The organism is Gemmatimonadota bacterium (genome assembly GCA_026706845.1).
Classification (GTDB): domain Bacteria; phylum Latescibacterota; class UBA2968; order UBA2968; family UBA2968; genus VXRD01.
Window position 1 is genome coordinate 1 of sequence record JAPOXY010000005.1, and the last position, 42,460, is coordinate 42,460.

General features: G+C 49.6%; 33 protein-coding genes. 26 read left to right on the top strand and 7 right to left on the bottom strand.

The window, feature by feature from the left end:
• Window positions 1–1,126: hypothetical protein (locus OXG87_00225; protein ID MCY3867943.1), on the bottom strand; the 1,126-nt coding region annotated here is incomplete at its 3' end.
• A gap of 148 nt (window positions 1,127–1,274) precedes the next feature.
• Here OXG87_00225 and OXG87_00230 point away from each other — a divergent pair.
• Window positions 1,275–1,946, top strand: coding sequence for a hypothetical protein (locus tag OXG87_00230; GenBank protein ID MCY3867944.1), 672 nt, complete (start codon window positions 1,275–1,277; stop codon window positions 1,944–1,946).
• 62 nt (window positions 1,947–2,008) lie between these two features.
• Here the strand turns inward: OXG87_00230 and OXG87_00235 are convergent, their stop codons facing one another.
• Together OXG87_00235 and OXG87_00240 are read right to left on the bottom strand one after the other, a co-directional pair.
• Entirely contained in the window at window positions 2,009–2,575 is a 567-nt protein-coding gene (locus OXG87_00235) for a hypothetical protein (protein MCY3867945.1), read from the bottom strand.
• Window positions 2,576–2,579: 4 nt separating this feature from the next.
• Entirely contained in the window at window positions 2,580–3,995 is a 1,416-nt protein-coding gene (locus tag OXG87_00240; GenBank protein ID MCY3867946.1) for an AAA family ATPase, read from the bottom strand.
• Window positions 3,996–4,478: 483 nt separating this feature from the next.
• Between OXG87_00240 and OXG87_00245 the strand changes: the two genes are divergently transcribed.
• The 8 genes from OXG87_00245 (at window position 4,479) to gyrA (ending at window position 20,565) form a co-directional block, all read left to right on the top strand.
• Window positions 4,479–6,947 carry an ABC transporter permease gene (locus OXG87_00245; protein ID MCY3867947.1) on the top strand — a complete coding sequence of 823 codons (2,469 nt, stop codon included), beginning with the start codon at window positions 4,479–4,481 and terminating at the stop codon, window positions 6,945–6,947.
• Window positions 6,948–6,958: 11 nt separating this feature from the next.
• A complete protein-coding gene (locus OXG87_00250; protein MCY3867948.1) occupies window positions 6,959–9,943 on the top strand; it encodes a PD-(D/E)XK nuclease family protein in 2,985 nt (994 codons plus the stop codon).
• Window positions 9,940–13,149 (top strand): UvrD-helicase domain-containing protein, encoded by a 3,210-nt coding sequence (locus OXG87_00255; GenBank protein ID MCY3867949.1) that lies wholly within the window; start codon window positions 9,940–9,942, stop codon window positions 13,147–13,149. Before OXG87_00250 ends, OXG87_00255 begins: the two co-directional genes overlap by 4 nt.
• Window positions 13,150–13,355: 206 nt before the next feature.
• The gene (gene dnaN, locus OXG87_00260; GenBank protein MCY3867950.1) at window positions 13,356–14,531 is read left to right on the top strand and encodes a DNA polymerase III subunit beta; all 1,176 of its coding nucleotides are present in this window, start codon (window positions 13,356–13,358) and stop codon (window positions 14,529–14,531) included.
• Window positions 14,528–15,616 (top strand): DNA replication/repair protein RecF, encoded by a 1,089-nt coding sequence (gene recF / locus OXG87_00265; protein ID MCY3867951.1) that lies wholly within the window; start codon window positions 14,528–14,530, stop codon window positions 15,614–15,616. Before dnaN ends, recF begins: the two co-directional genes overlap by 4 nt.
• Before the next feature lie 5 nt (window positions 15,617–15,621).
• Window positions 15,622–15,969, top strand: coding sequence for a DUF721 domain-containing protein (locus tag OXG87_00270; protein ID MCY3867952.1), 348 nt, complete (start codon window positions 15,622–15,624; stop codon window positions 15,967–15,969).
• Between the two features lie 30 nt (window positions 15,970–15,999).
• Window positions 16,000–17,931 (top strand): DNA topoisomerase (ATP-hydrolyzing) subunit B, encoded by a 1,932-nt coding sequence (gyrB, locus tag OXG87_00275; GenBank protein ID MCY3867953.1) that lies wholly within the window; start codon window positions 16,000–16,002, stop codon window positions 17,929–17,931.
• 21 nt (window positions 17,932–17,952) lie between these two features.
• Window positions 17,953–20,565, top strand: a complete 2,613-nt coding sequence (gene gyrA / locus OXG87_00280; protein ID MCY3867954.1) for a DNA gyrase subunit A — start codon at window positions 17,953–17,955, stop codon at window positions 20,563–20,565.
• Between the two features lie 74 nt (window positions 20,566–20,639).
• Here the strand turns inward: gyrA and OXG87_00285 are convergent, their stop codons facing one another.
• Window positions 20,640–21,935: a homoserine dehydrogenase gene (locus OXG87_00285; protein ID MCY3867955.1), complete on the bottom strand. Its 1,296-nt coding sequence runs from the start codon at window positions 21,933–21,935 to the stop codon at window positions 20,640–20,642.
• 106 nt (window positions 21,936–22,041) lie between these two features.
• Between OXG87_00285 and OXG87_00290 the strand changes: the two genes are divergently transcribed.
• From OXG87_00290 to OXG87_00345, 12 genes are all read left to right on the top strand, one after another.
• Window positions 22,042–23,124, top strand: a complete 1,083-nt coding sequence (locus tag OXG87_00290) for an alcohol dehydrogenase catalytic domain-containing protein (GenBank protein ID MCY3867956.1) — start codon at window positions 22,042–22,044, stop codon at window positions 23,122–23,124.
• Window positions 23,125–23,143: 19 nt separating this feature from the next.
• A complete protein-coding gene (locus OXG87_00295) occupies window positions 23,144–23,923 on the top strand; it encodes an SDR family oxidoreductase (GenBank protein MCY3867957.1) in 780 nt (259 codons plus the stop codon).
• 25 nt (window positions 23,924–23,948) lie between these two features.
• Window positions 23,949–24,407, top strand: coding sequence for a cupin domain-containing protein (locus tag OXG87_00300; protein MCY3867958.1), 459 nt, complete (start codon window positions 23,949–23,951; stop codon window positions 24,405–24,407).
• A gap of 40 nt (window positions 24,408–24,447) precedes the next feature.
• Window positions 24,448–25,353 (top strand): hypothetical protein, encoded by a 906-nt coding sequence (locus OXG87_00305; protein MCY3867959.1) that lies wholly within the window; start codon window positions 24,448–24,450, stop codon window positions 25,351–25,353.
• Window positions 25,354–25,358: 5 nt separating this feature from the next.
• Window positions 25,359–26,291: a radical SAM protein gene (locus OXG87_00310; protein ID MCY3867960.1), complete on the top strand. Its 933-nt coding sequence runs from the start codon at window positions 25,359–25,361 to the stop codon at window positions 26,289–26,291.
• Window positions 26,292–26,404: 113 nt separating this feature from the next.
• Window positions 26,405–27,154 (top strand): endonuclease NucS, encoded by a 750-nt coding sequence (locus OXG87_00315; GenBank protein ID MCY3867961.1) that lies wholly within the window; start codon window positions 26,405–26,407, stop codon window positions 27,152–27,154.
• Window positions 27,155–27,240: 86 nt separating this feature from the next.
• The gene (locus OXG87_00320; GenBank protein MCY3867962.1) at window positions 27,241–28,653 is read left to right on the top strand and encodes a sulfatase; all 1,413 of its coding nucleotides are present in this window, start codon (window positions 27,241–27,243) and stop codon (window positions 28,651–28,653) included.
• A 16-nt stretch (window positions 28,654–28,669) separates the two neighbouring features.
• Window positions 28,670–28,960 carry a hypothetical protein gene (locus tag OXG87_00325; protein ID MCY3867963.1) on the top strand — a complete coding sequence of 97 codons (291 nt, stop codon included), beginning with the start codon at window positions 28,670–28,672 and terminating at the stop codon, window positions 28,958–28,960.
• Window positions 28,961–28,975: 15 nt separating this feature from the next.
• Window positions 28,976–30,247 carry a sulfatase-like hydrolase/transferase gene (locus OXG87_00330; protein ID MCY3867964.1) on the top strand — a complete coding sequence of 424 codons (1,272 nt, stop codon included), beginning with the start codon at window positions 28,976–28,978 and terminating at the stop codon, window positions 30,245–30,247.
• Between the two features lie 16 nt (window positions 30,248–30,263).
• Window positions 30,264–31,235: a D-2-hydroxyacid dehydrogenase gene (locus OXG87_00335; protein ID MCY3867965.1), complete on the top strand. Its 972-nt coding sequence runs from the start codon at window positions 30,264–30,266 to the stop codon at window positions 31,233–31,235.
• Between the two features lie 17 nt (window positions 31,236–31,252).
• Window positions 31,253–32,260 (top strand): Gfo/Idh/MocA family oxidoreductase, encoded by a 1,008-nt coding sequence (locus OXG87_00340; GenBank protein ID MCY3867966.1) that lies wholly within the window; start codon window positions 31,253–31,255, stop codon window positions 32,258–32,260.
• The gene (locus OXG87_00345) at window positions 32,257–33,345 is read left to right on the top strand and encodes a sialidase family protein (protein ID MCY3867967.1); all 1,089 of its coding nucleotides are present in this window, start codon (window positions 32,257–32,259) and stop codon (window positions 33,343–33,345) included. The genes OXG87_00340 and OXG87_00345 overlap by 4 nt, the downstream gene beginning before the upstream one ends.
• A gap of 2 nt (window positions 33,346–33,347) precedes the next feature.
• Here OXG87_00345 and OXG87_00350 read toward each other — a convergent pair whose 3' ends face one another.
• The 3 genes from OXG87_00350 to dnaA all read right to left on the bottom strand — a co-directional run bounded on the left by OXG87_00350 (window position 33,348) and on the right by dnaA (window position 37,369).
• Window positions 33,348–34,706: a sulfatase gene (locus OXG87_00350; GenBank protein ID MCY3867968.1), complete on the bottom strand. Its 1,359-nt coding sequence runs from the start codon at window positions 34,704–34,706 to the stop codon at window positions 33,348–33,350.
• A 31-nt stretch (window positions 34,707–34,737) separates the two neighbouring features.
• Window positions 34,738–35,355: a DNA-3-methyladenine glycosylase 2 family protein gene (locus OXG87_00355; protein ID MCY3867969.1), complete on the bottom strand. Its 618-nt coding sequence runs from the start codon at window positions 35,353–35,355 to the stop codon at window positions 34,738–34,740.
• Window positions 35,356–35,986: 631 nt separating this feature from the next.
• Window positions 35,987–37,369 carry a chromosomal replication initiator protein DnaA gene (gene dnaA / locus OXG87_00360; protein ID MCY3867970.1) on the bottom strand — a complete coding sequence of 461 codons (1,383 nt, stop codon included), beginning with the start codon at window positions 37,367–37,369 and terminating at the stop codon, window positions 35,987–35,989.
• Window positions 37,370–37,893: 524 nt separating this feature from the next.
• Between dnaA and rpmH the strand changes: the two genes are divergently transcribed.
• From rpmH to rsmG, 5 genes are all read left to right on the top strand, one after another.
• The gene (gene rpmH / locus OXG87_00365) at window positions 37,894–38,028 is read left to right on the top strand and encodes a 50S ribosomal protein L34 (protein ID MCY3867971.1); all 135 of its coding nucleotides are present in this window, start codon (window positions 37,894–37,896) and stop codon (window positions 38,026–38,028) included.
• Window positions 38,029–38,042: 14 nt separating this feature from the next.
• Complete coding sequence (locus tag OXG87_00370) at window positions 38,043–38,372, top strand: ribonuclease P protein component (protein ID MCY3867972.1); 330 nt, start codon at window positions 38,043–38,045, stop codon at window positions 38,370–38,372.
• Between the two features lie 53 nt (window positions 38,373–38,425).
• Window positions 38,426–40,129: a membrane protein insertase YidC gene (gene yidC / locus OXG87_00375; GenBank protein MCY3867973.1), complete on the top strand. Its 1,704-nt coding sequence runs from the start codon at window positions 38,426–38,428 to the stop codon at window positions 40,127–40,129.
• A gap of 13 nt (window positions 40,130–40,142) precedes the next feature.
• Window positions 40,143–41,489: a tRNA uridine-5-carboxymethylaminomethyl(34) synthesis GTPase MnmE gene (gene mnmE, locus OXG87_00380; GenBank protein MCY3867974.1), complete on the top strand. Its 1,347-nt coding sequence runs from the start codon at window positions 40,143–40,145 to the stop codon at window positions 41,487–41,489.
• 190 nt (window positions 41,490–41,679) lie between these two features.
• On the top strand, window positions 41,680–42,309 hold the full coding sequence (gene rsmG / locus OXG87_00385; GenBank protein MCY3867975.1) for a 16S rRNA (guanine(527)-N(7))-methyltransferase RsmG: 630 nt from the start codon (window positions 41,680–41,682) through the stop codon (window positions 42,307–42,309).
• Window positions 42,310–42,460: the final 151 nt, after the last annotated feature.

Consider the following 42,460-nt stretch of genomic DNA (forward strand, 5'->3'; position numbering starts at 1 on the left):
TGGGGTCCGGAAGTCCCGGCAGTGGGGTAGAGACTCCCTCAAGAGGCTCCCACAGCATCCCACCATTGTACAGAAGCGCAGGCGCGTCTGATCCATTCCAGTACACAACCTCCATACCGGTATTGTTAGGCGAAGGATTGAGGCGGAAGTCATTGAGACAATTCCCCTTGGTATCCACAACCATCACATCCGTGTTATGCCCCAGATATCGAATCACCATCTGGGGAGACGGATCGCGCGCGTTAAATCGCGCCACCCTCACCTCCTGACCGTGAGGAACCTTCTCCTCGCCGAGACGCAGAACCACATTCCCACAACCATCCATCACATGCCCAAACCCGGAACAAATGGCGCGCACCTGCCCATTATCCCACTCCGCGATAGACACCGAATCCATATTCCATCCAAGTTGCTTCTCCCAGAGCACCGTCCCATCGTTGTCTAACAGAAAATACCCGCCATTGACCTCATCCCTACCATCGCCATCAATATCTCCGACCGAAGGAATGTACGCCGGACATCGACTGTACTCTGTCCACCTGGATTCATAGGTCCAGAGCACCTGAAGATCCTCATCAAAAGCAATAACCTTGCCCCCGAGCTTAATCACAAAGTCTCGAGGCGTATCGGTTCCGCGGAAATTGGCAATCATAATGCGCTGGTGAACCCAATTCGCCCCCCGTCCCCGACACGACCGCAACTCACCGGGACTATCTTGCTGCTTGAGATCGCCAGTCTTCCCATCCCGAATCTGAACAACCACATTTGCCATCGAATCGGGATCGGCCTCAACCGCAGGATCGAGAAAAAAACAAATAACCTCATCTCTGCCATCGCCATCAATATCGCAAATAGCGACAGGACCGGGTCGGCTGGGCTGGACGCCACCCTCTCCCATCTGCCACAGAACCTCACCATCCGCGGTAAAAGCACCGAGAAAACACGGCTTCATGCCCCCGCCGTCATGCGCATCGTCAACCGACCGGTACACCAGAAAATCCGCCCGTCCCTTTCCCTCGAGATCGCCCATCCGGATATCCCCGCCATAGGTCCCCTCCTCTGCTGTAACGCAGAACTCAGGCGGGATCTCCACGCGCTTGTATAAAATCGGGCTACCGTATTCCATCGATCTGCTCCCCTCGTCGAAAAAATACCTTGAAAGAATATATCTCTCTAACTAAGATTAAAAAGACAAAACGTCCGATGTGTCAGGGTAAGATGGAAGGTGTGGAAAGTAGATAGGATTTGATGTTTGTACACATTGAGGGTCTCACATGAGCAAAAAAACACTTTCTTTTTCTAATTCAAATTTTGAATCTGGTATGTATGGATTAAGGGATAATACGACGGGAAAATATTTGGGACATGTGGAAAAAGAACCAGAAAAACTTGGTTTTTATCCTGTGATTGACGGATTGTTGCCTGAGAGGTGGCTGGTAGATATAGAGGGTCGTTGGGGTGAAAAAGAAGCATTGGATATTTTGTCCGAACATACAGGGATACACAGAAAAAATTTAGAATTGGTACAGCACAGCGAAAATTTTTCTGTATTATCATTTTATCCTGTTGCGAGGACAAACAAGATGCCCAGACAACGCTTTTGTGCCACAGTTGAAAAAATTTACAAAGAACCGAATTATTGGTTTAAGGGACCGGAACAATTGGAAATGGTGCGTTTATCCGATGTGTTTTTAATTTGTGATAAGTGCGGAGAAGTATCAGATACACGAGTGCTATTTCATTATGGCACATTTGGAGAATCTATTACATGTACTTATACATCTGTGAGTAAAGGAAAATGGGCTGAGTACATTACTGAAGGGGATATTATACATTTTTATGCTCGGTATGGCCGACGAGGAGGTGAGCCAGAAGAATGGACGTTAAAAAATATCACAAAGGTCGAAGTACGTCGTCGTAAAGTTATTCGTATGGATACAATGTGATGTTTCGAGATTTCGTATAATTAATTCGTGCGGAGATTGGGGAAAGTTTGGGTGTCGTGCTATCAGGATGCCTCATCAATTAAATTGCTAAAAGAGAGATTCGAACTCCCTAAAATTTGTAGAAAAACATCAGGACGGCTATGTAATTCTCCCTGGGACTGAATGTCGAGAGTAGAATGCGTCGGTTGTTTTGGAACGTTAATATGTGCTATACCTACAAATCGGTACTCATAACCTTCGAGAAATCCCTTTGCTGTCCAGAATTCCCTTCCTATAGATTTGCAATAATCCATAACACATCGCGCGCCTCGTAATTGTGCAACAACTTCACTTTTTTGGATGTTGCCTTTTTTTGTTTCAATACAGATAATCCACTTTTTCGTATCTTCATTGGATACAATCACGAAATCCGCTCGCCTGCGTTCGTCCTTTGAACCTGCAAAGAAAGCCCGTCTAAGTTCAAAAACGTCCGTTTTGATAACAATTGAGTCATAAGGCAGTTCTTTTATAACAACCGTTGTTTTAGCTTGCGTGTCGGTTAGTTCGACAGAGAGCCTACCTTGCTCCTGTTGCAATGGAACCTGCGCCTGAGAGATGAGCATTTCCTGTAATATTTCTATATCATTCACAATCTTACTCCCCACCCCACACAATATCCCTCTGAATCCTGTTCATTTTCTCAATAGTCTCGTCAAAACTGGGGGCTTCAATGCCAAGTTCTGGATCAACATCGGCCTCCACAAGCGTATGACCTCTTCTGCGCCTCTTTTGCCCTTCTTCTAATGGCACCAATGCTTCTTGCGCCATATACACTTTAACCTGATCTGAACGGATCAACTCATCATTCCGATACCCGTTTTCTTTCGCAATTCTTTTTAAGTGCGGCTTATCGTGATTAAGCATGATAAGCGTATTTAGCTCTTTGACGATGTAATCGCTATGGGTCGTTACAAAGACTTTAATCCCCAAATTCACCAGACGGGCAAAAAGTCTGGCAATGCGACGTTGATTTTTTGGATGAAGGTTTAACTCCGGCTCATCTACCATAAACAGATCTCCCCTATGGGCGACATAGCGCAGATAAAAACCCATATCCAGCAATGAACGCGCAGCACTTGAGCTTTGGTCCATCGTCAATCTGATCCCCGTCCCTCTGGGGATATAATATAGCTGGTCATTTTGTGTTATACTGTAATCGCCACCGACAATATCCGCAAATTCTTCCAATACATCGGGATGTTCTTTAGTGATAAAACTTTTTCTTTTTGAAATGTATTCAAGCTGGCCTATAAACTCTACATTGGCTTCTATTGGCGAAGGATAATTTTGGTACCCTTTGGATAGCAAATCCCGAGAATCAGCCACTTTGTTCGCCTGCGCCATATCTTCAAGCAGACGGTTGCGAGCAAAATTTAGTTCTCTCCGAAAAATAGCCACACCCGTGCGCTCGGTTGAAGTGATAAAGGGAAAAGGTAGGGATTGAGAAAAAATAATATCGCTAATCCTATGATGAATAAACCTGTTTGCAATACTGTAAAGCATTTCCCTTCTCCGGCTTTTCTTTTTTGCCTGCAAAGTGAATATTACCTCTTGACTCTCTTTTCTTTTTAAACAGCTAAAGTGCCAATCCTCGTCGAGGTTCCAATTATCACCATCAGTGGACATCATTTCGCGTTTATATTCTATACCAAGTATATCAGGAATTTCTATCTCAATGTGAAATTCACTGTTACCAAACCGGCCTTCTGTTGCCGCAAAAACTTCATCCAGTTTATCCCTATACTTCTCACAGGCCTCCGCAAGAATTTGATTTGCTGTTTTCACATATTGTGATAAGTCGATATTGAGAACACCATCTGCAAGCAATCTTTGTATCTGAGCATCACTAATCGAAAAATCAATAAGTTCACGCCAGGACCGCAAGAAACCGTACAGTGCATAAGCCATATATGTTTTGCCGGTGTTATTTTCACCGCATATAATGGTTAAATCTCCCAGCGAAAATTCCGCATGCTTTAAGATGCCAAGATTTTTTAATCGTATTCTCATACCGATACCTCCACCACACATAGTGATCGGTTTTTACTGGTGTTGTGCTCCGCGTATAGCTCCCACCCATCTGCCTCTGAGCAAGGCTGATCGCCTGTAAAGTTTAACAACAGACGCGGGAATCAATCGTGAAAAGAATAAGGTAAACCACAATCTGTAGCAACTTAAAACCCTGCACAGCGATCAGTAAGGGTTCTAAATGGTATATGAAGGCGAGTGATTCATGCAGGTCTGCGATAGCAGTTCAACGAAAAACCCTTGAACGAATGAAAGACTCTGAGTATGATAAAAAAGAATTGGATGACTGCGTTGTGCTGGTCGGGATGGTCAAAACCTTCTGGGTCGCGGCTTGACACCATGCCGCGATGACAACCACTAACGTCCAACCATCCCCCAGCCTCTCTTTTTTATCTGCGAAAAACGCTCAAGTTACTCGCGTTTTTTTCTGCGTCATCTGCGGATCACGCTTCACACCTATATCCCATGAAACAAACCCTCTGCCTCGCAAAAAACTACCTCACCATCGCCGTCCGCAACCTGTTGAGACACCCGGGTTATTCATTGATCAACCTGTCGGGATTGGCACTTGGAATGGCGTGTGCGGTATTGCTCGCGATCTACATCTCCTATGAACTGAGCTACGACCGGTTTCGCCCAGAAGTAGCGCGCACCTACCGCGTCATGAAACAAACCCGCCATGCAAACGGGCGGATAGCGTGGAACACGGGGCAACAGGGACCACTGGCAACCGTACTGACCGAAGAATTTCCAGAAATAGAAGACGCCACACGCTTTTGGGCGGGTCTCAGATGGATAACCGCCGGGGAAAAATCGCTTCAACAGATGTTCTGGTTAAGCGACCCCAACGTATTCGCGTTCTTCGGCATAGAAGTCCTGATAGGCGATCCCCAAACCGTATTACAAGACCCATTTTCAGTAGTTATAACAGAATCCATCGCACGAAAATTCTTCGGAACCATCAATCCAATCGGCAAAATAATCACAGTAGATCACAACCTATTTGGCGGCACATATCAAATCACTGGCGTCATTCGGCAAGCACCCCACAACTCGCGGTTTCAATATGACTTCATCACCGCCACCATGCCACAGGGCGTTCGCCAGCGCAGATCGTGGGATCACTGGTTGCCGCCAGCGTACTCGCGCCCGGCAAACACGTACCTGCGCCTGAAACCCGGAGCAAATCCCGAAGACATCGCCCGCAAATTGCCGGAACTCGTCGAACGCTATGCGGAAATCGCAGAAGACGAAAGCGAAACCGTGCGCTATTATCTCCATCCCGTCTCGCGCATGCACCTGTATTCCAAAATCGATATGCCCGGATTTACCGGCGACGCGGGAAGACCCTACAAGGACATACAGCAGATCTATCTGCTGGGACTCGTGGGATTCTTTATCCTCACAATAGCCTGTATCAACTTCATGAACCTCTCCACAGCCCGATCCGCCAGCCGTGCAAAAGAAGTGGGACTCCGAAAAGTCGTGGGCGCGTATCGCTCGCATCTCATAAAGCAATTCCTTGGAGAATCCCTCCTCTTATCCGCCCTATCGGCCTGTATAGCCCTCGGACTGGTATATCTCGCACTACCCCCGTTCAGCGCATTTGTGCAAGAAAACCTCACCCTGAACAGCGGATTAACCCTCTGGATCCTGGGAATCACCCTGTTCGTCGGGCTATTATCCGGAAGCTATCCCGCACTCTACCTCTCCGCATTCGAACCCGCGACCGTATTGAAAGGCGGAGCAATCAAAGCCGGATCAGCCCCGGCCCGCGTGCGAAAAGGACTTGTCGTGTTGCAATTTGCCATTTCGATTATATTAATCATAGGAACCATCATTGTAGCCGATCAAATGCGATTGATACGGGAAAAAGACCTGGGATTTAACAAAGATGAAGTCGTCGTCGCCTCAATCTTTCGACAAGACCGATATCAAAGCGATGGCGGACAGTTGCAAAAGCGATATCTGCAAATAAAAGACGCATTCTCACAACACCCGAACATCACAACCGTATCGGCAACATCGCATTTGCCGGGAAACAGCTGGCCTAATCGCGAGTGGTTCTTCCCGGAAGGCGACCCGGACCGGGGCGTTGAAGTGCGGGTATTTGGCGCAGACGAGGCATTTATAGACTGCTACGACATTCCCCTGCTATCCGGGCGAAATTACGACCGCACGTACGCAGAACGCGCGTGGGAAAGACGCGGCAAACCCGGCGAATTATTCGTCCTGAACGAAACGGCAGTAAAAGTATTTGGCTGGACAGACCCCATAGGAAAAATACTGAACTCACACGTTCGAAAAGGACATGTGATCGGCGTGGTCAAAGACTTTCACTATCGGCCCCTCTACGAAACCATCGAACCACTGGTCATCACAGCCGCGTGGTATCGCCTCAGCCACCTCTCCATGCGGATTCGACCGCAAGGACTCTCAGAAACAATGGCATTTCTACAACGCACCTGGACGCAATTTCTTCCCACCCGCTCGCCCGAAATCGCCTTTGCGTCCGACCAGTTGGAACGCTGGTATCGGGACGACCAGCGCACGAGACAAATATTCAGCGCGGCATTTGTCATCGCGATCTTTGTCGCGTGTCTGGGCCTATTGGGATTGGCAGCTTTCACCGCAGAACAGCGCACAAAAGAAATAGGCATACGCAAAACAATGGGCGCATCCGTCTGGAATCTGATAATCCTGCTGTGCAGAGACTTTATCATCCTCGTTGGAATAGCAAATTTGATCGCCTATCCGATTATTTATCTGGCGATGGACCGGTGGTTGCAGCATTTTGCCTATCGGATTGAACTCAGCGCAACCCCATTCGTCCTCGGAAGCCTCCTCACATTGGGAATCGCGCTATTAACCGTAAGCACGCAGGCGTGGAAAGCCGCCCGAACAAATCCCACCGAGACATTGCGATATGAGTGAGGAATAGTCCCATGCAATACCACCTCGCACAAATAAAAGCATTCTGTGACGCGCATCCAATCGACGCAAAAGTCCTGATCGTCCCCACCATGACCGCAGGGCACGACCTGACACTCGCACTTGCGGCAACGGGATATTCGTGGCTGAACTTGCAAATCGAAACCCCGCGCAGCCTCGCGGAAAAAGATGCGGGTGCCCATCTCATCGCAGAAGGACATGCGCGCATGGCGCAAGACGCGGACTTATTCTGGCTGGACGAAATCATCCCCCGGGTCGTGCGCGAAATCGATGATGAGTACTTCGCGCAACAAGCCACTGCGCTCGCGCGACCTTTTCTGCGCACATTGCGCGTCCTGCGTGCAGCGGGTTTGGAACTGGAAACCGACTCGCTTTCTGAGAAAGGCACGCGGCATCAGGTATTACGGCATCTTTACCAGACGTATTGTGCGACATTTGAAAGAGACCACCTCTACGACAACGCCGTATTGTATCGACATGCATTGAACCATCAAAAAACCCATCTGCCCCAAAAAAATACACACTATGCCATCCTCGATGAAACTCCATTACCTAAACTGGCATTCGACTATCTCAGCGAAAAAACAAAGGGTTATATCTACCGCATCGGGCGAAATAATACGGGTGTATCGTCCCCGCCACACAGTGCGACAAAACGCTTTCCCAAAGCACCCTATCCCGCCAACACAGGCAAAATCGGAGTGGGCGGAAACATATCTAAATCGAGATTAAACCCCAGAGACAAATCTCAAATTCAACTGTGCGAAACCCTCGGCACCGAAACAGAAATCAGCACCGTATTGCGCGACATAAGATCGGGAACCATACCCCTGGACACCGTCGAAATCGCATACACCTCAGAAATGCCCTATGTGAGCCTGTTGTGCGATGCGGTTCAGCGATATGGGCTGCCCGCCACATTTGCCGAAGGCATACCTGTTTCGACAACCCGAACCGGTCGCGCACTGGTGAACTTTTACCGGTGGGTAGGCGTGGGATACCCCTCTGACGAACTCGTAATGATGTGCCGCGCGGGCCTGATCGCCACCGAAGGCGCACCTGTAATTGCAACCGTCCTCCAACACGCGCATATTGGCGAAGGTGAAGGTCCTCGGCGTTATTTTACTGCTCTGAACCAGATAAAAGCCGACCTGCGCCATAGAGACAGTGAAAACTCGGAAACCGACCATCGCGGATTAACCCTTGAGGAAATCGAAGCCGTTGAAGAAGAACTCAAACGCTTATTCGATCTCATCCCCAGCGGACCCCGTGTATCGCTCGGTGCATTGGTCAATGCTGGCTTGCAATTTCTCGCGCACTTTGCAAACGCCGAAGATGAGGTCCTCACCGCGATCCGGGATCGCCTGCACCACGTGGCCCAATCCGTGCGCCGCAAAGCACCTGTACGCCGACTGGCAAACCGTCTATCTGAATTGATCGCCAACCTCTCTTTTAAAGCCGAAGCAGCCAAATCCGGACATCTGTCAATAGCCCCGCTTTCGCGCGCGGGATACACCAATCGCGCACATATTTACATCACAGGCCTGGACGAAGCCACCTTCCCCGGTGGCGCAACAGAAGACCCAATACTATTAGATGGCGAGCGCTCGGGCGTATCCGATGAACTGGAATTGCGCCGCAAGCGACCCGCCGAGCAAGTGTGGCATCTCATCCGCGTATTGGGCATGGCATATAGCAAAGTGACATTATTGTCCTGCCATCGAAGCCTATCCGACAGCCGGGAACGCTATCCCGCCGCCCTCTTTCAGCAAGCCGCCGAACAGATGAACATCAACCCTATACCTGTTGCACCCACTTTGCCCCAAACATCTACACAGGCGCTGGACGACGCAGAGGCACTGATAGCGCACCACGCCTCAGCCGACTACGAATCCGTTGTGCATCAGACCTTCCCCCATCTGGTCGCAGGACAAAAGGCGCGCCGCAATCGCGAATGGGACGGATTGACGACCTATGATGGCTGGCTCGGCAAGCCCACACCCGAATTGGCGATTACCGCACAGCACCGCATCTTTTCACCCTCAAAACTGGAAATGCTCGCCCGATGTCCGTACCGGTATTTTTTGAACTACGTACTCGAAATACAACCCATAGAAAAAACCGAAACCGACCCCACGCGATGGCTCGACCCCCTGTCTTTTGGCGCGTTATTACACAGCTTATTCCACAAATTCATGCAAACCCTGAAAGCGCGGGGCGAACGCCCCGACCGCGAACGACACGAAACGCTAATTCGTAAAATCTTAGAACGAGAAATAGAAGCAAAAAAAGAAACCCATCCCGTTGAACACGAAGCAGCGTATCGCGCCGACGTCAAACGCCTATCGCAAGCCGCGCAAGTATTTCTATCCGTCGAGTCCGATGAAAAAAACGCCGACCCCATCGGATTTGAAGTGAGCTTTGGATTTGGAGAATCGGGCGGGCTGAATTGCGAACCCCCTGTGACACTCGAACTCACAGAAGACGTCGCGATTCGCATCCGCGGGCGTATTGACCGCGTAGATCGAGTCGAAGACAACTTTGTAATTTGGGATTACAAAACTGGATCCATGGCACAATACGACGAACGGGACCTGCTCAAACGCGGCACGCATTTGCAATGGGCACTGTACGCTTATGCTCTGAATTCGATCTTGAGACAACAACGCGAACCTGGACGCGTACAATTATCCGGTTACGTCTTTCCCGGCGACAGAGAACACGGCCGCAGGCTTTCAGAAACGCCGCCAGCACCCGAAACACTCGCCAATGTGTTGCGCCCCCTGCTCGAACTGGTAGAGAAGGGCGGCTTTTTTCACATACAGAAATCCCAGGAATGCGACTACTGCATCTACAACCGCGTCTGCAGCAAAGAACGCCTGGACGCCAACGCCCTCGCCGACGCGCGTGAAACAATGGACGACGACCCCGACTTCGCACTCTTGCTGGACAGCCTCAATCGCTGGATGGGAATATGACCCTTCAAGATCAACAAGCACGCGATAAAATTGCCGAAGCACTGGATCGCAATATGATGGTGCTCGCAGGAGCGGGTGCGGGAAAAACCCATGCGCTGGTGCAGCGGATGGTGAACGCGGTGCAAACAGGTGTCGTACCCGTAGATCAACTATCTGCAATCACCTTCACGCGCAAAGCAGCGGGTGAAATGCGCGGGCGATTTTTCAGTGAATTAAAATCGCGTGCCAAAAACGCAGGCGGTGAGGACCTGGACCGCATTCAAAACGCACTCGAAAAAGTAGATCAATGCTTTATTGGCACCATACACTCATTCTGCGGCCAATTATTGCGAGAACGACCCGTTGAAGCGAGCCTGCCACCCGACTTTTCAGAAGTCGAAGAACGCGAAGAAGCCGTCATGCGCCGCGAAGCGTGGGATCAATTTGTCCAGCAGCGTTTTCTATCCGAAGACCCGCAACTCGTCAAATTTGAAGAACTGGGCCTGCGCCCGGAAGACCTGTATGGATTTTTTCAAAGACGCTACCAGTTCAGCGATGTACCGCTCGTAAGCGAACCAGTACAAAAACCCGATTTATCGACCGCAGTTTCACAACTTGAAGCCTTTCTGCAACGCACGGAAGCCCATATCCCCGATCCACTTTCCGGCAGACGCGATGCCCTCCAGACAGCATTGTCCCGCGCGCGATTATTCCTGTCGAACCGGGGGATTCACACCGACGCGGATCGCATCGAACTCCTGAAAATACTCAGCGGAAACCTCGGTGTCACCCTCAAAAGCTGGACGCCCAACCAGGATTTTGCAAAATACTTGCGAGACACCTTATTACCCGAATTTCAAACCGAAATACTCGACCCCACCCTCACCAGATGGCGGCAATACATCTACCGATTCGCTGCCCCCTTTGTCGATGATGCAGTTGCAGAATACGCCAGAACCCGCCGCGAATCCGGCCGCCTCACATTCCAGGACCTGCTCGAACTCGCCGCACGATTACTGCGCGACCACCCCGAAGTGCGCCGTCACTTTCAAGATCGATATCGCTGTCTATTCGTAGATGAATTTCAGGATACCGATCCCATCCAGGCCGAAATATTGCTGTATTTAACCGGCGAAAACCTGCAAGAAACCGATTGGCGCAAAATCACACCCCGCCCGGGCAGCTTATTTTTAGTAGGCGACGGCAAACAATCAATCTATCGCTTTCGCCGCGCGGATGTCGAAACCTTTGACCTCGTCCGCAACCGCATTGACAATACCAATGGCGATATCGTCAACCTGAACACGAACTTTCGCTCACTGGGTCACCTCTGCGATTGGATCAACGCGGCATTTGAACCCCTGTTCACCGCGCATGAAAAACCCTATCAAGCCGAATTTGCTCCGCTATTCAAATACAGACCCAATGGTGAAAATATGGCGGTCCACCGAATCTCAATCGACAAAGTCTATCGCAACAGCCGAAGCCAGATCGCAGAGGAAGACGCCGCGCGGATTGCAAACTTCATCGCAGCTGCCATAGAAGGCAAAACGGAAATTAATGGAGAAGCGGTCAGCGCATCGCCGGGCGACTTTCTCATCTTAACGCGTACCTCTGGCTATTTGTCCCATTACGCCCAGGCACTGGAGGAACACGGTATCCCCTTTGAAATCACGGGTGGTGATCGCCTGGGTGAAGCAGACGTATTGCACACACTCGCGGATTTTTTGGAAACCGTTTATATGCCCGACAATCCGCTACCACTACTCGCCTATTTGCGGGGGGATCTCGTCGGCCTGGGAGATGATGCCCTCTATGCATTCAAAAAAGCAGGCGGTGATTTCAACTGGACACGCGATCTGGCCAAAGGAATGGATCCAGAATTACACCGACTATTCGAGCAAGCGTATGACCATTTAAAAAAAGCGTCGAAATGGTTGCAATCCCTATCGCCAGATACTGCCATAGCGCGCTGTGTACAAAGACTCGGCCTCCTGCCTTTTGTGCGCACTCTGCCCAGAGGAGAAACTCATGCCGGCAATCTCATCCGCATCTTATCTCTCGTCCGCGAATGGAGCGCGCAGGGATTGCACTGGGGGCAGGTGGTGACCGAACTGCGCGCCCTCATTGACGACAGAGACTACAAAATTGAACAAATGTCCATCCCCTCCGCACAGGAAGACGTCGTGCGATTGATGAACCTCCATCAAGCTAAGGGATTACAGGGCAAAATCGTCTTCCTCGCCGACCCCTATGACACGAGTTACACGCGCTATGGTCCCGAGTTTCACGTATCCCGCACCAGCGACGAACCCTTTTTGGCATTACCCATTACAAAACCCCGCGGGCCATATCAGCGCGAAGTCGTCGCCGAACCTGTGGGTTGGGAAGACGCCGAAGCCGAAGAAACGCGATTTTTGCAAGGTGAAGAACTGCGATTGCTCTACGTAGCGGCAACGCGCGCAGAAAATTTGCTCGTAGTATCCACCTACGAGGAAAAACCCGACCATGGACCGTGGTCGCCGCTCTATCCCCATCTAAAAAACGTGCCCGAACTGGCGCACGGCGACCATTCACCGCAACCCACCCCAGAAACCCCATCAACCAAAACACCATCTGTAGAAATAGAACGAGTACAAAGAGATCAATTCTGGAAAACCGTGCAAAAACAATCCTTTGAAGTAATACAGGTAACAGATGACCGGGCGGACATCACATATACGGACGAAGAGCGATCAGCAGCAGGCAAAGGCGCTGCGTATGGCACCGTAATCCACCGGATATTCGACGACGCCATCAACATGCGATTGCCCGATGATCCCACACCTTATGTCATACATTTGCTACAGGAGGCAGGTGCAGACGCCGAGTTTTTACCGAACGCACTGGATGCATTGCAGCAATTTCGCAACTCGGAAATATGGACGGAAATACAGGCCTCGGAAACCGTCTATACCGAAGTCCCCTTTGCGGTATCGCAAGCGAAGAACAACGCCAGCGAAATTATTCGCGGCGTCATCGACCTGGTCTATCGCCTGCCCGGAGGATGGAAAATCGTCGATTACAAAACCAATGCAGTGAAAACCGATGAAGATGTACAGGCACTGTGTGAACAAACAGCCGACCAGGTGAACACCTATGCCAGACACTGGGCGAAATTCACCGGCGAAACGATTTTTGCAAAGGGCTTGTGGCTGACGGCAAGACGTGAATTTTTAACCATTTAAGTTGTTCTTTTTTTTCCTGACAACTCTTTGGGACACAGAGGGTTTTCGGACAAAAAGCAAGGTTGACAAAATCGTTAAAATTCAGTAAATTATGATGTCTGTAATTGAACAAAAAATCATCCACTTTTGACCTCAAAAAAACGCGCTATACAACACCCCAAAAAATCATTCACAAAGGGCTTCATGCGCTTGGGAGAGACGCATTCATGAAAGTATCAATAGAAAAAGATGAACTCCTCAAAGGTATCCAGGCTGTGATCGATATCGTGCCCTCCAAAACCGCATTGCCAGTATTGTCCAATATCCTGATTGATGCAAACAATGGTAGCGATGTGTGTTTGAGTGCCACAGATCTCGATATATCAATAACATGCAAACTTTCAGCCACCATTGAAGACGCCGGGGCAACAACGGTGCCAGCGCGCAAATTCTCAGAAATTGTGCGCGAGTTGCCCGAAGAATCCCTATCCCTCACCGCAGAAGAAGGTCGTGTAACGCTTCAGCGCCAAAGTGGTGCCGAAGGAACGTATGCCTTGATGTCGGTACCAGCTGACGACTTTCCCGATCTGCCAACGGAGATTGACGGTCCCGAGATCGGGTTTCTGTCCGATGAAGATGAGGAGGCTCAGGAGGCTTCGGCCGATAGCAATGTCCTCGGCGAAATGATTTCTAAAACGATCTTTGCCGTGTCTCGCGATGAAACGCGTCCGGTGCTCACAGGCGTGCTCTGGCAGGTTGGCAATGGACGCATGACCATGGTGGCAACCGATGGTCACCGCCTGGTCAAATATTCGCGGATTCAAGATGGACTACCCGATCAAAACAGAGAAGCCATTGTTCCACCTCATGCTCTGAATCACGTCGTTAAACTCATGGGCGGGGGATCAGATCTTCAAAAAGTGCAACTCGGGCAAAGCCATGTGCTCTTTTCACTGGGCGACGAAGACGCCATCCAGATCTTTTCTCGACTAATTGAAGGTCCCTATGTCGATTACGAACAGGTGATTCCCCAAAACAACGGCAAGCGCCTTCGCGTTTCGAATAGCCAATTGCTGCCCGCGGTGCGGCGCGTATCCATTCTGGCAAGTGCTCAGACCCATCAGTTGCGGCTCGAACTCAAAAAGGACGAACTCGCATTATCAGCTACCAGCCAGGAAATAGGAGGCGAAGCACGCGAATCTATGGGCGTTGAATACGATGAAGATGAAATGACTATTGGATATAATTCCGGCTATTTACAAGACGTGCTCCGGCGCATTAATTGTGACGAAGTGCTCTTTGAACTCGACAGCGCTGTTGCCGCGGGAATCATCAGACCTGGCGAACAACTCGAAGGCGAAGACTATCTTTGCCTCCTTATGCCCTTGCGGCTCAATGAATGATGTATGTTTCCTCACTTAAACTCACCAATTTTCGAAACTTTGAGCATGCTGAATTTACATTTGATCAGGCAAAAACGGCAATCTGGGCAGATAATGCCCGCGGTAAATCAAATGTCTTAGAAGCGTTGTATTTTTTGGCACTGGCCAAATCGGGTCGCGGTGCCAGAGATCGGGATGTGCTCAGGTGGGGTGCTAACTATTTTGTGATCGAAGCCCAGATTGAGCGCGAAGATCGTTCCTTCCCCATTCGCATTGCCTACGATCCCCACATTGGCAAGAAACAAGCCTCTGTTGCAGAGACCTCTCTTCCCCGCCTTTCGGACCTCATTGGCGCATTCAACGCTGTTTTATTTTCTCCCGAAGATGTAGATCTCGTATTGCGAGAACCGGCGCAGCGCCGTCGCATATTAGATATTCTCGTTTCGCAATCAAGCGCGTCCTATTTGGCTGATCTGGAAGGGTATCAGCGCGTGTTGGCACAGCGCAATCGGCTGTTAAAAGACCGCCGTTCAGCATTGTTATCACATCCCGAACAAGTTGAACCGTGGAATGAGCAATTATCCAATTTAGGTGCTCGCATAATATCTCGCCGTCTCGAAGCGCTGAATGATATACAACATCTACTATCTGAATACTATCGGACCATCGCGCCCACAGCAGAAAAAATGAAAGCGAATTACCGCAGCCCCATATCCCTGGAAACGCGCGATCAGGGCAGGGAAATACTCTTCGACGCGCTGACGACCCGGTTGCCACAGGAAGTCGAACTGCGATATACACTTACGGGACCACATCGCGACAATCTGATTTTTACACTTGACGACAAAGCTGTACATCAATTCGCGTCCCAGGGCCAACTGAAAACCGTTCTGCTCTCCTGGAAACTGGCCGAAGCCACATTTTTAGAGCAACAGACCGGGTGGCGCCCTGTCTTGTTGATGGACGATGTGTTTTCAGAACTCGATCCCAAACGGGCAAACGCCGTATTGAACCTCATTCCCGATTTTGGGCAGGTGGTCGTAACCTCAGCGCGCGATCCGGATTTGGATTTTGAAGAACACGGATTTCGGCTGTTGAAATTGTAAATAAAATGGATGCCGAGACAGACAGACGCAAAAGCGGTGTTTACAGGTATCGGGCTGGTCCAACATCTGACCCGATTTCCGCAGGTGATGCCATTCGCCAGTTGGTAGATAGCCTGGGACTTGCGGAAAAATTGAAAGAACAGCGCGTATTGTCATTGTGGAAAAAAATTGTGGGTGAAGATATTGCTGCTGTAACACAAGTTGAAGGCTTTCGGTGGGAGCAAGGGCAATTAACTGTTTCAGTACAAAACCCCACATGGCGGCACTGGTTGCGCTTTCAATGCGAAACTATACGTCGAAATTTGAACCGCGAGGTTGGCGGTGATGTTGTAAAAACAATCTGGTTAAAATAGGTAAAATGTTTCTCTACACAGGAGTCATATATGGCAGATGCAGTTGAAAATGGATATACCGCTGATGATATTCAAGTTCTCAAAGGTCTTGAAGCAGTGCAAAAACGCCCGGCAATGTACATTGGCGATACAGGCGTTAATGGGCTGCACCATTTGATCTGGGAAGTCGTTGACAACAGCATTGACGAGGCCATGGAGGGGTATTGCGACCGCATTGAAGTTTCGCTCAATGAAGACGGGTCGGTTACAGTAACGGACAATGGCCGTGGTATTCCAGTGGATCAACATCCAGAAGAAAATCGCTCTGCCCTGGAAGTCGTCATGACCGTGCTGCATGCGGGAGGCAAATTTGACAAAAAAAATTACGCGGTTTCAGGAGGCCTCCACGGCGTAGGGGTCTCTGTGATGAATGGCCTATCAAAATGGTGTGAAGTTGAAGTGTGTTCCAAACTCATTGACCCTGAAGGGCGGGTGTATTCACAGCGTTATGAACGCGGCGTACCCGTTACAGAAGTAGAGGATATTGGTGCGGGATCAAACACTGGGACCAAGACCACATTTAAGCCAGACGATGAAATTTTTGAAACCGTTGAATACAGCCAGGAAATTGTGGCGCATCGCCTGCGCGAACTGGCATTTCTGAACTGCGGACTCACCATCGCGTTAAAAGATCACCGCGACGACTTCGAAGAACTTTTTCACTATGACGGCGGCCTGCAAGCCTTTGTGGAATATATGGATGAGGGGCGTTCAGCACTCCATGATCCCGTGCATTTTGAAGGTGAACGCGATGGCGTGGTTACCGAAGTGGCATTTCAGTACAACGATTCTTATCAGCAAAATATTTTGAGCTACGTCAACAACATCCACACACTCGAAGGTGGGACACACGAAACCGGATTCAGAACAGCACTTACGCGGACATTAAACACTTATGGCAGCAAAAACAATGTGTTCAAAAATGAAAAATTCGCGCTATCGGGTGAAGATACCCGCGAAGGACTTACCGCTGTGGTCAGTGTGAAAGTACCCGAACCGCAGTTTGAAGGACAGACCAAAAGAAAACTGGGCAACAGCGAAGTGCGCGGCATTGTTGAATCGCTGGTAGGAGAAAAACTGGGCGAGTACTTTGAAGAAAACCCCAATATGGTGAAAAAGGTTTTGCAAAAAGCCATTGACGCGGCTCGGGCGCGAGAAGCTGCGCGCAAAGCACGCGAACTCGTGCGCCGCAAAGGCGTACTCGAAGGGGGTGGCTTGCCGGGTAAGCTATTGGATTGTTCTTCAAAAAACAAAGAAGAAACAGAAATTTTTCTGGTAGAAGGCGACTCGGCTGGCGGTTCGGCAGCGCAGGGGCGCAATCGCGCATTTCAGGCGATATTACCGATGTGGGGCAAATTGCTAAATGTGGAGAAAACGCGACTGGATCGGGTATTGGGCAACGACAAGTTGCAACCCGTTATTTTGGGACTCGGTGCAGGTGTTGGGGAAGACTTTGACGTGGAAAAACTGCGCTACGGCAAAATTATCATCATGGCAGATGCCGATGTGGATGGCTCGCATATCCGCTCTTTGTTGCTCACGTTTTTCTTCCGCTATATGCGTCCGATGATTTTGGATGGGTGCGTGTACATCGCACAACCGCCCTTATATCTGGTCAAAAAAGGGCGCACAGAACGCTATGCCTATGACGATGCCGAGCGAGACCGAATATTGGAAGAATTGGGCGAGGAAGGCAGAGGTGTGACCGTTCAGCGCTACAAAGGTCTGGGGGAAATGAATCCCGAACAATTGTGGGAAACCACCATGAATCCCGAGACGCGCACGGTGTTAATCGTTACAGAAGAAGACACAATGGAAGCCGAGCACGCATTTTCAATGTTTATGGGTGATGACGTGGCGCCCAGGCGAAAATACGTCGAAGAACACGCACTGGAAGCGGAATTAGATGTGTCGGGACCTTAAAAAGGAGACAATGAGACAATGATGATAGAACGATCGCGGGTGATCCCGGTTGAAATTGGCGATGAGTTAAAGAAATCCATGCTCGATTATTCGATGAGCACGCTGGTCAATCGCGCGTTGCCAGATGTGCGCGATGGAATGAAGCCATCGCAAAGACGCATTTTGGTGGCGATGAATGACCTCGGTCTGGGCGCAAACCGGCAGCATCGAAAATGCGCTCATATAGCCGGTCACGCTTCGGGCAATTATCATCCGCACGGTGAAGACATTGTCTATCCAACGCTGGTGCATCTGGCGCAGGATTTTAAGTTGCGTTATCCACTCGTAGATGGACAGGGTAATTTTGGCTCCATCGACGGGTATCCACCCGCTGCAATGCGCTACACAGAAGCGCGTATGGCCGGACCGGGGCAAGAAATGTTGAACGATCTCGAGAAAGAGACCGTTGATTATCGCCCCAACTACGACGAGCGCCTGGAAGAGCCCCAGGTATTGCCTTCGGCGTTTCCAAACATGATTTGCAACGGCGCTGTGGGAATTGCCACCACAATGGCCACGGCAATTCCGCCGCACAATTTGCAGGAGGTCGCCGATGGCCTTGTCGCATTGATCGACAATCCCGAATTGGATATCGCTGAATTGATGGAATATGTCAAAGCACCCGACTTTCCAACCGGTGGCATCATTTATGGGATAGGTGGCGTTTTAGACGCCTATCAGACGGGGCGCGGACATCTGCGAATCCGGGCAAAAGCCGATATAGAAGAAGATAAAACCGGTCGAGAAACCATTATCATCACAGAAATCCCCTATATGGTGAACAAGACAACGCTATTGGAAAAAATGGCGGATCTGGTGCGCGAAAAACGCATTGAAGGGATTTCAAATATTCAGGATGAATCCGACCGCGATGGACTGCGCATCGTGGTGGAACTCAAACGCGATGTGGTCGGGGATGTGATCTTGAACCAACTCTACAAACACACCCAATTGGAATCGACATTTGCGGCCAATATGGTTGCGCTGGTCAACGGCCGGCCGCAACAAGTGACCTTGAAGCACATGTTACAGTGCTATATCGACCACCGCCACGATGTCGTAAAGCGACGCACGGAATACGAACTGCGAGTAGCGGAAGAGCGCGCACATATCCTGGAAGGATTAATACTCGCCCAGGACAATATCGACGAAGTAATCCGCATTATCCGCAGTTCAAAAGATACCAATGAAGCGCGGCGTGCGTTGACACAACTCAAATTGTCTAGAGGACAACTCCAATCGACCGAAGAACAACACCAATTGTCTGAACGCCAGGTACAGGCCATTCTGTCCATGACACTGCAGCGATTGACCAACATGGAGCAACAAAAGATAGAAGACGAATATTCCGAACTGACGCAAGAGATTGAACGCTTGCGCTCTATTCTGGACAACCGCGAATCGCGCATGCAAATAGTCAAAGACGAATTGGGTGTGATGCGCGAAAAATACGGCGACGAGCGGCGGTCGGAAATCGTGTTCGCGGCCTCTGAGTTCAGCATTGAAGATTTGATCCGCGAAGAAGACATGGTCATTACCATTTCTCACAACGGATACATCAAACGCATTCCAGTATCCACCTATCGCGCACAAAACCGGGGCGGGCGCGGGATCACGGGAATGCGAACAAAGGATGAAGATTTTGTAGAAAGCTTATTCGTGGCATCCACCCACAGTTATATCCTCGTATTGACAGACCGCGGGCACTGCGTGTGGTTAAAAGTGCATGAAATTCCGCGGGGTACGCGTCAAGCGCGCGGCAGGCCCATTGTCAATGTGGTAGATATCCCCTATGGGCATAAGGTCGCTGAAGTCGTGCCAGTACGCGAATTTGATGAGGATCGCTACCTGCTGTCCATAACCCGAAAGGGCCTGACTAAAAAGACCGCGCTATCGGCTTATAGTCGCCCGCGCAAGGGTGGCATTATTGCGATGAATGTGCGGGAAGACGATCAGCTAATCAAAGCCGCGATTACGGGAGGTGACGACCAGGTAGTCATTGCCACAAAGCAAGGGCAAGCTGTGTACTTTGAAGAAAACAAAGTGCGGGCTATGGGCCGCAACTCCCAGGGCGTGCGCGGCGTGTCTTTGCAAGGCGATGATGTCGTGGTGGGCATGGTCGTCGTTAAACCTGAAGCTGTAGAGCAATCTCATTTATTGTCGATATGTGCCAATGGATATGGCAAGCGCTCGCCAATTTCGGAGTATCGCCTGACAAACCGGGGTGGTAAAGGCGTGATCAACATCAAAACTACAGACCGCAATGGGCCTGTGGTATCGGTGATGGGCGTGACGGAAGATAGCCGCGACGATATGGTGATTGTAACACAGAATGGCATCTTGATCCGACAGAAAGTAGCGGACGTGAGCGTGATTGGACGCAATACGCAGGGCGTGCGTTTGATCAACCCGGATGAGGGCGATCAGGTGATCGATGTCGCGCAGGTCAGCCAGGATGAGGAAGAAGAAGTCGAAACCGCGATGGATGCAACATCTGAAGAAGTAAGTGAAACTGGAGATGAAAACACGGCTGAGGAAAACGGAACGATGAAGGCATTATGGCGCGAGGTACAAAAACGGGCGGGATGGAAGTGAACAACACAATCTTTTGAGTTGAAATACGCAGCGGCAGAGATTTTTCTCTGCCGCTTTTTTGTTTTCTCATCCTCTCACGGATGCAGAATCCGAATAATCTGCGGTTTTTCTGTCACAGCGGACAAATTCCCGATGCGCGTGATGGCGCGTTGCATCGCAGCTTCGGGAGCATCGTGCGTAATCATAATCAGAGGAACCGTGCCACCTTCTGTTTCCGAGCGCCCGTGCTGGATGACCGTTTCTATGCTGATATCTTCACCGGCAAAGAGTGCGGCAACCTGTGCCAGCACCCCGGGTTTGTCGTAAACGGTAAGCCTACAATAGCTACCCGTCTGAATCTCGCCGACGGGAACGAGGTCTGCCTCGGGTAGCGGAGCAAGTGGTGCTCCCGCGGGACCAAGACCGGCTTTGCGCCGCTCGGCAATGGCGACCAGATCGGCGACCACTGCGCTGGCTGTGGGCAATTCACCAGCGCCTTTGCCGTAAAAAACCTGGGCGTCAACCGCACTACCGACAATTTCCACAGCATTAAATTCATTGCGAATATCCGCCAGGAGTGCATCGTGAGGCACAAAGGCGGGATGCACGCGCACTTCAATGCGACTGCCCACCACGCGGGCTATGCCGAGCAATTTGATGGTATAGCCGAGTTCGCGGGCAAAATCGATATCCAATGCGGTAATATGAGAGATTCCCTCTTTGAGAATATCGCCGGACGAGACGCGCTGGCGAAAGGCGAGGCGACAGAGAAGTGCGAGCTTTTGGGCCGCATCTGTACCGTCGATATCCATGGTGGGATCGGCTTCGGCGAATCCTTTGTCCTGTGCTTCTTTGAGCATGGGATCAAAGTCCTCTCCGGCTTCTGTCATCCGGGTGAGGATGTAATTGGTCGTGCCGTTTAGGATACCGTAAAGCGATTGAATATTATTCGCCACCAGCCCCTGACTGAGTGTCTGGATAATGGGAATACCACCGCACACACTGGCTTCAAAGCCGAGTCCTGCATTATTTTTCACCGCAGCCTCAAACAGGTCGTCGCCGCGTTCGGCAAGAAGAGCTTTGTTCGCCGTAACAACATCTTTCCCATTTTGAAGCGCCGCGAGAACGAGATCATAAGCCGCATCAACACCGCCCATCACCTCAACCACAATCTGAATTGTCGGATCCGCGACCACATCCATAGGATTGGTCGTAAAACAATCGGGAATCAAATCAATTGCGCGAGACTTGGACAAATCGCGCACAGCAACCTTGCGAACATCGAGATCGAGACCTCGAACGTCTTTGAATTCGCGTTCCCGGTCTCGAAGGATGCGGGCCACACCGCCGCCCACAACACCCATGCCAATCAAGCCAATACCAATTGCCACTTTTACCTCATAAGGTTAAAGATGAAAATATTTTCGTTTTTCTTTATACTATCAAACTGCTAAAGTGTATCCTAAGGGCTTTCTCTTGTCAAGAAAAGGATTTGATATGGGTGATCTGCCAAAAACAATGCCCGCAGTCATGTGCCGCGCGCCCGAAGATTATCGCCTGGAAGAATACGCAGTGCCCCAGATAGAGGCGGGTGAGGTTCTAATTCGCGTGCAATCGGTCGGTATATGTGCAAGCGATTTAAAGTGCTATCTGGGAGCACCCATGTTCTGGGGCGATACCCACCGCGAGGGCTATTGCCAGGCACCGATTATTCCCGGGCACGAATTTGTGGGAGAAGTCGTTGCACTCGGCGACGGTGCGGGTGACAAATACGGGTTGGCGATTGGCGACCTCGCCGTATCGGAGCAAATTGTGCCGTGCGGCACATGTCGTTATTGCTTGCGCGGGCAATACTGGATGTGCATGGTACACGATATTTACGGCTTTCGCCAGGCGACCTTTGGCGCAATGGCAGAATATTGCAGGCTGCCCGCTAAAGCCCTGAATTATCGCGTACCAAAATCCATACCCGCCGCGCATGCGGCGTACGTAGAACCCCTCGCCTGTGCGATTCACGCGGTCGAACGCGGCAATATTCAGTTAAATGACACCGTCGTCATTGCCGGCGCGGGACCGCTGGGCCTGGGTATGGTCGCTGCCGCGCGTATGAAGAATCCCGCTTTGCTAATTGCGTTAGATCTGGATGATAGACGGTTGGAAATAGCCAGAGCGTGTGGGGCAGACCTGGGATTGAATCCAAATTCGGTAGATGTGATCGACGAAGTTCACAAGTTGACCGGGGGTTATGGTTGCGATGTGTATATCGAGGCGACCGGGCATCCCGCAGCAGTGGAACAGGGACTGCTTATGATTTGCAAACTCGGCACATTTGTCGAATTCAGCGTAATGCGCGAACCCGTGACAACGGATTGGACGATTATTGGCGACACCAAAGAACTCAATATTCACGGCGCGCATCTGAGTCCCCATTGCTATCCCATTGCCATTCGAATGCTGGAACAGGGCCTTCTCCCAATGGACCAGATCGTAACCCATCAATTGCCACTTGAGGATTTTCACCAGGGCATTGACCTCGTCGCAGATGGAACGCAATCCGTAAAGGTGACATTGAGACCATAGATGACCACTGGAGAACAACATGTCAGAAATATATGTAATGGATTTATTTCGATTGGATGGAAAGGTCGCGTTAATCACCGGGGGATCCAAAGGATTGGGCGCATCAATGGCGATGGGATTGGCGCAGGCCGGTGCAAAAACCGTCATTTGCTCGCGGACGCAGGCAGATTGTGACCGCGTGGCCACAGAGATCGCAGAAGAAACAAAACAAGAGAGTCTCGGTATCGCTGGAGATGTAACCCGTGAAAAAGACGTGGATCGGGTATTTGATACCGTCATCGAGAAATACGGCAAGTTAGACGTGTTAATCAACAGCGCGGGGATTAATATTCGGCATCCCGTAGAGGATTTTCCCCTCGACGAGTTTAAGCAAGTAATCGATATCAATCTGACTGGCGTATGGTTGTGTTGCCGTGCGGCTGCCCGGGTTATGAAGCCCCAGGGATCGGGTTCAGTGGTGAACATCGCGTCGGCATTAAGCGGCGTCGGATTAAGAGAGCGCTCGGCCTATTGTTCGTCAAAGGCGGGATTAATCGGCATGACAAAAACGATGGCTCTGGAGTGGGCCGAGTCCAATGTGCGGTGTAACGCATTGTGTCCCGGACCGTTTTTGACAGAGATCAATGTACCGCTTCTAAAGACACCCGAGAAAGTGAAGTCGTTGTTGGCATTGACGGCATTAAATCGCTGGGCCGAGTTGCATGAAATTCGTGGCGCAGCATTGTTTTTGGCGAGCGATGCATCCAGCTTTATGACGGGAGCATCGCTATATGTAGATGGCGGATGGAACGCCCAATAAACCATCAAAGTGAAGGAAAATCAAAGTGATAGAAAAAATCAACGAATCGGAAATAGAGGAAATAGCGCGCCAATCGCGCACGGGCAAATACGGTTTGTCTCGAAAGGATATTTCTGGAGCATTGGAGACCGAAGGACAACCATTTGAGGTTGAATGGGTGCGATTGCCGCCGGGAAAAATAAATTTTCCGTGTCACGCGCATCAGGTACAGTGGGAATTTTATATCGTACTCTGCGGCCAAGGCACCGTGCGCCGAAATGATCACACATTTAAAGTGGGAGCAGGCGACGCATTTGTTCAGCCCCCAGGAACTGCGCATCAGATTCGCAATACAAGTGCGACAGAAGACTTGATTTATTATGTCATTGCCGACAATCCCGTAAGTGACCCGGTCTATTATCCCGACTCAGATAAATGGGCAATTCGCCCACCGGGCAAATTGGGCCGCCTGACCGAGACGGAATATTACGATGGGGAAGAGTAGGGGCGACCCTTGTGGTCGCCCGCCTGGAGATCATAAAAATATGAATTGGAAAATCCAAATCGCTAAAATCATATTGGACGAAGTAATTACAACTGTATCGGAACAAGAGTTTAATCGACTTGCCAGTGGCTTAAATATTAATGAAAAACCAGAAGATAAGGTTCGCTACGCGCTCGAATCACTTGGGAAACTTGGAATCGGCGAGATGTCCGATTACCACGATGAATGGGTCGCGCTTTTTTATCACTGGTATCAGCCCGCTCACATAAACCTTGCGTATAGTATGATTAAATCAACTGGCATATTGAATGAAAAACTGCACATTGTAGATTTCGGGTGCGGCTCGCTGGCAATGCAATTCGGTGTTGCGTTAGCAGTAGCGGACAAGATAAATAAGAAATCAATAACTGAAATCAGGATAGATTCAATAGATACAAGTCCGGCCATGATCAAAGTCGGGCAGAAGATGTGGGAGTTGTTCAAACTAAGGGCGTGCAGATACCCCGATCTCTACAATGCGTGCGAAATCATAAAGCCGAAGTACTACAGCGACATTAAAAAAGTTGAATTGGCAAAGAATAGCGACTGTTGGATTAGCGCAATACACTCAGTTTACGAAGCAAACAAAGCCGATGTAAAGCAGTCGCTCAAGTCCCTTGTAGATAGACTCCGCCCCGATACGTGTTTCCTGTCCACAAACTCTTCAAAGGAATCTCTTTTGTCAGAAGTGTGGCCTTTTGCTTCCACTAACAGTAAAAACGTTGACCCCCAGCCCCAGTTCAATGGCGCGCTAACACAAATTACGCGGTGGAGAAGAAAACTGAACAACACACATTCACAATCCCATGGTTATCTATACTCTCCCGTCACATGGGAATGGCGTGACGCCGCAATCTGGCGTTTTTATTCTTGGAAGTACCTACCGACGCATTTACAAGGATGGTGATCTTTATGACTACATCTAATCAATACCTGTTATTTGATGATGCCGATGTGGATCAGTTCCCAGCGGAGAGTCAACCGGAAGATCGGCCTGATCGCATTGGACAAGCCGAGGTCGAATATAAGCCTACCAGCACGATATTGACGCCCGCTACCGGGTTCATGGACGCCTACGACTATACCTTGAATCCGTATAGCGGATGCTCTTATGGCTGCACCTACTGCTATGCAGCGTTTTTCAGCCGCGACCGCACAAAGCAAGACTCATGGGGCTATTGGGTTAGTGTCAAAGAGAATGCGGTCAAAAAAATGGAAGGGATCAAACGCCCCCTTGATGACAAGCTTATCTACATGAGCAGTGTCACCGATCCCTACCAACCCATTGAGCGTGAACTGAAGATAACCCGCAAGTTACTGAAAATTATGGCAGAGGGGTACAAACCCAAATTGGTCGTACAAACGCGTAGCCCCGATGTCGTGCGCGACTGCGACTTGTTCCATCGAATAAAAAAAAGAGGCGGACAGGTGCAGGTGAATATGACTGTCACCACTGACGACGAAGACATAAGGCGCACTTTCGAGCCGTACTGTCCTTCCAATGCTATGCGATTACGTGCAATCGAACAGGTTCAGGCTGAGGGCATCGAAGCTTGCATCACCATGACCCCCTTGCTGTTGGTAAAAGACGCCGAGGTATTCTGCAAGAATTTGCTAAACACACATGTCAAAAAATTCATTGCACAACCATTCCACTTCCAGCGGGGCAGGTTTGTTGCAGGCACAAGCGAAAAAGCGTTCGCACTGATGGTAGAAAAACTCGGATGTACACCATCATCATTCCGCGACGAATATATGCAGCACTACGATGAGACGGCAGAGGTTCTTCGCAAGAATTTGCCGAACCTGGGTGAAGGTAAAGACGGATTCGCACCCCCCTTCTAAATATACTTTTGGACGGGTACAGAGGCACACCCCTGCACAATTTAGACAAAAAAAGAACCCTTACCCTGGCGAGGGCCAAAATCCCGTCAGAGATAAAACCAGGGAGAAGCAAAATGCAAATATACGAAGATCCTGTCCATATATTGCTGAGAGAAATGGCTGAGGATCTTATAGAACATCCTGATCAACAATTCACAAGACAGCAGGCAATTGATTGGTTTAAGGAAAAATATCCTAATGTCAGCTCAACAACTGTCGGCGCACAGTTAGCACGCCTATCAACGAATGTGCCACATCGGACTCACTACAGCCCTAAGCCCGTCAAAGATGACTTTTTCTTTAAGATTGATAGCCAGCATTACCGCCTCTATAACTCTGATCAAGACCCTAAGCCAATTCATGCCTCGGAAGAATCCCTCAATGATGAGCCTAGTACTGAAGAATACACCAATCCCCAAGGATCATCTGAATTTGCATACGAATCAGATCTGCAAAAATATCTCGCCAAAAATCTTTCTATCATTAAACCTGGGCTCACACTCTATGAACCAGAGGGGACTAGTGGCATTGAATTTCCAGCTGGTGACGGACGTTCTATTGATATTTTAGCTATTGACTCTAATGGTGATTTCGTGGTCATAGAATTGAAGGTGTCTCGAGGCTATGATCGTGTGATTGGGCAGATATTACGCTATATGGCCTGGGTTCGCCAAAACGAGGCCACATCTAACCAGAATGTCTATGGCATAATCATCGCCCGCGAAATTAGCAACGATTTGTTGTTGGCATCGTCTGAGGCCAGAGACATCCAATTGTTTGAATACGAATTATCATTTAATCTGAAACAAGTCGAAACGACTTAGGCCACTAAAAAAACCTGGACTTAATCCGTTATTGATTCGTGTCTTTGTGTGACGCCTTCTTACATCTCACCTAAAAAAGGAGCAATATGAACAGACCAAATTTTATGTTGATAACAGCAGATGACATGAACTGGGATGCAGTGGGGGCATTTGGTTGCCCAACAGCGGGCACGACCCCAAATATTGACCGGTTGGCCGCGGGGGGATTGCGGTTTAACCACGGACATGTGACAATAGCAGTATGCCAACCGAGCCGCTCGGCATTGATGACCGGGCGCTATCCGCATCTCAGCGGGGGCGAGGGTTTTTATCACTTGCGACACGAAGGCGTCCCCATACTACCCGATATCTTGCGCGGTGAAGGCTATGACGTGGGCATTTTGGGCAAAGTGACACACTCGACGCCATACGCGGCATTTCAATGGGACATGGCGCATGATCAGATCGATTTGGGGCAGGGACGAAATCCCGATGCGTATTATCAGCATGCAAAAAACTTTGTTCAGGGTGCAGTAGATGGCGACCGCCCATTTTTCCTCATGGCAAACTCCCACGATCCGCACCGTCCGTTTTACGGCAACGACAAACCCGAATGGTACAGCGAACTCGACCCGCCTGCGGTGCCACCTTCGCGCACATTTGACCCGGAAGAAGTGATCATTCCCGAGTTCTTGCCCGATCTGCCGGATGTGCGTCTGGAAATAGCCGAGTATTACAACTCTGTTCGCCGCTGTGATGATACTGTGGGCCGATTGCTCAATGTGCTGGATGAAGCGGGCGTGGCGGAGAACACACTGATAATGTTCTTATCCGATAATGGCATGGCATTCCCCTTCGCAAAAACAAATTGTTATCTAAACAGCACGCGCACGCCCTTTTTGGCGCGGTGGCCCGCGGTCATTCAAGCCGGACGCGTGGATACCGAGCATTTTATCTCCGGAGTAGATTATTTGCCCACAGTGCTGGATGCGATTGGGGTAGATATCCCGGACGGCGTCAATGGCAAATCGCGCCTGCCCGTATTGAGGGGCAAAAAACAGGATGGCTGCGAACAAGTCTTCACGCAATTTCACCAGACCTCGGGGCGGCGCAATTACCCGATGCGATGCGTGCAAAACACGCGATTCGGCTATATCTTCAATCCCTGGTCCGATGGCGAACGCGAATTTCGAAATGAATCCCAGAATGGTCGGTCCTGGCAGGCGATGAAAGAAGCAGAAGCCAACGACCCGGAATTGGCTGCGCGAAACCATTTGTTCAGCTATCGCGTACTCGAAGAATTTTACGATTTTGAGAACGATCCCAACGCGCTGAACAACCTCATTGACGACCCCGACTACGCCGATGAAATCCAGGAACTTAGAAATGCGCTCGAAGAATGGATGGCAGAAACAAACGACCCGGCGCGCAAAGCCTTTCGCGGTCGCGCATCGCGGCAAGCGCTCGACGATCTGATGGATCACCTCGCGGATACAATTGGAAAACGTCCCAATGAGTAAGAAAGGAATTTTAGTCATGCAAAATGATAAACTCGCGGAAACAGTTGCGGAACAAGGCTGGAAATACGGCGATATGCTCCGGGATCTGGGCACTTATTTTTTGCGGAATCCAAAACGATTCAAATTTGCATTAAACCGCATGTCCCACAGACTCGATCCCCGTGAGCTTGCGCAGTTACAAAAATTGAGTCGAGACCGAACAATCGAAAACTCAGGGACATTTGAAGATCGATTTGAGGAAATTTGCTGGGCAAAAGACCCCGCGGAAAAACGCGAACTCGTGCGGCGAATGCTGCGACACCTGTAATTATAAGGAGATGAAATGGCACAGTTGCCCAATATCCTGATCATCCTGGGCGATGATCACGGTTACGGCGATATCTCGGCGCATCGGGGACCGCATATTCAAACGCCAAACATCGATCGCATTGCTGAAAACGGCATGCGCTTGACGCAATTCTACGCAAATTCCTCCGTATGTTCTCCCAGTCGCGCGGCATTGATGACCGGGCGATATCCAGATCGGGTCGGCGTACCTGGCGTGATTCGCACTTACCCCGAGAGTAATTGGGGATATTTCAGTCGCGATGCCATAACACTGCCGTCAATGCTCAAACAAAAAGACTACCACACGTCAATCGTTGGAAAATGGCACCTGGGCCTCGAGCCAGAGAACCATCCGTGCAAGCGCGGATTTGATCATTTCCACGGTTTTCTGGGCGACATGATGGACGATTATTACACGCATCTGCGACACGACCAGAATTACATGCGAAAGGACCTCGAGGTAATTGATCCGCACGGACACGCAACGGATTTGTTTACAGAATGGGCGATAGACGTGATTCGCGGACACGCGCATTCGTCGCAGCCTTTTTTCCTTTACCTGGCTTATAATGCGCCACACACGCCCATTCAACCGCCAGAAGATTGGATCGAACGCGTGCGCCAGCGCGAGCCTGATGCCTCGCCCGAACGGGTGAAATACATCGCGCTGGTCGAGCACATGGATGCGGGCATTGGTCGGGTCCTGGACGCGCTTGAGAAAACCGGACAACTTTCCAATACTCTCGTGATCTACACATCGGACAACGGCGGACAGTTAAATGTGGGCGCAACCAACGGTGATTTAAAAGGCGGAAAGGGACAGATGTATGAAGGCGGCATTCGGGTACCCACCTGTGCAATGTGGGCAGATGAAATCGAAAAAGGCCAGGTATGTGATAACGTTGCCATGCTGATGGACCTGTTTCCCACAGCCTGCGAAATAGCAGGTGTATCGGTCAACCATGAAATCGAAGGACTGTCTATTTTGCCAACGCTGAGAGGAGAAAACCAGGATTTCTCTGATCGCGCGATGTACTGGGTGCGAAAAGACGGGGGTCCTTCATTCCTCGGACTAAACCAGCACGCTGTTCGACGCGGCAATATCAAATTGCTGCACAACAGTCCTTTTGAACCACTGGAACTCTATGATCTGGGCAATGACCCTCAAGAGGCATCGGATCAGGCAAAAACAGGCGCATTTCGGGAAATGGGTGAGTTGTTGCAGACGGAAATGCAACAAAATGGCAGTGTGCCCTGGCAAGCATAAGAAGGAGATCTATCAAATGGCGATAAAAATGGTATTGCAGCGGGCATTGGAAGAGGAATACATGCGGCAGATCCACGACCTGGGTGTGGAAACTGTGGTGGTGAAGTCCGAAGAAGACATCCTGTCGGAAATTGGTGATGCAGATGCGTATTTTGGAGGTATGACGCCGCAGATTTTGAAGGCAGCGAAAAAACTGCGGTGGGTACAGGCGACGAGTGCCGGGTTGGATGGATATTACTTTCCAGAACTGCGGAATAGCGATTTGACAGTGACGAATATCCGCGGGATATACAGCGATGTGATTGCCGATCATGTCTTTTCAATGGTCATGGCATTTGCCCGCGGATTGCATCACTATATTCGCAATCAGTCCCAGAGCAAATGGGAAAAAGACGCCCCCGTAATCCACCTTGCGGGAACGACATTGGGCGTCGTCGGTTTGGGAGGCATTGGTCTGGCTGTTGCCGAGCGGGGCCCGGTCTTTGGCATGCGCGTGCTGGGGATGGATCCCGCACCAAAGGGAAAACCCGATTTTATCGCGCGTATTTATTCTCCCGATGAACTTTCGGATATGGTCGGAGAGTCGGATTTTGTGGTAATTTGCGTACCGCATACAGCACAGACCGAAGGGCTATTCGACGCAGATATGTTTCGCGCAATGAAAAATACGGGCATTCTAATCAATATCGGCCGCGGCAAAGTGGTCCAATTGCACGCCCTGACCAGCGCATTGCAATCCGGGCAAATCGGCGGTGCCGGTCTCGATGTGTATGAAGAGGAACCGCTGTCGCAAGACCACGCTCTATGGTCCATGGAAAATGTGATATTGACGCCACATGTGGCCGGTGTGTCGCCCGAAATAGACAAGCGCAGAAAGGCATTAATCGTGGAAAATGTGCGGCGATTCTGCGCGGGAGAACCCCTGTTAAATGTAGTGGATAATCAGAAGGGCTATGTCGTGGATGCGACATCGATTTGGAAAACATAAATAGAGGAGAAAAGAAAATGGCGAGTTTTAAAGCTGGTGTTATCGGTTGTGGGGGACGAGGGAAAGCGCACGCACGCGGGTGGACCGCGTCGGACGACGTAGCGATCATCGCGTGTGCCGACCCGTTTGAGGCACCGCGTTTGGCGTATATGGCGGAATTTGGTGTTGAAAATGGCTACGAAGACTATCGCGACATGCTGGAGAAGGAAGACCTGGACTTTGTAAGTGTGTGTACCTGGACCGGATTGCATCACGATATGATTGTAGATGCGGCGGGCAGTGGGATTCAGGCGATTCACGCAGAAAAGCCCATGGCACCGACCTGGGGAGAAGCAAAGTCGCTGTATCAGGCATGCGTGGATAACGACGTGGTCATTACATTTTGTCATCAAAGGCGGTTTGCCGGGCAATTTATAAAGGCAAAGGGGATTGCAAAATCTGGTGCCATTGGCGAAGTGCGGCGTTTTGAGGGCAATTGCCCAAACATGTTCGACTGGGGCACGCACTGGTTCGATATGTTTTTCTTTTACAATGACGATGAACCCGCCGAGTGGGTAATCGGGCAAATTGACGCAGAAGGTGGGCGCGAGGTGTTTGGGACCCCCGTAGAAGGCAGCGGAATTTCGTGGATTCGGTACCAAAATGGCCGTGAGGGATTGTTGGTAACAGGTATAACCAGGATGCAGGGCGTTGCGAATCGGTTGGTCGGGAGCGAAGGATTCATTGAAATTGGGGGCCGCGATGCTCGCCCACTCCGCGTTGTATCGGGCACCCAGGAGGTAGATGTGGATCTCAGCGGCATGGTGAGTCAGCGCGATGCGACAACCGTTGCTGTGCTGGACCTCGTCGATGCCGTGAAAAACGGACGCGAACCCGAACTTTCAGGGCGCAAAGCACTGCAAGCAACAGAATTGATTTTTGCAACTTATGAATCGAGTCGCCGCCGAGGTAGAGTTGTATTACCTCTAAATGTGGATGATTCAGCACTGTTGAGTATGCTGGAAGATGGTACGGTCAAATTATGAAACACGTAACAGTGTACCGAGAAAAGGGGCGTTTTGCGGGTTGGCCCGCAAATTACGGCGTGTGGTCGTGGGGTGACGAGATCGCGCTGGGATTTACGCTGGGATATACAGATCTCCATGGCGGTTTTCACGCGCGAGACAAAGACCGTCCATTTGTAAACATGCAGGCGCGAAGTGTGAATGGCGGCGAAACCTGGAAAGTAGGCCCCATGCCGTGCAAAACCCCGGGAAATCGCGGATTGTCAGCCGACGAACACATGAATGAGGGATTGCGCGTAGGTGAAATTCTGGACGGTGAACACGGGCCGACAGATTGTCCGGGCAATGTGGATTTTTCGCATCCCGACTTCGCATTGATGTGTGCCAGGACGGGCCTGGGTCCGGGAGTCTGTTCCTTCTGGTACTATTCGCAGGACCGATGCCAGTCGTGGAACGGGCCTTTCTCGCTCCCAATGTGGGGGCAAACCGGGATTGCTGCGCGAACGGATTATCTGGTGGATAGCGCGGATCGGTGCACACTATTTCTAACGGCGAATAAACGCAATGGACTGGAAGGCCGCGTATTTGCTGCGCGGTCTTATGATGGCGGGCGCAAATTTGGATTTCTATCGTGGCTGAGTGAAGAACCTGCTGGTTTTCAGATCATGCCCGCAAGTTTGCGTCTCAGTGAAAATCGCATTCTCGTCACTGTGCGCTGCACGGAACGCGGAGAATTTACAGCGTCAAAACACTGGATCGACGCGTATTTATCCGAAGATGATGGGTTGACATGGACACATGTCGGTCGGCCTGTACCCGCTTCTGGCCAGGGGGGAAACCCGCCGACATTGACGCTTCTGAAGGACGGACGAATCGTTCTAACTTACGGTTATCGCGCCGCACCTTATGGTATTCGCGCCAGGATCAGTGACACGACCGGAACCAACTGGAGCGAGGAAATTGGACTGCGCGAAGATGGTGGCAATGCGGATATTGGGTATCCGCGCACTGTTCTGAGACCCGATGGATCACTTGTAACTGCCTATTATTATAACGATACTCCCGAAGGCGAACGCTATATCGGCGCGACCATCTGGAAACCCTGAAGTTATTCTTCCCAGGCGTTTACACCTTCACTGTCAAACGCCGGAAGCAGGACAAAGTGATCCTCTGTCTCAATCATGCGCTCGCACAGCAAGCGATGATGGTGGACAACCAGGTCGCGGTAATTGGGATCATCCACCAGATTATTCATTTCCCCGGGATCGTTTTTCAGATCAAAAAATTGCCAGGGCTTGCCGCCCATGTTATTGCCCTTCACGGTATATTTGTAATCCCGCGTCCGAAATCCCCGCCAGACCTCATCAAAAAATGGTGGTCTTTCCCGCAGTTCTGCAACAAACTCGAGCAAAACACCCTCGCGATCAAGCGCATCTACATCCCCGTGAATGAGCGGTGTCAAGTTCGTCCCCGGCACCTCATTTTTTGGGGTTAACCCCACCAATCCAAGCAGTGTTGGAAACAAATCCTCGGTGCATGTTGGGTCATTGATCACCGTTCCCGCCCGTTCTCTTATGCGGGGATCCCACACCATGAGAGGAATCCCCACAGATTCTTCGTAGGGCCACTGCTTGGCGCGCAGACCGTGTGCGCCCGCTAACTCGCCGTGGTCAGATAAAAAGACCACGACTGTATCATCCAATAATCCTTCCGCTTTGAGAAAAGCCATCATCTTTCCCACATTGGCATCCAGATTCTCAACCATAGCATTATAGCGCTTGCGATTGAGAATGAACGTTTCGCGCTGTGCGGGATCCGCCACATCAAAGTTTTCGGGTAATACAATATCTCTCGCTTCCCAGGCGGATTGCACATCTTCGGGAGCCACAAAAGGATCGTGAGGCGGTTCTACAGAAAGGACCATACAGAAAGGACGGTCATCCACGCGGTCTTTTATATGATCCATACCAATTTGAAACAAACCATCGGTCTGATACCCCTCAATTTTTTTCGGCGTGGGATCGTCATCTTCAAAATAACAGGTATCAAAGGGATCATTGCGCAGCTCAAAACCATACCACTTTTGCCAGCGACCCTGCCGAGAACGCGGTATCCGCGTGCGGTTGACCTGCACAGCAGATCCCAACCGCCCGTGCCCGCCATCGAGATGCCATTTGCCCACATAAATGGTTTCATACCCCGCCTCATTAAACTCATCTGCCAGCGTCCGCTCTTCCGTGGACATAGCGTATTCAATGCCCGGTATTTTGCGGACATGGGCATATTCGCCGGTCATAAGTGTAAACCGAAAAGGCACACAGATCGGATACGTGGAACACGCATTGTCAAATCGAACACCCTGTTGTGCAAAGGCGTCCAGATGCGGTGTGCGTGCATCCGGATCGCCGTGAACGCCAAGAGCCTGCCGGCGCAACTGGTCACTCAATAAAACGATTAGATTTGGCATACTCCGCTCCGTTTAGAATGAAAGTTTAGCCTCACAATTCAAGTGCCCGCCACATGTACCAGCTTCCCACTGAGCGATAAGGTCGCCACCGCTCGCAATAAACTATCATTTCTTTTTCTGTTGGCAACTCATCCAACCCATAAGTGAGCATAAATCCCTTGCGCACCCCCAAATCTTTTGTGGGGAGCACATCTGGCCTACCGAGTTGAAACATCAGAAGCATTTGAACCGTCCACTCTCCAATGCCGCGCACCTGTGTAAGATTTTCTACAATATCGGCATCCGACATTTCGCGAAGGCGTGAACCCGGGGGAATCAGACCATCTATGGTTTTTTGCGCCAGATCATTTACCGCAACCACTTTTGCCCGGGACATGCCCGCATTGCGAAGCACCTGGTCATCCATCGCAAGCACTTCATCCGGATTGATATTTCCCCCAGAAAACAGCGCACGCACCCGTTTGTGAATGGCGGCAGCCGCTTTTCCTGAGAGTTGTTGATAGATAATCGACCGCAAAAGCGCATCAAAAGGGTTTACTTGTCTGGGTAAATCAAGGTTTATTGGCCCTGCCTGCTCGATTAATTGACCGAGTCTGCGATCATTTTTGCACAATACCCGCATTGCTTTTTGAGAATCATAAGTCAGCACCCCGACCGTCTCCTATCAATGTATGCATGGTAAGATACCTTACTCTTGATGACACAGAACAATATAAACATATCCCCAGAAAAAACGAAACCCCTTCCTCAACCTGAGACAACAATCAACAATAGATTTACCCAATGTGGATAACTCAAATTACCATCCGCACAAACAAAAAGTAAAAACTTATTGTTTTTTAAAGAGAAACTGTTTCTGTGCACAGGGCTGTGCACAAATTTTTGTGTGTGGAAAACAATCTGGATAGATTGTGGATCTTTTGTGTGGAAAAGAAATCCACATTCCAAATTGTGGAAAACCACATAGATTTCCACATGTTCTGCACACAGAAATTCACAGTGTCATATTGGCAGAAGCATCCTTAACCCACTATTTTTAAGCGGGTTTTTCTCTTTTTATCGCATTTTCCACAGAATTCACAGCGTTATTATTATTATCGTATATCAAGTACACATTTTAATTTTATTAATAATAGAAACAAACAATGTGAGTAATGAAGCATCCCGACGATTCTGGATACCTGCACATAGATCAAAAAAATAACCCCAGACATCCAAACGGGCCTGAGGCATATATCTAATTACAAAGTCCGAAAAACTTCTACTTACAGGTCTTTACTCTAACCTACGATGTGATCTTGTAGTTCACTCACAAGATGTTCAAATTCTGGATCCGCTGATATTTTGTCTTCTATTCTCCGGCATGCGTGAATAACTGTGCTGTGATCGCGATTTCCAAATTGCAAACCAATAGTCTTGAGTGGAGCACCTGTCAGAGATTTGCTCAAATACATACTCACATGACGGGCTGTTGCCACATCTTGCTTCCGCGTTGTACCAATCAGTTTATCCAAAGGTATTTCAAAGAAGTGAGCTGCTGCTTTTTGAATGCTTTCAATAGTGATAGTCGGTTTGGTCTTTTGAGGCGGGCTTAGCAGCGTCTTTCGCGCTGTTTCAATCGTGAGGGGGTAGCGCTGTAATTTGGTATAGGCGATCAGGCGTTTTAATGCGCCTTCGAGTTCGCGTATATTGGTATCGATCTGCTCAGCTAAAAAACTGGCAATTTCGTGAGATAATAAAACGCCCATCTCTTCTGCTTTTTGCATTAAAATTGCCACGCGCGTGGACAGGTCAGGTGCTTCGATATTTGTAACCAAACCCCATTGGAACCGAGAAATCAACCGATCTTCAAATCCCTTGAGATGAGAAGGTGGGCGATCAGAACTGATGATAATCTGTTTATCTGCTTGAAATAGGGCATTAAATGTATGGATAAACTCTCTTTGGCAACCTTCGGTCTTCACATAATACTGGATGTCATCAACGAGCAACACATCCGCCTGGCGATATGTTTGATGGAAAACAGCGATTGTTCCGCGATTGATTCCCTCTAAATAATCTGTGAGAAACTGTTGTGCAGTAACATAAACCACGCGTTGAGCGGTCCCCATTTCGATACAGTGTGCGCCAATGGCCTGGAGCAGGTGGGTTTTTCCCAACCCAACGCCACCATAAAGGACAAGGGGATTAAAAGCCGTTTGTCCAGGCGACTCTGCCGTGGCTTTTGCCGCGGAAAACGACACCTCATTGCTTTCACCGACAACAAAATTGTCAAACCTGTAGCGTGGATTGAGCGGAAATACTGGTTGGACAGGGTCAGGTTGGAAAGATGGGGTAGCAGATACAGAATCAAGAGATGCTCCGTTCATGAATCCGGGAGCATCTGTCGCATGAGATGGCATTTGTTGATGAGTATCACCAACGACAAAAGTTATGCGTGGATTCCATGTGAAAACTTCCTGGATAGTCGTTTTGATCAACCCGATGTAATTTTGTTCTAACCAATCGGCATAAATCCTCTCGGGCACCACCAGAATAGTCTCTTCAGAGGTAAACTGCCGCGCCTTGATTGGAGCGAACCAGGTTTCAAAACTCTGATCCTGTATTTTTTCCTGGATGGCGTAGAGACACCGGTTCCATAAGTCAGAAGAGCGTTCATCCATAGGGCAATACCGTCTATGGCTGGCAAACACGCGCCAACTAAAGGAATATCAATAGGATACTTAACGTGCTGGAAACCGTTGTCCGAAAAAAACCGAATATACGGGGGGTTGACTTCGCTTCAGAAAATGGGGGGAACTCAATTATAGGAAGGAAATTGAAAGTATTCTGAAACTTTGAAATCGAAATACTTCGGTTATTCTTAACAGCAGACCACGGTGGGAGAGTCCACTTCAAAAGTGAATTTCAAAAAGTTCTGAAAGCTAACCGAAAGCTAAGCAATGAAATAAATGGTGTCAAGAGTGTTTTGCAAAAGAAAAATATTAATAAACATTTGAAAAATAGTAAAATAATAGCAAAAAGTCAATATATAGTGTACAAAAAAAATGTACACTATATATAGTAGTATGCCTGCACAGCCTCCCAGTCACGGGGAAATAGCTTGACAAAGGAGATACACACTTCTATATTCCAAACTCTTTGTCGATATAGATAATTGAAATTTTTGTAGATACGAGGTGGTTTGATGAAACGCACGTTTCAACCACATAATCGCAAGCGCAAGAATAAACATGGTTTTCGCGCTCGCATGAGTTCTCCTGGTGGTCGCCATGTCCTGAATCGACGGCGCCGAAAGGGTCGCAAGCAACTGTCGCATTGATATGTAGGTGTGTTATGGGAACACCCAACCTGCGTATTCGACGCGAAATTGCGAAAATGCGACAGCACGGCCAGATCTTTCGTGGGCGTTGGGTTCATGTTCGGATTGGTACTTCCGAGATGGATCTAACGCTCATTTCAATTCGGAAAAAATTTGGAACCGCGGTTCGGCGCAATCGCATCCGCCGGCAAGTACGTGCAGTATGTTCCGAACTAATACCTTCAGGCCATCCTCACCGTCTGGTACTTATCTCCATAGGAGACCACGCCTGCGGTGTCTCTTATACTGAACTCCGCCTTGAACTACACTTCGCATTTCAAAAGCTCGGTCTTATCGACCCCTGATCCGTTTTTGCAATCCCTTCCTTTGTTATTTTCTGTGCAGAAAGACTGAATCTATGGATAGACGTACAGTATTTGCCTTTGCGTTAATCGGCCTGATCTTGATACTGATGCCGTATTATATGGAATTCTTTCAAGGTGACAAACCTCAGCGTCGTGATCCTGTAGAAAAACCTGCCCCTCGCCAGATTGATCCAGCGCAGATTACTGATGCACCTTCCGAATCTCAACCCGCGCAACAACCTGAAACCCAACCCGCTCCTATCCAGGACAAAAGTCCAGCCCCTTCAACGACGTTCCAGGCACGTGATATTGTCATAGATGCGGAACTCTACCGCGCTGTCATCTCCACGCGCGGTGGGGTGATTACCAGTTGGCAACTCAAGAGCTATTTTGATCTCAATGGCAATTGGCTGGAATTGATCGCACCCAACAGTGCTGGACTCGGTGCTACTCTTGCGAGTGAGTCTCTCAATGGTCTCGAGTTTACTCCCGACCGAGACCGCCTCGAAATTTCTGGTGATACGCAAGACCTGATTGTATTTCGCGCTCAATCTCAGCGTGGTCCAGTCGAGAAACGTTTTCGATTTCAGGGCAACCGGTATCGCATTCACGTTTCCGTCATAACAGAAGGTCTTGCTCGAGATGATAAGTTGGCGATAACATGGGATGGTGCTCTCGCTGACACAGAAAATAAGCGCGGGACTTCAGAGAGTTTTTACGAAGGTGTTTACGAACAAATCGTCACCTACATGGGGGGAGAAGTCGAAACCTGGGATACAGACCGCCTCCAGGAGAAAGAGACACCCCCGAGCGGTCAGCTAACCTGGATTGGCATAAGAAATAAATATTTCCTCGCCGCGGTTATCCCCGACGAAGGTCGTTATGACCTCGCCTTATACGGTGATAATAAGACTGATCCATTTGGCTTTTCTTATCGCGATTTTGCTTTTGATATGTACGCTGATTCTGGGCTTAATATTATCAATTACTCCGCATATATTGGCCCAATTTCTTATGACATATTGCGTGCGCAAAATCGCGATCTCGATGGGCTTGAACGAGAACTGGACCTCGATGACTTTGTCGATTACGGTCCTTATTTTGTTCGCTCCATTCTCAAGCCAGTTACAATTTTAATTCTCAAAGCCTTCCTCGCCATGCATGCTCTGGTTCCAAATTATGGCGTGGTCATCATTCTTTTTTCTATTCTCGTCAAGGTCGTTGTCTTCCCTCTCACGCACAAGAGTCTTGAATCTACTGCCAAAATGCAGACTCTCCAACCCAAAATTGCCGAACTTCGCGAGCGTTATAGTAGCGACCAGAAGAAAATGAACGAGGCCATGATGAGACTCTATCGGGAGGAGAAAATCAATCCCATCGGTGGATGCCTGCCTATGCTCTTACAGATGCCCATACTCTTCTCTCTTTTCTCTCTGTTCCGCGGCACTATTGAGCTGAGACAAGCTGGGTTCGCGCTTTGGATAACCGACCTTTCCCAACCAGATACCATCCCCATTGGCGGTTTTGACCTGCACCTCTTGCCCCTTCTAATGGGCGTGTCGATGTTTATTCAGCAAAAGATGATGATGAAGGATCCCAAACAGGCTATTCTCGTCTATATTATGCCCATCTTTCTCACCTATATTTTTTGGAGTATGTCCTCTGGCCTCGTCTTTTACTATACGCTCTACAATGTGCTGACCCTCGCCCAGCAGATCATCATGGAAAAAACCAAATCGATGTTGGGCACGTCCTGATTGGTTTATTTCTATGTCTGACAACGACACTATCGCGGCAATCGCCACTGCGCCAGGCGAAGGTGCAATTGGCATCATCAGGCTCAGCGGACCAGATGCCATCTCTATTGGAGAAAGTCTCTTCAGAGGCAAAACCCCCCTCAGTCACCTTCCTTCTCACCAACTTTCTTTTGGACATCTCTACATTCAGAGTCGGGATTTTGACAAGGTCTTGGTCTCGGTCCTGCGCGCTCCCAATTCCTTTACCGGTGAAGATACAGTTGAATTTAACTGCCACGGAGGGCCATTTCTCCTCAGACGGATTATGGAAGCCATTTTTCAAGGAGGCGCCCGACCAGCTGGTCCTGGAGAATTTACCAGACGAGCTTTTATCAACGGTAAAATGGACCTCTCACAGGCCGAAGCCGTTTCTGATATGATCACCGCAAAATCCGATCTGAGCCTCCAATCTGCTTTTTTTCAACTCCGCGGTGGGCTTCATCGCCGTTTCGTAAAAATGGCAGAGTCTATTCGTCAGGCAGCCATGCTTCTCGAAGCTAATTTAGACTTTTCCGAGGATGTAGAGATAGATTTCGAGATGATTAAGCCACCGCTCTCGCAGGCTTTGAATCATATTGAAGACCTCATTCTTTCGTATGACCGCGGAAAAATTATTCGTGAAGGTGCTATGATCACCCTCGCAGGTCAACCCAATGTGGGAAAATCCAGCCTTCTCAACCGGCTCCTTGAAGAAGACCGTGCGATTGTTACAGATATTCCAGGTACAACTCGCGACACAATTGAAGAGCAAATTGATCTCGATGGCATTACTGTTACACTGGTTGACACTGCTGGTATTCGCGACACTGATGACCCGGTGGAAAGAGAAGGCACGCGCCGGTCTCAACAATTTATAGAACGCGCAGCTATTGTTCTCTATATCGTGGATGGATCGCTTCCTCCGCCTTGCGCGGGTCTGGACAACATCAGTCGTTATGATCACGCGTTTCTCGTCCTCAATAAGAGCGATCTGGATATTCATGCCGGCTGGCAAAGCATTCAGTCTCTCCATCCCCATATCATTCTTTCAGCCAAAACAGGAGATGGCATCTCCTCTTTGCGGGATCGCCTTCGTGAGAGTCTCCTGGGAAAGAGCGACCTACCCGAAGAAATCGTTACCAGAGAACGGCATGTTCTCGCGCTTCAACAGGCATCAACGGGCCTCTCTCATGCACTTCAAAGCCTTGAATTCGGCAATCCTGGAGAAATTATTGCCATGGATCTCCGCGTTGCACTGGACGCGCTTGCCGCGATTATTGGAGAGACTACTCCGGATGATGTTCTCGATCGAATCTTCAAGACCTTTTGTATTGGCAAATAATGTTGAACTGGACAGCGACGTGTTATGCTCGATTGAACTGGTCTGAACCAGTTGTACCCCGCTCACTCGCCTTCATACACCGTTCCACGTGAAACATGTAAAGAGGGGTTAGGTCTGGTGGCTGGTGCGTTGGGCTGTGTACTCCCCTCTTACACTATACTTCTTACTGCCTTTTCTAAAGGTGTATCCAATGCAACCCGATGAAGCCTTTGAGCTTGCGGAGAGATCCCTTGACCTTTCTTTTTCCCCAGAACAGATCGTGTTGCTCACGCAATACGTCGATTTACTTACCGATTGGTCGGCTCGTGTTCGATTGATCTCCCGCAATGACCGCAATTTTATATGGGAACGTCATATTCTCGATTGTCTTTCGTTGGTACCGCACCTGCCAATAGATGGTCCTCTCCTTGATTTGGGTTCGGGTGCTGGTCTGCCGGGTATTGTGATCAAGATTATGAGGTCCGACCTCGAAGTATATCTCCTCGAACCCGCTCGTATGAAGACCCTTTTTCTCAGGGAAACGATCACAGCGCTTGAACTTCAAAACACTTTTGCAATTAGAAGCCGCGCTGAGACACTTGTTGGAGATTCTCCTAAATTTATGATTGGTACAGCGCGCGCAGTAGCAAGGCTTCCTCAACTCTGGCATTGGGTTGAACCCCTTCTCGCTCCCCAGGGCGTACTTATCGCAATGAAAGGACCGGGTTCTCTCCGTGAGTTTACAAATGGTGTTCCAGACCACATTTATGCCGCAGAAACCACCTTGACTTTACCATTTTCACGGCGAAAGCGTTCCTTTGTTTTTCTTAAAAGATGTTGAACTGGTCTGAACCATTTGTACCCCGCTCACTCACCTTCATATACTGTTCCACGTGGAACGTAAGTTAGTAAATAGAAGATTATATTAACGAATTATTTATCATATAACCAGAGAGAAAGCCCGCTTCTCAACGTGAGCAACGGGCTTTTTT

Excerpts from the sequence above, each read along its gene's own strand:
- rsmG (MCY3867975.1), top strand. The coding sequence starts at position 41,680 with ATGCAACCCGATGAAGCCTTTGAGCTTGCGGAGAGATCCCTTGACCTT.
- OXG87_00255 (MCY3867949.1), top strand. The coding sequence starts at position 9,940 with ATGACCCTTCAAGATCAACAAGCACGCGATAAAATTGCCGAAGCACTG.
- OXG87_00245 (MCY3867947.1), top strand. The coding sequence starts at position 4,479 with ATGAAACAAACCCTCTGCCTCGCAAAAAACTACCTCACCATCGCCGTC.
- OXG87_00310 (MCY3867960.1), top strand. The coding sequence starts at position 25,359 with ATGACTACATCTAATCAATACCTGTTATTTGATGATGCCGATGTGGAT.
- dnaA (MCY3867970.1), bottom strand. The coding sequence starts at position 37,369 with ATGGATGAACGCTCTTCTGACTTATGGAACCGGTGTCTCTACGCCATC.
- OXG87_00370 (MCY3867972.1), top strand. The coding sequence starts at position 38,043 with ATGGGAACACCCAACCTGCGTATTCGACGCGAAATTGCGAAAATGCGA.
- OXG87_00320 (MCY3867962.1), top strand. The coding sequence starts at position 27,241 with ATGAACAGACCAAATTTTATGTTGATAACAGCAGATGACATGAACTGG.
- OXG87_00230 (MCY3867944.1), top strand. The coding sequence starts at position 1,275 with ATGAGCAAAAAAACACTTTCTTTTTCTAATTCAAATTTTGAATCTGGT.
- OXG87_00295 (MCY3867957.1), top strand. The coding sequence starts at position 23,144 with ATGTCAGAAATATATGTAATGGATTTATTTCGATTGGATGGAAAGGTC.
- mnmE (MCY3867974.1), top strand. The coding sequence starts at position 40,143 with ATGTCTGACAACGACACTATCGCGGCAATCGCCACTGCGCCAGGCGAA.
- OXG87_00240 (MCY3867946.1), bottom strand. The coding sequence starts at position 3,995 with ATGAGAATACGATTAAAAAATCTTGGCATCTTAAAGCATGCGGAATTT.
- OXG87_00305 (MCY3867959.1), top strand. The coding sequence starts at position 24,448 with ATGAATTGGAAAATCCAAATCGCTAAAATCATATTGGACGAAGTAATT.
- OXG87_00250 (MCY3867948.1), top strand. The coding sequence starts at position 6,959 with ATGCAATACCACCTCGCACAAATAAAAGCATTCTGTGACGCGCATCCA.
- OXG87_00335 (MCY3867965.1), top strand. The coding sequence starts at position 30,264 with ATGGCGATAAAAATGGTATTGCAGCGGGCATTGGAAGAGGAATACATG.
- OXG87_00270 (MCY3867952.1), top strand. The coding sequence starts at position 15,622 with ATGGATGCCGAGACAGACAGACGCAAAAGCGGTGTTTACAGGTATCGG.
- OXG87_00330 (MCY3867964.1), top strand. The coding sequence starts at position 28,976 with ATGGCACAGTTGCCCAATATCCTGATCATCCTGGGCGATGATCACGGT.
- recF (MCY3867951.1), top strand. The coding sequence starts at position 14,528 with ATGATGTATGTTTCCTCACTTAAACTCACCAATTTTCGAAACTTTGAG.
- dnaN (MCY3867950.1), top strand. The coding sequence starts at position 13,356 with ATGAAAGTATCAATAGAAAAAGATGAACTCCTCAAAGGTATCCAGGCT.
- OXG87_00315 (MCY3867961.1), top strand. The coding sequence starts at position 26,405 with ATGCAAATATACGAAGATCCTGTCCATATATTGCTGAGAGAAATGGCT.
- gyrB (MCY3867953.1), top strand. The coding sequence starts at position 16,000 with ATGGCAGATGCAGTTGAAAATGGATATACCGCTGATGATATTCAAGTT.
- OXG87_00345 (MCY3867967.1), top strand. The coding sequence starts at position 32,257 with ATGAAACACGTAACAGTGTACCGAGAAAAGGGGCGTTTTGCGGGTTGG.
- OXG87_00350 (MCY3867968.1), bottom strand. The coding sequence starts at position 34,706 with ATGCCAAATCTAATCGTTTTATTGAGTGACCAGTTGCGCCGGCAGGCT.
- rpmH (MCY3867971.1), top strand. The coding sequence starts at position 37,894 with ATGAAACGCACGTTTCAACCACATAATCGCAAGCGCAAGAATAAACAT.
- OXG87_00325 (MCY3867963.1), top strand. The coding sequence starts at position 28,670 with ATGCAAAATGATAAACTCGCGGAAACAGTTGCGGAACAAGGCTGGAAA.
- OXG87_00290 (MCY3867956.1), top strand. The coding sequence starts at position 22,042 with ATGGGTGATCTGCCAAAAACAATGCCCGCAGTCATGTGCCGCGCGCCC.
- gyrA (MCY3867954.1), top strand. The coding sequence starts at position 17,953 with ATGATAGAACGATCGCGGGTGATCCCGGTTGAAATTGGCGATGAGTTA.
- yidC (MCY3867973.1), top strand. The coding sequence starts at position 38,426 with ATGGATAGACGTACAGTATTTGCCTTTGCGTTAATCGGCCTGATCTTG.
- OXG87_00340 (MCY3867966.1), top strand. The coding sequence starts at position 31,253 with ATGGCGAGTTTTAAAGCTGGTGTTATCGGTTGTGGGGGACGAGGGAAA.